We start from the raw sequence: 41,673 nt of genomic DNA, 5'->3' as shown, positions 1-41,673 counted from the left end.
GCCAGCGGCGGCGGAGCGCCCTCGCACCAGGCCTACCGGGCCTGGGTGGACGAGGTCGCGGCGGGCCTGGCGGGCCGTCCGGCGGCCATCGTGCTGGAACCCGACGTGCTGCCCATCATGAGCAACTGCCAGAGCGCGGACCAGCAGCGCGAGACCATGGCGTCGATGGCCTACGCGGGCAGGAAGCTCAAGGCCGGTTCGTCGCAGGCCAAGGTCTACTTCGACATCGGCAACTCCGCGTGGTTGAGCCCGTCGGAGGCGGCCAACAGGTTGCGCGGGGCCGACGTCGCCAACAGCGGCGACGGCATCGCCACCAACGTGTCGAACTACCGCACCACCTCCGACGAGGTGGCCTACGCCAAGGCCATCCTCAACGCCCTGGGCAACGGCAGGCTCAAGGCCGTGGTGGACACCAGCCGCAACGGCAACGGCCCGTTGGGCGAGGAGTGGTGCGACCCGCCCGGCCGGGCGATCGGCACGCCCAGCACCAGGAACACCGGGGACGGGCAGATCGAGGCGTTCCTGTGGGTCAAGCTGCCCGGCGAGGCGGACGGCTGCATCGCGCCCGCGGGGCAGTTCGTGCCGCAGCGCGCGTACGAGCTGGCGACCGCGAGGAGGTCGACCAGCACGAGCGACGCCCCGGCCTCGGCCGGGCGGTGACCCAGCGCGTGGTCGGCGGCCGGTGGCGTTGATCAGCAGCGGCACCGCGTGCGCCCGACCCCGCGCCCGTCCCGAAGCGGTTCCCCGTCCGGCCCCATCGCCTCCGTCGGACGGGGAACCTCCCCGATCGTCCGCCCCGACGCGGACGAGTTGTGCGCACCCGCGGGCTTGTTCGCGCTAACAAGTCTTGGAGATACGAAACCCTGTCGACTTGATGCTCGGCCGGTTCGCACGTCGTGGAACGTGGTGCCCGCGACGCGGCAGCGGAACAGACATCGATTGCCGATCGCTCGATCATTAACGAAAGTACTTTCGGCAGCGTGACGCGCGGGATGGTCCCGCAGTAGTCCCGGCGGCTTGTCCTTGACGGCGAATGTGACGCGGCTTACCGTCGTGAGCGCTAACAATCGGAGTCAATGCCGAAACTTTCGAGCGATCGCTGCGCCGCTTGCCCGCACCCCTGGGAGACACGACGTGACCCTCCGCCCGCCCCTGCTGCTCGCCGTCGCGGCACTCGTCTTAGCCACCTCCTGCACGCCCGGCGCCGGTGGTGGCGGGGGTGGGGACGGCAAGTCGTTCGAGTTCTGGTCGTTCGCGGCCATCAACCAGAAGCTGTCCGTGGACGCCTACCGGGCCAAACGCCCGGACGTGGAGGTCAAGCTGACCGAGGTGGGCACCTCGGTGGAGACCGCGCAGGCGCTGACCACGGCGCTGGCAGGCGGCAAGGTGCCGGACCTGGTGCTGATCCAGGGCGACAACCTGCCGCAGTTCGTGCAGCAGCCGCAGAACTTCGTGGACCTGCGCACGCTGGGCGCGGACGACATGGCGGGCGACTACCTGGACTGGGTGTGGAAGCAGAGCGTGGCCAAGGACGGCGAGGTGCTGGGCGTGCCCACCGACGTGGGCGGCATGGCCGTGGCGTACCGGACCGACCTGTTCGCCGCCGCCGGGCTGCCCACCGACCCGGAGGCGGTGAGCGCGCTGTGGCCGACCTGGGACGCGTTCATCGAGACCGGGAAGCGCTACAAGCAGGCCACCGGCAAGGCGTTCACCGACAACGCGGCCACCAGCGTGTTCTACCAGGCGGTCAACCAGGTCTCGGAGAAGTACTACAGCGAGGACCGCAAGCTGGTCTACGAGACCAACCCGCAGGTGAAGGCGGCGTTCGAGCTGGGCATCAAGGCGGCCACCGCCGGGATCACCGCCGGGCAGTCCTCGTTCGAGAGCGCGTGGAGCGCGGGCATGGCGCAGGGCCAGTACGCCGCCGTGTCGGCACCGTCGTGGATGCTCAACACCATCCGCAGCACCGCACCCGACACCAACGGCAAGTGGAACATCGCGAAGATCCCCGGCGGCTCCGGCAACTGGGGCGGCAGCTACCTGGCCATCCCCAAGCGCGCGAAGAACCCCCAGGCGGCCTGGGACTACATCAAGGAGATGCAGTCCCCCCAGGGGCAGTTGGAGCACTTCACCCGCGTCGGGGCGCTGCCCTCCACCCCCTCGGTCTACCAGGACCCCAAGCTCGCCGACGCCAAGGACCCGTTCTTCTCCGACGCGCCGACCGGCAAGATCTACACCGACGCGGTGCTCGGGCTCAAGCCGTTCTACATCGGACCCGACAGCGCGACCATCGGCCAGGAGTTCCTCAACGCCATCACCAACGTCGAGCAGAGCGGCGGCGACCCGGCCACCGCGTGGGACGACGCGGTGCGCAACATCAAGACCGCCATCGGCGGGTGACCGCGGTGGCCGTCACGCTCGCCCCGGTGCGCCCGGCCCCGCCGCCCCCGGTCCCGCGGACCTACCGCGGGCTGGGGGAGCGCCTGGCGCCGTACGCCTACATCGCCCCGTTCTTCATCATCTTCGCCGTCTTCGGGCTGTTCCCCTTCGCCTTCACCTTCTACGTCGCGCTGTTCGACTGGAACCCCATCGGCGACCAGGTGTTCATCGGCGTGGACAACTTCACCCGGATGTTCGGCGACCCCCGGTTCTGGAACGCCGCGGGCAACACGGTGAGCATCTGGGCGCTGTCCACGATCCCGCAGCTGCTGCTGGCCCTGGTGCTGGCGCACGTGCTCAACCACGCCCGGCTGCGGTTCGCGCTGTTCTTCCGGATGTCGATGCTGGTGCCCTACGTGACCTCGGTGGCGGCCACCGCGATCGTGTTCGTGCAGCTGTTCGACCGCGACTACGGGCTGCTCAACTGGTTGCTGGGCCTGGTGGGCGTGCAGCCGGTCGACTTCGTGCAGTCCACTTGGGGCAGTCACGTCCTCATCGCCACGATGGTGATCTGGCGGTGGTTCGGCTACACCACGCTGCTCTACCTGGCCTCGCTGCAAGCGGTGCCGCGCGCGATCTACGAAGCAGCGGCGATCGACGGCGCGGGGGCCTGGCAGCGGTTCCGCCACATCACCGTCCCGTCGCTGCGGCCGGTGATCATCTTCACCGTGGTCACCTCCACCATCGGCGGCCTGCAGATCTTCACCGAGCCGCTGCTGATCGCCACCGGCGCGCCGTTGACCTGCGGCGCGGTGCGGCAGTGCCAGACGCTGACGCTGTTCCTCTACGAGCAGGGCTTCGGCCAGTTCGAGTTCGGCTACGGCTCGGCTGTCGGGGTCGCGCTGTTCGTCATGGTCGTGGCCATCGCCGCGGTGAACTACCTGCTGTCCAGCCGGATCAGGGCGGACCGGTGAGCACCGCCGCGCCGCGCTCGCGGCGCCACGGCCGGGTCCGCTGGTGGACCTACCTGATGCTGTCAGCGGCCACCGTGGCGTGCTTGTTCCCGCTGTACTGGATGTTCATCGTGGCCACGACCGACACCGCGACCGCGACGCAGATGCCGCCCGAGGTCGTGCCCGGTGGCAACTTCTTCGCGCTGGCGGGCCTGGTGATGGAGACGGTGCCGTTCGTGCAGGCGCTGCTCAACAGCCTGTTCGTGGCCACCGCGATCGGCGTGGGCCAGGCGGTGCTGTGCGCGCTGGCCGGGTACGCCTTCGCCAAGCTGGCCTTCCCCGGCCGCAACGTCCTGTTCCTGATCGTCCTGCTGACCATGACCGTGCCCACGCAGCTCTCGGTCATCCCGCAGTACATGATCATGTCCGAGCTGGGCTGGGTGGACACCCTGCAGGCACTGGTGGTGCCCGGACTGGCCAGCGCCTTCGGCATCTTCTGGATGCGCCAGCACATCACCGCCACCATCAGCGACGAGCTGATGCAGGCGGCCCGCATCGACGGCGCGAACAGCTGGCAGGTGTTCTGGCGCATCGCCTTCCCCATCGTGCGCCCGGCCGCCTTCGTGCTCGGCCTGTTCGGCTTCGTGACCGCGTGGAACGACTTCCTCTGGCCGTTCATCGTGCTCAAGTCGCCGGAGCGCTACACCGCCCAGATCGCCATCAAGGCGCTGCAGAACAGCTACGACGTCGACCTCGGCCTGGCGATGTCGGGCTCGTTTATGGCCACCGTCCCGCTGGTCGCGCTGTTCGTCCTGGTCGGGCGGCGCATGGTCGCGGGCATCCTGGAAGGCGCCTTCAAGGGGTAGGCCGCCGCGCACCCGCCGCCCGCTCCTCCTACGACATCCCGGAGACAAGAACCCGTGCACACCCCTGACGACCGGCTGCCCGAATCCCAGGCGAACGACTGGTACTACGACAACCCCGTCATCCCCGGCCTGCACCCCGACCCCAGCGCGTGCCGGGTCGGCGAGGACTACTACCTGGTGTGCTCCAGCTTCGAGTACTTCCCCGGCGTGCCGATCTTCCACAGCCGCGACCTGGTGCACTGGCGGCAGCTGGGCAACGTCCTGGACCGGCCGTCCCAGCTGCCGCTGCCGCCCGACGCGGCCGCCTCCGACGGCATCTACGCCCCCACGATCCGCCACCACGACGGCAGGTTCTGGCTGATCACCACGAACGTCTCGCACGGCGGCAACTTCATCGTCACCGCGGAGCGGCCCGAAGGGCCCTGGAGCGACCCGGTGTGGATCGACCTGCCCGGCATCGACCCCGACCTGGCGTGGGACGAGGACGGCAACTGCTGGTGCGCCTTCGCGGGTGCAGACGGACCCGCTTTCCACGGCGTGCGGATCGCCCGCGTCGACCCCGAGGCCGGGAAGGTGCTGGAGGGACCGTTCCCGGCATGGGCGGGAACCGGGTTGCAGTGGCCCGAGGCGCCCCACCTGTACCGCATCGGGCAGTGGTGGTACCTGGTGATCGCCGAAGGCGGCACCGAACGCGGTCACACCGTGGCCGTGGCGCGCGCGCGGTCACCGCGCGGTCCGTGGGAAGCGGCCCCGAACAACCCCGTCCTGACCCACCGCAGCACCAACCAGCCAATCCAGAGCACCGGCCACGCCGACCTCGTCACCACCCCGGACGGCCAGTGGTGGATGATCCTGCTCGGCACCCGGCCACGCGGGTACAGCCCCGGTTTCCACGTGCTGGGCCGCGAAACCTTCCTCACCCCCGTGCGCTGGGAGGACGGCTGGCCGCACGTCGGTCCTGTCAACCTGCGGGAGAGGGCACCTGGCCCCCCTCGACCGCTGGAGGTCGAGCCCGTGCGCGACGACTTCGACGCGCCGGTCCTCGCGCCCCGGTGGATCTCGCCGCGGTCGCGCCCGGACGACGCGTGGTCGCTGACCGAGCGGCCGGGGTGGCTGACCCTGCGCGCCACCGGCTCCACTCTGGACCGACCGGGGTGCACCTTCGTCGGGCGGCGGCAGCGGCACCAGGACAGCCGGACCGCGGTCCTGCTGGACCCCGGTTCCGGCAGGGCGGGACTGTCGGTGCGCATGGACGAGGCCCACCACTACGACCTGGAGGTCGCCGACGGGCAGGTCAGCGTCATCGCCCGCATAGGCCCGCTGCGCCAGAGCACGGCGACGCGCCCCGTGCCGCCGGGCCCGCTGGTCCTGACGATCACCACCCGACCCGCCGCGCAAAGGCCGCCCGCCGAGGGGGAGCCGTCGGGTCTGCACGTCGCCGCGCCCGACTTCATCGCCTTCCACGTCGGCGACGACCCGTTGCCGCTGGCCGAACTCGACGGCAGGTATCTGTCCACAGAGGTCGCCACCGGATTCACGGGGCGGGTGATCGGCATGTACGTCACCGAGGGCACCGCGTGGTTCGACTGGTTCGACCACGAACCGCTCGATGTGCCGCGAGGCTCGTGAGTGACCGCGCGCTCGCGACGCCCCGGCGGCGGAAGCGGCCGGGGCGTCGCGAACCGGGTTGCGGCGCGCCGCCGGTCAGGCGGCGCTGCCCCCGGTCAGGCGGGGCGGTCCAAGCCGAAGAAGGCGATGGCCTGCGCGGCCATGCCCGACGACGGCAGGGAGTGCCCGGCGCCCTGGATGCTGTACGCCTCCACCAGCGTGGTGCCGGAGGAGTCGTTGTAGCGACGGCGGTTCCAGTTGTTCTGCGGCGTGTCGGTGGAGCTCGGCGTCTGGCTCAGGCCGAACACGTTGGTCCACTGCTCGATCTCCTCCTGCAGCAAGGAGTACGGCACGAGCGTGTCCCCGGTGCCGTGCCAGAGCTGGACGCGCGGACGGGTGCCGCTGTAGCCGGGGTAGGCCTGCCGGACCGCGTCGCCCCACTGCTGCGGGGTGCGGTTGGCGCCCCCGCTGCCGGTGCACCGGCTGCTGCCCGGCGGGTAGTCGGCGGCGTTGGCGAAGCAGTTGAAGGGCACGCCCATGAACGCGGCGCCTGCCTTGAACACGTCCGGGTACAGGGCGAGCATCTGGTTGGTCATCATGCCGCCGGAGGAGGACCCGGTGGCGAAGACCTTGGCGGGGTCGCCGCCGTACTGCTGCTGGACGTGCCTCACCATGGACACGATCGACACCGAGTCGCTGCCGCCGTCGCGACGCTTGGCGGCCTCGGACCAGGTGTCGAAGCAGTTGCCGAACCCGGCCTGCTGCTGGGCGCTGGGGTAGATGACGATGAACCCGTGCCGGTTGGACAGCGAGGCGAACTCGCTGCCGGAGTAGAAACCGGGGCCCGAGCCGCCGCAGCCGTGCATGGCCACCACGATCCCGGGATTGGTCGGGCGGGTGTCCGGCACGTAGACGTGCATCCGCATCCTGCCGGGGTTGTTGCCGAAGTTCGTGACCTCGGTCAGCGACGCCGCGGACGCGGAGCCGGGAGTCGCGACGGCCAAGCCGCCGACGAGCAACGACACCACCGCGACGAGGGGAAGACTTCCTCTGATCTTCATGCGCTCGACTCCTTTGTTCCGCGCACGACCGGATGGGGGAGGGGCGGCGGCGGTGGTGGGCGACCGCGGTGCGGGGGAGGCAGGGCCACGCGCGCAGGTGCCCGTCGGGGGCTGTCGCCGGATCGGGGCCAGCACCCGACATGTGACACTTAGCTTGTACCTCGGTCGGGAAACTGTCAACCAAGGGTCTCGGTGGGCGGACCCGATCCGGCTGGAGCCGATTACAGTCGGTGCGACCGCCTGCCCAGCCACGCCGGAGCCGCCGTGACGAGCCCTTACGACATCGAGGAGATCTTCCCCGGCGACTTCCCCGGCGACGCGGTCGAACCCGTCCTGCTGCCCAGGCGGCAGACCGGCAACTCACCGCAGGGCCTGGCGGTCACCCTGCTGGCCGACTACACCCTGCGCACCCGCGCCTGGCTGCCGTCGGCCGCCATCGTGGCCCTGCTCGCCGAGGCCGGTGTCAGCCACGCGGGCGCGCGCACCACCATCAGCCGCCTCGCCCGCCGCGGTGTGCTGGAAGGCAGCAGGCGGGGCCGCAACAGCTCCTACCGGCTCACCGAGGCCGCCGCCTCGGTGCTGACCGCGGGCGGCCGGGCGATCGCCGCCACCGCCACCGACACCGGCCCGTGGGACCGGCGGTGGACCCTGATCGCCTTCTCGCTGCCCCAGGACGAGGCCACCCAGCGGCGCGAGCTGCGCGGTCGGCTGCGCTGGCTCGGGTTCGCCCCCCTCTACGACGGCCTCTGGATCTCCCCCCACGACCTCACCGACAAGGCCAAGGCGCGGCTGGTCGGTCTGGCACCCGGCGGCGTGACCGTCTTCCGCGCCGACCACGTCGAACTCGACGGGATCGGTCGCAAGCCCGTCGACGCCTGGGACACCACCGCCATCGCCCGCCAGTACGAAGCCTTCCTCCAGCGCTGGAGCCCGCTGCTGCCCGACATCCGCGCCGCCCGGATCACCGGCGCCGAGGCGGTCCGGGCCCGCACCGAGGTCATGGACACCTACCGCCGCCTGCCCTACCTCGACCCCCGGCTGCCGCTCGACCTGCTCCCACCGGGATGGCCGCGCGAACCAGCCCGCGACCTGTTCGCCGCGGTCTACGACGGCCTGGCCGCCCCGGCGCAGGACCACGTGCGAGCCGTCGCGGGCGGGTTCACCACCGACCCGCCCACCCTCATCCGCGCCCACACCGTCGCCGACCTGCTGGACTGCGCGCCGACCCCCGCGGACCGCGAGTCGCGCGTCCGGACACCGCGAACCGAGCGTTCACGCACCGCGAGCCGAGCGTTCGGGGCATCGGGTGGTAGTTGACGGCCCGCGCGGGCAGCTCGGGTAGTACTTGCTGACGCGGGCCTGCTCACCCGGCCGCTCTGATCAGCGACAGCGTCTGCTTGCCCTGGTCGGACGTGAAGTCGAGATCGATCCGGTTGCCGACGACCCGGCCGGGCATCGCGCCGCAGGGCCCGGAAGTGGTGCTGAACAGCAGGTGGTCGCCCTCCGCCGCCGTCGTCCCGGCGCAGTGCCACCCCATCGAAGGCAGTTGCGGCTGCGGCATCCGGTCGCCGCCGAAGTTCGGGAAGTTCCACTCCACCGTCATCTTCAGGTCGAACGCCCCGCCCTGGTCCACGGTGAGCACCGACGGCATGTCGCCCACGCTGCCCGACCGCTCCAACCGCCACGTGCCGACGGCCTCGGCGGCGTTCGCCGTGCCGCTCGTGCCGCCCGTGGCGATCTGGTACGCCCCGAACCCGCCGCCCGCGACGACCGCCACGACGAGCACGGGCAGCCCGAGCCCCTTGAAGCTGAACTTGTTGGTCTTGGCGCCGATGTGCTTCACCCGGACGTCGCGCTTGCCCTGGAAGACGTTGTTCCCGTCACCCTGGACGTTGGACCACTGATTCCAGTCCTGAGTCATGGTCACCACCCCTGTGTCACGGATGATGTCAGCGGGGTTGCGCCAACCGTTACCCGATTCGCCCCAACGGGTTAGTCCCTTCTCCGCACGATTGCGCGTTGCTGGAGGGGGTGCTCAGTGCCCGCCGAGCAGGGGCAGAGTGAGGCGGAAGCAGGCACCCTCGCCCAAGGCCGTGTCGAGCTCGACGTCGCCGCCGTGGGCGCGGGCGAGGGAGCGGGCGATGGCCAGGCCGAGTCCGGTGTTGGCGCCGCCCGCGCGGTTGCGGGAGCGGTCGGTGCGGTAGAAGCGGTCGAACACCCTCATGGCCTGGTCGGCGGTGAGGCCGGGGCCCTCGTCCGCCACTTCGAGCACGGCGCGGCCGTCGGCCGTGCCCACGCCGATGCGCACCGCGCTGCCCCTTGGGGTGTGGGTGGCGGCGTTGCCGATCAGGTTGGCGACCACCTGCCGCAGGCGGTCCTCGTCGGCGTGGACCGGGGCGGGGCCCGGTGGCCCGACTCCGCCGGGACCGGTGATCTCGACCGGGCGGGACGGGTCCAGGCCGCGCAGGTCGTGCCGGGCGTCGTTGGCCAGGGTGCGCAGGTCCATCGGGGCGCGGTCGAGCTGGGTCTCGGGCGCCTCGTCCAGCCGGGCGAGCAGGAGCAGGTCTTCGGTGAGGGCGGTGAGCCGGGTGGCCTCGTGGCCGATGCGGCGCATCGCCTCGTCCACGTCGGCGCGCTCGGGCAGCGCGCCCATCCGGTAGAGCTCGGTCGAGCCCTTGATGCCGAACAGCGGGGTGCGCAGCTCGTGGCTGACGTCGGACAGGAACGTGCGCATGCGCGCCTCGGACGCGGCCCGGTCGGCGAAGGCCTGTTCGAGCTGGCCGAGCATGGTGTTGAGCGAGGCCGCCAGGTGACCGACCTCCGTGGTGGGCGCGGCCAGGCCCGGCACGCGCCGCGTGAGGTCGCCGTCGGCGATCGCGGCGGCGGTGTGCTCGATGCGGCGCAGCGGCCGCAGACCCCGGCCCAGGGCGAACCAGCCGACCGCCGTCAGCAGCACGAGCAGCACGGCGCCGCTGACCAGGCTCGTCGTCCGCAGGCGGGCGGTGGTGGCGTCTGCCTCGGCCAGCGGTGCGGCGATGACGACCGTGCCGTCCCACCCGGCGACGTGGCGCGCGATCGCGCGCCACCGCCCCGAGCCGTCCGCGGCCCGCAGGTCGACGGGGGCGCCGCCGGTGGGCACGGTGCGCAGCTCGTCGGACGCGGGCAGCGTCGCGTCGTCCAGCCCGCTGGAGCGCAGACCGCCCGCCACCGCGCCGTTCTCGTCCAAGCGCACCAGGTAGGGGGCGCCGATCACCTCCAGGGCCGGATCGAGCAGGTCGGGGCGGTCCGCGGTGTCGAGGGGGCGGACGGAGGCGGTGGCCGGGGCGTGGGCGATGATCTCGCCGAACGAGCGCAGCTGGGCGTCGACCCGGCCGAGCTGGTAGCGCTCCAACTGGTCGGACACGACCGCGCCGACCAGGCCCAGCCCGGCCAGCAGCAGGCTCGCGGTGAGCAGCAGGAGCCTGGCCCGCAGCGAGAACCGGCCGAGCACGCGCCTCATCCCGAGGGCTCCCGCAGCACGTACCCGACGCCGTGCACGGTGTGGATCAGCTTGGGGTCCTCGGTGTCGACCTTGCGCCGCAGGTACGAGATGTAGGTGTCCACGATGCCCGCGTCGCCGCCGAAGTCGTAGCGCCACACCCGGTCCAGGATCTGCGCCTTGGACACCACGCGCCCGGCGTTCTCCATCAGGTAGCGCAGCAGCCGGAACTCGGTGGGGGAGACGCGGACGGGCAGCCCGGCCCGCGTCACCCGGTGCCCCTCGACGTCGAGCGCGAGCGCGCCCACCACCAGCACCCCCGCTCGCGGACCCGAGGTGCGGCGCAGGATCGCGCGGATGCGGGCGATCAGCTCCTCCAGGTCGAACGGCTTGGTCACGTAGTCGTCGGCCCCCAGGGCCAGGCCCGCGACCTTGTCGGCCTGGCGGTCCCGCGCGGTGAGGAACAGGACGGGGACCGGCCCCCGGCGGCCCTGCGCGCCCTGCTCGCGCAGCCGCCGGACCACCTCGAACCCGTCCACGTCCGGCAGCATCACGTCGAGCAGCACCAGATCGGGCGGCTGCGCGGTGGCCGAGGCGACCGCCTCGGCCCCGGTCGACGCGGAGGTCACCCGGAACCCGGCGAAGCGCAGCGTCGCGGACAGCAGTTCCCGCACGGTGGGCTCGTCGTCCACCACCAGCAGCGTCATCGCCCGCTCCGGTTCCTCCACGCGGGCCAGGATACGGACGCCCACCGGAGGGCACCCCGGACGAGCAGGCTGCCCGCGAAGCCCGCCGCCGCGCCGCCCGCGCACCCCATTCCCAACGCGGCCAGGGGGTTCGTCGCCGCCCACGCCTCCAGCAGCGGGAACGAGAACCCGAAGGCGCCGACGCCGAGTTCCACCGACACCCCGGCCCGCAACGCCAGGACGCCCAGCGGCACGCCCACCACCGCGCTCGTCACCGCGCCGTCGCGCGCGGCACGGCGCAGCGGCCCACCGTCCCGCGCACCGGCCAGTGCGACCACGATGCCCAGGACCAGCAGCACGGCCGACGCCACCCACGTCAGCGACCCGCCTGGCGCGGGAGGCGCGACACCGTCGAGGACGCACGAGAGCGGGCCGTCCGACCTCACCGCCCACGGCACGCCCAAGCCGAGCGACAGCACCCCGAAAACCACCAGCGGCAGCACCAGCAGGACACCGCCCACCGCCATCGCTCCGCCCGCCGCCCACGCGGCGAGCAGGCACACGGCGCTGAGCCCGCCCACCACCCACAGCGCACCGCGCACCGCGATCCGGAACCGCACGACCAGCCAGCACAGTCCCACGACCGCGCACACCCAAGCCACCGCACCGGCCAACGTCGGCCAGAGGGGCACGGAGAACCCGACATCGAGCGCGCCGACGGACCCACCGCGGCCGAAGGGACCCACCTCGGGAAGCCCGCAGACACCGGACCCGCCACCCGCCGCCGCACCGCCGGGCAGCGCCGCCCCACCACCGGGCAGCGTCACCGCGCCCCGAGCCGCCGCCACCACCGCCACGACACCCGCGAGGAAGGTCACGGCCGCCGCCGCCCCACGGACGAGCAACCTGTCCCGGTGACGCAGCAGCAGCCAGCCCAACACCACGGTGCCGACCAGCGTGACCCCCAACGGCACCACGCCGACGCCGCCCCGCACCACGAGCGGCAGGTCACCCGCCCGCACCGCGTCGAACTCCGCCGAGCCGCCCACGGCCAGGGCGACCACGGCCGCCGTCAGCCCGCCGAACCCGCCGATCCGCCCCGCGTCCAGCAGCGCCAGCCCGGCCGTGGCCACGGCCGCCATGCCCGCCAGTGCCGCGACCGCCGCCGCGGCACCCCGGAGCACGTCACGCCACGCCGCCATCACACGTCCCGGCGGTGGAAGAGGACGAACCCGGCGGCCAGCACGGCGGCGATGCCCAGGCACATGCCGCCCAGGTTCAGCCAGGGGTGCGGGTGGGCGGGGTCGGGGACCGTCGTGAACACCGCCGCGGCGCCCTGGCTCGGCCAGAAGTCGAGCAGACCCCGCAGCCACGAGGGGAGCAGACCGGACAGGGCGGGCACCAGGAACACGATGCCCACCAACGTGGCGATCGCGCCCGCCGTGGCGCGCAGGATCGTGCCTAGGCCGATCCCCAGCAGCGCGATCGCCGAGAGGTAGAGCCCGCCGCCCGCCACGGCGGAGAGCACGCCGGGATCGCCCAGCGCCGCGTTCGGCACGTCCTGGGCGGCCAGGAGCGCCTGGCCGAGCAGGAAAGCGGCGAACATCAGCGCCTGGCCCGCCACCACGGCCACGGCGGTGGTCACCACCACCTTGGCCGCGAGCAGCCGGTGCCTGCGCGGCGTGGCCGCCAGCGACGTCCGCACCAGGCCGGTGGCGTACTCGGAGGTGACGACCAGCGTGCCGTGCACCCCGATGATCAGCTGGGCCACCAGGTACGAGGTCAGGCTGAGGTTGGTCGGGTCCCACGCCAGCCGCTCGGCAGCCGACGCGCCCCGGTAGGTCTCGCCCGCCCGCCCCATGGCCAGGGCCATGACGCCGAGCCCGACCGCGAACAGGCAGACGAGCATGTACCAGGTGGAGCGCAGGCTGCGGAACTTCACCCACTCCGCGTGCAGGGTGTGGCCGAACCGCGCCCGCCGCGCGACGCCGTTCACGCGGTCACCCCCCGGTACTCGACGCTGTCCCTGGTCAGCTCCATGAAGGCGTCCTCCAACGAGGGGCGGCGCGGGGTGAGCTCGCTGAGCGCGACGCCGTGGTACGCGGCGAGCTTGCCGATCTCCTCGCCGGTCAGGCCGGAGACCACCAGCGACGACTCGGGCCCTTCCCGCACGGTGGCGCCCGCCGCGGTCAGCAGGGGGGTGAACGCGGCGGGCTCACCGGTGCGGACGAGCACCGTGCCCTCCCCGCTGCCGCGCAGGAACTCGCTCACGCTCGTGTCGGCGACGAGCCTGCCGCGGCCGATCACGACCAGGTGGTCGGCGGTCTGCGCCATCTCGCTCATGAGGTGGCTGGAGACCAGCACCGCACGGCCCTCGCGGGCCAGGGAGCGCATGAAGCCCCGGATCCAGCGGATGCCCTCGGGGGCGAGCCCGTTCACCGGTTCGTCGAAGATCAGCACCCGCGGGTCGCCGAGCAGGGCCGCCGCGATGCCCAGCCGCTGCCGCATGCCGAGCGAGAAGCCACCCGCCCGCCTGCCCGCCACGCCCTCCAGCCCGGTTCGCGCGAGCACTTCGTCCACCCGGCGCCGGGGCAGTCCGCTGCCGACGGCCAGCGCCAGCAGGTGGTCGCGGGCCTTCCGGTCGCCGTGCACAGCGCCCGCGTCGAGCAGCGCGCCCACCTCGGTCAGCGGCGCGGGCAGGTCGCGGTAGCGGCGTCCGCCGACGGTGGCCGAGCCGCTGGTGGGCGCGGCCAGCCCGAGGATCATCCGCATGGTCGTGGACTTGCCCGCGCCGTTGGGCCCGAGGAACCCGGTCACCTGTCCGGCCTCGACGGTGAACGACAAGTCGTCCACCACGGTGTCGGGGCCGTACCGCTTGGTCAGCCCCCGCACGTCGATCATCGTCATGGTGCCGAGAGTGGCGACCCGACCTGATCGATCACTGGGAGTTCCTGTGAGAACCGGGGGAATCCGGCCCCTGACCGCGGTCGCGGCGGCGCATTCACAGGGAACACCCAGATCCGGCGGTCGCCTGCGGACCGGGTGCCGCCCCGCCCCGTGCCGCGCGCAAGGGCGGGACGTGCCGGATGATGTCGTGTCATGACCGAGGACAACGGCGGTGCCGACGGTGTTGACGACGAGCCGGACAGGTCGCCGTCGGCGGGGCGGATGGGGAAGGCCGCGGAGTACCTCGTCGCGGCGTCGTGCATGTTGGCGTCGCGGGGTGAGTTGAACGTGTCGACCTCTCTGGTCGACGACGAGGGCGTGGACCTGGTGTTCAACCGGCGGGACAGCAGCGCGACGCTGGCCGTGCAGGTCAAGGCGCGCATGTCGGACAGCAAGAGGGTGCGGTCGGAGACGTTCGTGGCGTTCGTCCGCGCGCAGACCTTCCGGCGCCGTCCGAACCTCGACATGCTGTTCATCGCCGTGGACGTCGACCGCGGCGCGATCATGACCGCGTGGTTGGTGCCCAGCCAGGTGTACGCCGCGGGCGCGGGGAGGCCGACGAGCAGGGACCGGTACAGGTTCTACGCCTCGATGAAGCCCGACGCCCGCGACCGCTGGGTCGACTACCGCCTGGCACCGTCGGAGCTGGCGCCGCGAATCCTGGCCAGGTTGGCCGAGTTGAACACGGTGTGACGGGGTGCGGCCGCCGGGACCTCCTGGCGTCGACGACGAGGCCGTCCGGTGCCTGCCGCCCTACATCGAGGAGGCGGCCGCGGCGGCAGGCCGCCTCCTCGTGGGCTGATGGGGTTCCCGAGCGGGCGGGGACGATCAGAGGAGGGTGAACCGGTAGGAGTGGCGGTTGAGGTGCATGACCATGCACGACAGCATGGCGCCGCCCTTGGCGAACTCGCTCAGGTTGATCAGGGCGACCTCGAAGCCGAGACGGCTCGCGATGTCCTCCAGCTCCCGGTTCTTGGCGAGCTCGGCCTGGTACTCCTCGGTGCCCGCGCGCAGGTCGTGGATGTGCGAGGCGTTGAGGACGATGTTGTGCAGGCGCACCGAGTTGCACAGCCCCGGATAGGCGGCGCGGGTGGACACGTCGATGACCTCGGTGTGCTTCTCCAGCAGGCGCAGGTCCTGCGGGTCCAGCGCCTCGGTGCACACCAGCGTCTGCTCGCGGGTGATCGGGAACACCAGGCAGTCCAGGTGGTAGAGGCGCGGGTCGGTCATGGCCACCTTGACCACGGTCATGTCGTAGGAGCGCTCGAACCAGTCGTAGGTCTCCGGCTGCGAGCGCAGGCCGTACCCGCCGACGTAGACGTTGTCGTGCAGGTGCTTCAGCTCGGCCTCGCCCTCGAACTTCGTCTCGGGCACCACCACCCGGTAGCCCATCGACTCGAAGAACCGCCTGCCCACCTCGGTCTCGCCGACGCGCGGCGGGGAGCTGAAGTTGGCCAGCACCACCGTGTTCCGGTCGGGCAGGTGGTCCAGCACGATGCCCAGGTTCGCGGTGAACACCAGGTCCTGCAACCCGTTCAAGCGCGGCGTGGGCAGCAGGTAGACCAGGCTCTCGGCGGCCAGGTACCGGTAGAGGGCGAGGAACTGGGTCATCGCCCTGCGCATGTCCGGGCGTCGCTCCTCCTCGGCGATCTCCTCCATCCAGACGTTGTTGGGCACCTCGGTGGAGTAGGAGAACGGCGCGTTGAGCAGGAACGCGGGCACGTCGAACTGGGTGGGGTTGAGGGGGCGGTCCACGGGGGCGGTCACGGGCGCGGTCCTTTCGTCGCCTGGGTCGGCACCACGCGCACCAGCGCGTCGTTGCCTGCTTCGACGTGGCATCCCGGCTCGCACAGCGGGACGAAGTCGTAGTGGTCGGACAGGGGGATGATCAGGTCGACCTGCGAGCCGAAGCGGATCTGGGAGAACCGCTTGCCCTGCCCGACGGGCCGGTTCTGGCCGAGCGCGAACGGGGTGATCGAGTCCACGTCGTAGTCGGCGATCTGCAGGACGTAGTAGGACTGCCGCAGGGCGGGGACGTCGATCCGGTTGACCATCCGCTGGTTGTGCCACAGGTAGTCCGTGGCGTCGGCCCTGATCCGCAGCTCGTCGACCAGTCCCTTCTCCATGTCCAGCATGGGGCGGTTGATCGTGTCGATCGCGCTGAGCTCCCGGTAGGACAGCCTGCCGGAGTAGGGGACGCGGTTGATGTGCACGTCGTAGAAGGTCATGAAGATGCCGATGACCAGGCTGGTGGCGGCGTAGGACTCGTCGCGCAGGGCCGCGCGCACGGTGTACGGGCTGCCCTTGATGTCGATGACCGGGCCGTCGGGCCGCACGACGTCCTGGTAGAGGATGACGCCGTCGGCGGGGGAGAAGAAGTAGGAGGGGTCGACGCGCACGGGCCGGATCGGGTCGCGGAAGAAGTGGTGCTGCGACAGCCAGGGGATCGACTTGTCCCGGACCGGTGCCACGTCGTCGGCGACCCAGTCGCGCAGTGATTTGACCATGTTCTCGTCTCGTTCGTCGGATCGTCGGTCAGTGCTCGCGGGTCAGCACGGCGGTGCCGTTGTTGCTGCCGAACCCGAAGCTGGTCACGGCGGCGACCCGGCGACCGGTGGTGGGGATCGCGCCGGGGGCCAGCCGCAGCCGCCGGGTGGGTTCGGGGTCGGTCAGCCCCGCGGTCGGGGGCGCTTCACCGATGCGCAGCGCCATGGCCGCCGCGGCGATGGCGGGGAAGCCGGAGGTGTGCAGCAGGTGGCCGATGGCGCCCTTGTGCGAGCTCACCGGCAGGTCGTGCAGCCCGAGCCCGGCCGCGACGGCTTCCAGCGCGGTCAGTTCCGCGCTGTCGCCCTGGGTGGTGCCGGTGGCGTGCGCGTGCACGTGGTCCAACCTGTCCAGTCCCGCGTCGGCGAGCGCCGCCTCCACGCAGTCCTGGATCAGGGCGGGGTCGGAGGCGGTGGGTTTCCCGGTGCCGACCCGGCAGCAGGTCCCGGCCACGACGAGGTCGGTCGCCGCACCCCGCCGCGCCGCGTGGTCCTCGGCTTCCAGCACGATCGCGCCGCCGCCCTCGCCCAGCGAGATGCCGGACCTGCCGCGGTCGAACGGGCGCGCGGGGGTGGTGCTGATCGCCCGGACCGCGCGCATGCTCGCGTACTCGTAGTGGTTGAGCGCCGTGCCGCCCGCGACGAGCACGACATCGGCCAGCCCGGCGTCGATGACGTCGCGGGCGAACCCGAGGCCGAACACGGCCGAGGCGCAGGCGTGGGTCAGCAGGGCGGTGTTGCCTGCCTCGTGCGGCTGGACCGGTGGTCCGACGAACTCCGCCCAGTCGGCGCCGAACCCCGCCTCGTGGCCGGGGGCCTGGCCGGTGAGCACGACCACCGCGCTCTCGGGGAGCCGGGCCAGACCAGCCGAGGACAGCGCTTCGACCACGGCGGCGTCGAGGTATGCCTGCTTGCGGGGAACGCCCGCCACGGCATCGGTGGGCACCTCCCCCACGGCTTCCCCCTCGTGCGGTGGCGCCGCGAACCGCCTCGGCGGCGCGAGGGCGCTGCGACCGGCGCGCAGCGCGGTCCAGAACACGTCGAGCCCGCGACCGAACGGGGTGACCAACCCCAGGCCGGTGATCACCGTCGCGCTCATGCGGGCACCCCCGCCGTCGAGGACCGCCGCGCCAGCGCGGCCAGCAGCGCGCCGGGCATCGCGTCCGCCTCCACCGGGGGAAGGTCCGCGACCGAGGGCGAGGTCATCGCCAGGGCGACGACCGCGCACCCCGGATCGCCGAGGGTGTCCTCGTCCAGCGGCGTCACCTCGCAGACCAGCACCGGGCCGCGGGCGGCGAAGCGCTCCGCCAGCGCCAGGACCCGCTCGGCCCCCAGGCCCGCGACCAGGTGGCAGCGACCGCGCCAGCCGTGGCTGATCGCGAAAGCCCTGATCAGCTCGGAGGTCTCCAGCCCGGTCGAGTCGGAGGGGCGCACCTGGCGTTCGGTGCTCGCGCAGCGGCGGGCGAACCGGCGGGCGGCCCACTTGCTGTAGGCGTCCGCCACGACCAGCAGGGGGACCTCCGGCGCGACGTCGTCGGGCACGGCGGCGAGGGCCGCGGCCAGCGTCCCGCCGACCGCGGCGGTGGTGGAGGGGTACTGCGCGGGAACCAGGCCGGCGACGGGGCGCCAGGGGACCGTCGCGCCCAGGGCCAGGCCGGTGCGCGGTGGCGCGGCGGGGAACTCGCCGTGGAGGTCGTCCATGCCGGGCGGGGTGTCGGTGAGGCGGACGTCGACGTCGACCACCGCGACCTCGCCCCGCGCGCAGGCCGCCCACGCCCGCCGCAGCGCCGGTTCCAGCTCCGCTCTCGTGGTCACCCCGGGGCCCTGCGGCGGCGGATCGGAGGCGAACGGGTAGCGGACCGGGTCCAGACCGTTGCGGTCGAGCTGCGCGTGCAGCCACCCGTAGCCGCCGTTGCGCAGCACGACGTAGAGCACGCCCCCCGCTTCCCGCCGCACCGTGGCGAGATCGGCGTGGAACAGGGTGAACGCGCCGTCACCGACGAAGGCGACGACCGGGCGGTCCGGCGCGGCCAGCCGGACCCCGGCCGCCGCGGCGGCACCGAAGCCCAGGGCCGTCTGCTCCGAGGGGACCACGCTGCCTCCCCGCTCACCGCACACGTAGTACGGCGAGAAGTACGACCACATGTCCTGCAGCCCGTTCTCCTGGACCAGGACGCGATCGGCGGGCGTCACCGCCTCGACGGCGGCCAGCACCTCGGCGACGTGGACGTGCTCGTCGGTCCTCATGCGCGCCAGCGCCGACTCGGCCAGCGCGGCGGCGCGGTCGCGGCACCGGGCGACGGTGCTCAGCCAGGGCTCGCGCGGGGGCTGCCCGGCCAGCGCCTCGGTCCAGGCCGCCAAGGTCGCCGCGCCGTCGCCGAGCACCCGGTGCCCGCCGTACTCGGTGGACAGCTCCGCGGCTTCGACGTTGACCTGGACCACGGGGACCTCCGAGCCGATCCGCTCCGGCCAACCGGTGGTGGCGGTCTCCTCGAGCCTGCTGCCCACCGCGATCACCAGGTCCGCCTCCTGCCACAGCCGCTCGGTGCCGGGCGGGGTGTAGAGCCCGGACAGGCCGCAGAACAGCGCCTGCCGCTCCGGGACCGCGCCCCGACCGGAAGCCGTGCAGAAGATCGCCGCGCTCACGGTCGTGGCGAAGCGCTCCACCACGCCCTCGCCGTTGTGGTGCCGCATCCCGCCGCCCACCAGCACGACGGGGCGCAGGCTGGCCCGGATCAGCTGGTCGACCTCCGCGGTCAGCGGCGCGGCGGCGGACGCCCGCAGCGCGGCCTGGTGCGAGGCCCACGGCCTGCTGATCCCGACCGGGGTGGTCGTGAGGTGGTCGGGGAACTCCAGGTACACCGGACCCGGTGCACCCGAGGTGGCCACCAGGAAAGCCTTTTCCAACGCCGGGCCCACCCGGTCGGCGTGGTCCACCCGGTGCGCCCACTTCACCAGCGGCGCCACCACCGCGAGCTGGTCCAGTTCCTGGAAGGCGCCGGTGCCCCGCCGCTCGACGGCGGTGCCGCCCGCCAGCACCACCACGGGGGCGCCGGAAGCGCGCGCCTCGACCAGGCCGGTGACCGCGTTCGCCGTGGCCGGGCCCTTGCCCACCACGCACACCGCGGGTCCGCCGGACTGCAGGGCGTACCCGGTGGCCATGAACGCCGCGTTGCGCTGGTCGCGGCACAGGACCATGCGCAGACCGCTGTCCCGCACCGCGCGCAGCACGGCGAGGTCGTCCCCCGGCAGGCCGAACAACGTCGACACCCCGGCGCACCGCAAGTAGTCGGCGGCGGCGTGCCACGCGCCCGGGAACGAGGTCATGACGCGGCCTCCGCGGCCACGGGCAGGTGGTCGGCGACGGCCTTGGAGATCAGCAGCGGCTCCGCGACCCGCTTGCCGCCGTAGGCGGCGTAGTTGGCGACGACGCCGTACCCGCCGAAGGGCTTGTTCCCGTCGTCCACGTCGAGCAGGGTGCGGTTCACGCAGACCAGGTGCCGCCTGGACAGCAGCTCGGTGGTCGCGCTGTCCTGCCCGTAGACCATCGCGGCCATCGCCCGGTCGTTGAGGTGGGGCGTGCGCAGGAACGACCGGAGCTGCTCCGGGTCGGTGTGCACGACGACGTTGAAGATCGGCGAGAACAGCTCGTCCAGCTTGAGCCTCAGGTCGGAGGGGCGCACCAGGACCGTGGGCTCCAGGTGCCGCTCGCGCAGGTCCAACCGTCCACCGTGGACGATGTGCTCGCGGTGCCGGTGCAGGTACTCGGTCGCGGTCTCCAGCGCGCTGTCGTAGAACAGCGGTCCGTAGTCGGCGTCCCGGTCGCGGTAGGGACCGTAGCGCAGGGTCGTCAGCCGTTCGGTGAGCAGCCCGACGAACCGCTCGGCCTCGCTGTCGGCGACCAGGAACACGTCCGGGCCGAAGCAGTCCTGCCCGCTGTTGAGCATCCGGATGCGGATGGCGTCGGTCACGGCCAGCTCGACGTCCGCGCCCGGCAGCACCAGGAACGGGTTGACGCCCTGGCCGAAGAACAGCATGAGCTGGTCGGGGCGCAGCTGCGCGCGGATCTGCTCGGCGTTGCGGTAAGTGCCGGTGAACACGACCACGTCCGCGGTGGTGACCGGTCCCTCGACGAACCGCCGCTGGGACAGCGGGCTGATCTCCACCGGCAGCCGGTGCACCGGCGCGAGCAGCTCGTGCAGCCGCCGGGTGGTGTCGGCGACCTTCGCCGACGGGCGGAAGGTCACGCGCTCGGTGTAGAGCAGCGGGATCAGCAGGTGCAGCACGTAGGAGTAGCACAGGACGTTGGAGGACATGAACACCGCCAGCCGCGACAGGCCGCCCGGCCGGTGGGTGGCGACCTCGTCCTCGGCGCCATCCAGCGCGGCGAGCGCGCTGGCCAGCTCGACGCGGGCCGCCTTGTGCGGCGAGATCTCGCACAGGACGTCGAGCAGCGGTTCGGGGTTGTCGCGGATGAACCGCGCGACCGCGCGCAACGCCTCGACCCGCTCGGGGAACGGCACCGGTGGGTGAGGGGTGACCGGCGACCTCGCCACCGTGCGGCCCGCCAGGCGGGCCAGCTGCGCGGAATCCGGTTTCCCATTGTTGTTCAACGGCATTCCCTTCACGACGACGACGCGGTTGGGCTGCTCGTAGGCGGGCATGAGGGCCTGGAAGCGCGCCCGCCAGTACCGGCTGTCCCGCTCCTGCGGGTCGGCGACGACGAACACGAGCTGGCTGCCCCGGTCGGGGTCGTCGACCGGCACCACTTCGACCGGCGCACCGCCCTCCGAGGCCCTGCGGGCCAGCGCCTCCGGGTAGAGGGTGTGGCCCATGCGGTGCACCGCTCCGTACCGGCCCAGCACGAACAGGTGGCCGTCCGCGTCCCGGTAGCCGATGTCGCCGGTGCGGTAGGGCCCCGGCGGCAGGGCGGTGATACCACCACCGGCCGCCAGGTAGCCGCTGGTCAGGTCGGGGGAGCGCACCAGGACCTGTCCCAGTTCACCCGGTTCGGCCTCGCGGCCGTCCTCGGTGCGCACGCTGACCTCCACGCCGTCCAGCGGGAGCCCGCAGCCCACCGGCTCGGTCGGCGTGGCCAGTGCGATGTTGCCGGTCTCGGTGCTGCCGTAGCCGTCCAGCAGGGGACGGCCGATGACCTGCTGGAAGCGCTCGGCGAGCCCGCGGTCCAGCGGGCTGCCGCCGACGCACCACATGCGCACCCCGCGCAGCGCCGCCAGCAGGTGCGGTCGCTGCCGCACCAGGTTCAGCACGGTCCGGTAGGTCATCGGCGTCGCGTCCAGGACGGTGGCGCCGGAACGACCCGCGAGTTCCACGGCGTGGTCGACGCGGCGGTGCGGGGTGATGACCAGCAGGCAGCCGGTCTGCCACCACGCCAGCACCAGGGAGAGGCCGTACTGGTGGGAGAACGGCAGCAGGGGCAGCAGCACGTCGTCGGCCCGGTAGCCCATCCGACGCCGCGTGCGCGCGATGTTGTCCAGGAAGGACTTGCCCGAGCGGACGACGCCCTTGGGCGGGCCGGAGGAGCCGGAGGACCAGGTGATCAACCCGTCCGGCTGGGCGTACCACCTGGCTGTCGACAACGGCTCGCCGCCACCGGCCGAGTGCGCGCCTTCGGCGACGAGCGCGGCGAAGGTCGCTCGGCCGACGGCGGGGACGATGTCGTCGTCGGCGTCGGTGACGACCCACCGGACCCCGGCCAGTTCGGCGCAGCGACGCAGCTCCCCAGGGGTCTGGAGGTGGTCCAGCAGAACGATCGAGGCGCCCAGGTGCACCAGGGCGAGCAGGACGATGACGTACTCGGCGGAGTTGTCCCCGCACACCATGATCCGCTCACCCGCGCGCACCCCGCGTGCTCGCAGGACCGCGGCGACCCCGGTGGCGGTCGACTCGACGTCGGCGCGGGACAGCTCCGGTGTGCTGGACCGCTCGGCCAGCAGCGCCGCTTCCGACGACCTCACCGGGCCACCTCCGGCGCGGCGACGACCGGGGTGCTGATGTCCTTGGCGTAGCAGACCCAGCAGGCCCGCTGGTCGCGTCGCGGGTCGTAGACCCCGAGGAACTCGAACAGGCGCAGCGCCCCCGTGGGGTTGGCGGTGTTGACGCTGAACGCGGTCCCGGTGTAACCGGCCTCGCGGGCCATCCGGTCGTTCTCCGCCAGCAGCGACCGGTAGAGGCTGCGGCCCCGCATCCCCGGCGGTGTGCCGATGTAGCCGACGTAGATGTCCTTCTGCCCCGGTGCGGGCGAACCGGACTCGAAGGAGTAGCACAGCAGGTACGACCGCACCGCGTCGTCCCGGTCGAGCACGAGCAGGGACATCTCCGGCAGGAAGGTGGGGCTGCCGGTGAACTGGCGCCGCCAGCGCTCGCGGTCGACGTAGCCGTCCTCCGACTGGTCGACGAACGCGGCGTTGTGCGCCGAGCGGACCTCTTCGTCCAGGGCGGGGTCGTAGGGCACCATCCGCAGCCCCTCGGGCAGCGCGCGCGGAGTCAGCGGGGAGACCTGGTCGAGGCGGGAGTAGATCTCGTAGTACCACAGGGTGGGCCGGAGGCCGAGGCGCCGCAGCATCTTCTCGTGCGTCCCGTTGTGCTCGGCGCACCACGCCCGCACCTCGCGGCGCTGCCCGGTGGCCGTGGCACCGCGGGCGAGCGCCCTGCCGTGCGCCCAGTCGAGCAGTCGCGTCCCCAGTCCCCGCCGCTGGTGGTCCGGGTGCACGCAGCCCTGCATCTCGCACCGCCAGTCGCCTTGGGCGGTGCGGTCGACCAGCACCGCGGCGAACCCCACCATGAGCCCGTCGCGGAACACGCCGACCGTGTCGCGCTCGGGCACCAGCTTCCCGCTGGCCAGCGTCTGGGCGAACTCGGCCGCGGTCGTCTCGGTCACCGGCCGGTCGTCCAGGTCGAACGCGAGCACCAAGCGCTCCCACTCGACGCCGTCCGCCGGGCGCAGCGGTCGCCAGAGGTACTCCTCGGGCACGCCGATCACCTCATCTGTCCGTTGTGGATGGTCGGCTCCGGGGAGGCGACCAGTTCCCGGTAAGCCGGATCGGTCAGCAGCTGGTCGTGCCTGCCGCGCGCGTGCACCGCGCCCCCGCGCAGCATGACCACCTGATCCGCCTCGTGCGCCAGCTGCATGCGGTGGGTGACCGCGATGATGATCCGGTCCCGGTACTGCCTGGTCAGCGACTTCACCAGGAGCCGCTCGTTGAACGGGTCGAGCTGCGAGGTCGCCTCGTCCAGCAGCAGGACCTCGCTGTCGCGGGCCAGCGCCCTGGCCACGGCGAGGCGTTGCCGCTGACCGCCGGAGATGCCCACGCCGCGTTCGCCCACCTCGGTGTCCAACCCGTCGGGCAGGCCCGACACCCACTCGGCGAGTCCGACCGACTCCAGGACCTGCTCCAGCCGCTGCTCGCTCACCCCGGTCGTGCCGTAGGCCGCGGCCTCGCGAACGGTGGCGCCGAGCAGCGGCGCTTCCTGCTGGACGTAGGAGATGCGCGCGCGCAGTTCCGACAGGGGGAGGTCGCGGATGTCCACCCCGTCGAGCAGGATGCGGCCCCGGTCCGGTTCGACGAACCGCTCGACCAGGCTGAGCAGTGTCGTCTTGCCCGCCCCGGACGAGCCGACGAGCACGGTCACCCCCACCGGAGCCGAGATCGAGACCTCCCGCAGCACCGGCCGGTCCTCGTAGCCGAACGACACGGCGTCCAGCCGGACCGAGCGCGGGACGTCCGCGACGACGGGGACGCGGGGACGCGACTCGACCACGCGCAGCGCCTCGGCCTCCTGCGGCAGCCGGAGCAGCCCGGTGATCCGGCGCAGGGCGGCCAGCCCCTCCGACAGGCGGCTCGCCGAGCCCGTCAGCGATTCCACCGGCTCCTGGATGTAGACCACGTACAGCAGGATCGCGACCAGATCGCCCACCCCGATCGCGTCCGCGCTGACCCGCAGCACACCGATCGCGAGGATGACCAGGAAGGTGAAGTCAACGGCCGCGTACGCCACGGTGTCGGCCAGGGCGCCGGTGCGCGCGGCCCGCACGTTGGCCCGGTAGGCGGCGTCGGCGTGCCGGTCGAACGACGCGGTCTCGGCCTGCTCGGTCCGCGACGCCTTGACCGTGCGGAACGCGAGCAGGATGCGCTGCACCACGGAGGTCATCGCGCCGACGTGCTCCTGCGCGTGCTCGGTGTCCAGCGCCACCCGCCGGAACACCCGTGCCTCCGCGAGGGTGGCGGCGGTGAGCAGGGTGATCACGATCGTGCCCAGGAACAGGTCGATCAGCAGCACCAGCACGATGCCGGAGGCCACGGTGAGCGGTACGACCACGAGGTCCACCAGCGCCTTGACGGTGGTCTGCTGGACCAGAGTGGTGTCCGCGCCGACGCGGGAGAGCACGTCGCCCGTGCTGTGGGCCTCGACGCGGGACACCGGAGCGCCGATGATCCGCCGCGCCATCGCCCGGCGGATGCCCAGCACGAACCGCTCGCTGAGCTTGCCCCGCTGGTAGTAGCCCAGGTAGTTCAGGCAGAGCCCGGTGAGCGCGACCCCGCCGAGCACGGCGATCGGCCCGGTCAGGTCCGCGTCGGACGCCACGCCGTCGACGATCTCGCGCGCCGCCAGGGGTTGCATCAGCGCCGCGGCGCGAGCGCCCAGTTCGAGCACCAGGACCACGGCCAGCAGCCCCCGGTGCGGGGCGAGCCAGTGGCGCAGGGACAGCGCGGACGTCATCGGCCGCGTCGCCGTGTCGGGCTCCACAATCGTCTCCTCGAAATAGCGCCGTCCCCGGCAGGCGTTGTCCACTCGTGCCCGCGCTTCGAACACGTGACGGTCCGCGCCGGGGTGGAAGCGCCCGGCAGGTCATTTCTCCCGCGCCGAGCGCTCGGTGATCGCGGGCGAGTCCGTTGATCGCCCCTCGAATTCGAGCCAGAGGTGTTCGCCACGTCGGGCGGGACTTCGTTCTCCGAGCCTGATTGGTCCAGACCGCGCATCACCGCGAAAGCGGATCGGTTCCCCCGTGCGACGGCATCAGCGCGGCGGCCCGTTGCGGGAACCGGCGGCCGAGCAGGGCGAAAGCGCTGCCACGCCTACGTTCGGCCCTGCCAGGACGACTCCGCAAGGGGGTAGGAGGGGAGGAAAAAGCGGGCACGGTCTCGAATTCTTGCCATAAGTTTCGTTGCCCTTTTGGGCATCTCCGGCCGGTGGGCGACGTGCAGCCGCATGTGTACTCCTCGAACAGGACCACGTGATTCGGACCGTTACGGCGCTGGGACGGCAGGGGTCCGTGATTCCACGCTCCCGCCAGGTCGGCACCGCGTCCAAGATCCGATCCGCATGGTGATGCACTTCGGTTATCGTCGCAGCTCAGGCCGGTTGTCGCGGCGTGCCGGGGATTTCCGCCGCCTAGCGGCGGGAACCGGCGGCGTCTTGACGGTCGGGCGGGCTTTTATAGGAGGCTACGGTGGAGCTATGTCTGATTACCCAGCGTCAGCAGCCGATCTTGACCTCAGAGTGGTGCGGTACTTCACCGTCGTCGCCGAGCACCGGCACTTCGGCCGCGCCGCCACGGCCCTCCGCATCGCTCAGCCGTCGTTGAGCAGACAGATCCGCCGACTCGAACAACAGCTGGGCGCCCGCCTGCTGGACCGCACCCCGCAGGGCGCCCGGCTCACCGAAGCGGGCGAGGTCTTCCTCCCCCGCGCCAGGGCGCTGCTGCGCTCCGCGCACCTGGCCGCCGCGCACACCCACGCCGCCTCCCACCCCCGCGGGATCACCATCGGCCACACCGCGATCGTCGTCGTCACCCCGGTCGTGCGCGAGTTCCGCCGCACGCACCCCGACGCCCAGGTGCACACCCTGCTCCTGGGGCACGAGGAGGTGCGGCCCGCGCTGCTGGACCACCGGGTCGACGCGGTGGTGACCCGCTTACCGCTCCAAGCCGACCAGTTACGGGTGACACCCCTGTGCGACCAACCGCGATCGCTGCTGGTCCGCTCCGACCACCGGTTGGCGGGCAGGCAGTTCGTCACCCTCGACGACATCGCGGACGAACCCCTGCCCCGGATGGCGGACCCGGCGATGAACGCCTTCTGGCGCATCGACCCCCGACCCGACGGCCGTCCGGTGCCCGACGGCCCCTTGGTGAGCGTCGTCGAGGAGAAGATCGAACTCGTCCTCGCGGGGCAAGCCGTGGCCATCGTCCCCGCCTGTGTCGACGGAGCGCTCCACCCCGACCTCACCGCCATCCCGCTGGAGGGGGTCGAACCGAGCCGGGTCGTGCTGGCGGTCCGCGCCGACGACGAGAGCCGCCTCGTGGCGGAGTTCGGCAGGTGCGCCCACGACCACTTCCGAGCGGAGCCGAAGATCGCGCGGGAATCCGCTTGACGGCGCGGTTCCCGCAGGAAGCTCGCCCCACCGCACCCACCACCCCTGTCGGGCCGCGACCGACCGCGCGGATCAGCGGTGCCAGCACAACGTCCACTGTGGACCTGTCCGGGTAGTCGGCCTTCGGCTTGCCGCACGTGCGCCACACTGTGGGATCCGTTGACACCGATCGCCAACGCTTCGTAGCTTCGACCCGTCCAGGTCGGCACGAGACGGTGGAGCGGCCGGTGAGCACCAGTCGGCGAGTGGTGGCGTGGCGCTACCACGACGGACTCGTGCTGTGCTCCCGGCGCCACGTCGACCTCTTGCGCGTCTCCAGCGCGCTGTGTCACCGCTGAACCACCACCGAGGAACACCTCCGCCTGGGCCGGCACGACTCGACCGGCGTCATCCACCCATCACGACCGCATCACCCGTCGCTCGCGTGAAGGCTGGCACCGATCGTGTCCTCACCTGCGCACACCAACGTTTCCCCGGCTGACGCCTCGTTCGAGCCGCCCGCCGCTCCCGCCGCGCGGCCCGTCATCCCGCTGCGCCACCCCGGCCGCTGGGTCGCCACCGCCGCGGTGCTGGTCGTGCTCGCCCAGGTGGTGCACGGGCTGGTGACCAACCCGTTCTACCAGTGGGACCGCTTCGCGTACTGGTTCTGGCAACCGGTGGTCCTCGACGGACTGCTGATCACGCTGCACGTCACGGCGGTCAGCGCGGTGCTGGCGCTGGTGGGCGGCACGGCGCTGGCGCTGGCGCGGTCGTCCCGCAACCCGGTGCTGCGCGCCGTGAGCTGGGCCTACACCTGGTTGTTCCGCTCCACACCGCTGATCGTGCTGCTGCTGTTCCTCTACAACTTCAGCGCGCTGTACCAGACGCTGAGCCTCGGTGTTCCCTTCGGACCGGCGTTCGTCACGTTCGGGGTCACCGCGCTGGCGTCCGAGACGGTCATCGGGATCCTGGGGCTCACCCTGCACGAGTCCGCCTACGCCGCGGAGATCGTGCGGGCGGGCATCCTCTCGGTCGACCAGGGCCAGCACGAGGCCGCCGCCGCGCTGGGCATCCCGCGCCACCGCCGGTTCCGCCGCATCGTGCTGCCGCAGGCGTTGCGCTCGATCGTGCCCAACTACGTCAACCTGCTGATCGGTCTGGTCAAGAGCACCTCGCTGGTGTTCTACGTCTCGCTGCTCGACCTGTTCGGCACCGTGCAAAGCCTCGGCAGCACCTATCCCGGCGACATCGTCCCGCTCCTGCTGGTCGCCACCGCGTGGTACGTGATCCTCACCAGCGCCGTGTCGGTCGTGCAGCACTACGTCGAGCGGCGGTTCGCGCGCGGCGCGGTGCGGACGCCACCGCCGACCCCGCTCCAACGACTGCGCGGCGGGTTCGCCGACCTGCGCGCGCGGGTGGCGGTGCGGCGATGAGCGCGGACCGCCGTGCCCGCCCGGCCGCGGTCGAGGTGCGCGGCGCGGTCAAGGCGTTCGGCGCGCACACCGTCCTCGACGGGATCGACCTGACCGTCGAGCCGGGGACGGTCACCGTCATCGTCGGACCGTCCGGATCGGGCAAGTCGACCCTGCTGCGCGCGATCAACCACCTGGAGAAGCTCGACCAGGGCTGCGTGAGCGTCAACGGCGAGCTGATCGGGGTGCGCGAGCAGGGCGACCGGCTCAAGGAGCTGCCCGAGCGGGCCATCCTGGCGCAGCGCAGGCGCATCGGGTTCGTCTTCCAGAACTTCAACCTGTTCCCGCACCTGACCGCGGTCGAGAACGTGGCCGAGGCGCCCGTCGCGACCGGCGCCGCGACCAGGACCGAGGCGCTCGAACGGGCCAGGTCGCTGCTGGCCGCCGTCGGTCTCGCCGACAAGGAGGGCGCTTACCCGCGTCATCTGTCCGGCGGCCAGCAACAGCGGGTGGCCATCGCCCGCGCCCTCGCCCAGCACCCGGAGGTGATCCTGTTCGACGAGCCGACCTCGGCGCTGGACCCCGAGCTGGTCGGCGAAGTCCTGTCGGTGATCAAGGACCTGGCGGGCACCGGCACCACCCTGATCATCGTGACGCACGAGATCGCGTTCGCCCGCGAGGTCGCCGACGAGGTGGTGTTCCTCGACGGCGGCCGGATCGTCGAGCGGGGCGCGCCGAGCCAGGTGCTCGACCGACCGCGGCACACCCGCACCAGGGAATTCCTCAGCAAGGTCCTCTGAACGACAGGAGAGCCATGTCCAGTTCCCCCGTTCCCCGGGCCCCCGTCCGGGCGCTCGCCGTCGTGGCCACGGCGGCGCTCGCCGCCTCGCTCGCCGCGTGCGGCAGCGGCAGCCAGGCCGCACCGGTCGCCGGTCGGACGACCGTCACCGTCGGCGCCCTCGCCAACGGCGCGGCCGCGGAAGCGAAGATCACCGTGGAGGTGGTCGAGGAAATCCGCGCCAAGCTGCCCAAGGAGATCCGCGACAGCGGCAAGCTCGACGTCGGCATCGGCGCGCTGCCCGCGGGCAGCCCGCCCCTGCAGTTCGTCGGCACCGACCACAAGACCCTCACCGGCTCCGAGCCGGACCTGGCGCGGCTGGTCGCGGGCGTGCTCGGCCTCGAACCCGAGTTCCACAACGCGACGTGGGAGAACCTGTTCGTCGGGATCGACAGCGGGCGGACCGATGTCGGCTTCTCCAACATCACCGACACCGAGAAGCGCAAGGAGAAGTACGACTTCGCCAGCTACCGGCGGGACGACCTGGCCTTCGAGACCCTCCAGAGCAACCCGTGGACCTTCGACGGCGATCACCGCGCGCTGGCAGGCCGGAGGACCTCCGTGGGCAAGGGCACCAACCAGGAGAAGATCCTGCTGGAGTGGCAGGCCAGGCTGCGGGCCGAGGGCGAGGACTTCACCATCCAGTACTACCCCGACATCAACGCCGCGCAGCTCGCGCTCAACTCCGGGCAGATCGACACCTACCTCGGACCGAGCCCTGGTGTGCTCTACCAGGTCGAGCAGAGCAGGAACACCCCGAATCCGAAGAAGCTCGCGGGTACGCATTCCGGTGCGGGCCAGACGCTGCAGGGCCTGATCGCCGCGACGACCAAGAAGGACAACGGCCTGGTCGAACCGCTCGCCGACGCGATCAACCACCTGATCGCGGGCGGCCAGTACGGGCAGTGGCTCGACGCCTGGCACCTCGGCCGTGAGGCCGTGGCGAAGTCCGAGGTCAACCCGCCCGGTCTGCCCCTGGACAACACGTGACCACCGCCGAGGACCGGGTCGTCCGGCACGTGCTGGGCGACCCTGGCCGGGGGATTGGCACCACCGCACGGCTCTGATCGGTGGCGCTGCCGAACCTCGCTGTGCCGTCGCCTCCTCGTCGCGCGCACCGGTCTCGGCCCCTTCCTGCCGCGCACCACCGAGATGGGGCGGTACCCGGGAATCCGCCGCGGCGGCCGATTGGTGGTGTTGGCCGGTGAACGCCTGTGCCCACCCGGCTGGACCGAGGTGCACGCCGTGGTGTCCGGAGCCATTTCCCGAGGCGACATCCCGTTCCTGCACGCGTCGCTGAGCGACACCGCCGCGATCCGCCTGCACGAGGCGCTGGGCTTCCGGTTGCGCCGCCGAACCCGGATCGTCGTCGTCCGCGTGCCGGAGCGCGGGAACGGCGATGAGCGCTCGCCGCGCTCGTGAGGCGCGCGGTCGGCTGTTCTCGGCAGGGCCTGCTGCTCGCTGTCTGGTGCGCCGGACCGCCGGCCGAGCAGGCCCGTTGTTCCACATGGTGGGAGTTGACCATCGATCGGGTGAATTTGCCTATCGTGCCGATCATTCACCCACTTCGAGGCAGGTCACCGTGTCCCACCCCATCGCGATCCCCGCCAGGTCAGTCGGCAGGGCAGTCGCGGCCATGCTGCGCCGGGACCGCTGGGCGCTCGCGGGCGCCGTCACGATCGCCGTCCTCGGCTTGGCAGCCGTGGCCGCCGACCTGCTCACCGCCATCGAGGGGCAGGACCCCTACAGCTACCGGACCGAGGCGCTCGACCCGCGGACCGGGGGTCCGGCGGGCGCGCTCGGCGGGGTGAGCGGGGAGCACTGGTTCGGCGTGGAACCGCTGACCGGGCGCGACCTGTTCGCGATCGTGGTGCACGGCGCGCGCACGTCGTTCCTGATCGGCCTGGCCGCGACGCTGGTCTCGGTGGTGCTCGGCACCCTGGTCGGGGCCGCCGCGGGCTACCGGGGTGGCTGGGTGGACCGGGTCGTCACCTGGACCGCCGACGTCTTCCTCGGCTTCCCCTACCTGATCTTCATGATCGCCCTCGGCGCGGTGGTGCCCGGCCACGTGTCCCGGCCCCTGCTGCTCGTCCTGGTGATCGGGTTCTTCGGCTGGCCCTCCATCGCCCGGATCGTGCGGGCGCAGGTGCTGACGCTGAAGAAGCGGAACTTCGTCTCGGCCGCGCGCATCCTCGGTGCGAGCCCGTGGCAGGTGTTCCGCACCGAGCTGCTGCCGAACCTGTGGGCGCCGATCATCGTGGTGGCGACGCTGTCCATCCCCGGCAACATCGGACTGGAAGCGGCGCTGTCGTTCCTCGGCGTGGGCATACCGCCGCCCACCCCGAGCTGGGGGCGGACGATCAGCACGGCGGTCGACTGGGTGTCCACCGAACCGATGTTCCTGTTCTTCCCCGGCATCGCCCTGTTCCTGGCCACCTGGGCGTTCACCGTGTTCGGCGACGGCCTGCGCGACGCCCTCGACCCGAAGACGGACGTGCGACGCTGATGCGCGCCCTCAAGTTCACCGCGTCCCGGATCGCGGGCACCCTGCTGGTGCTGCTGGTCGTCGTGTTCGTCACCTACGTGGTGTTCTACCTCGTGCCGTCCGACCCGGCGCAGCTGGCCTGCGGCCGCCCGTGCACCGAGCAGAACCTGGCGCTGGCGCGGGAGTTCATGGGCTTGGACGACCCGTGGTGGCGGCAGTTCCTGGACTACCTCGGCGGCATCGTGACCGGGCGCACCTTCGGCGTCGGCGCGACCTCCATCCACTGCGGGGCGCCGTGCTTCGGCTACTCGTTCCAGCAGAACACCGACGTGGTCACGCTCATCGGCGAACGCCTCCCGGTCACCTTCTCGCTCGCGCTCGGCGCGGCGGTGCTGTGGGTGGTGGCGGGCGTGGGCGCCGGGGTGCTCGCCGCGCTGCGCCGGGGCACCGCCTGGGACCGGATCACCCTCGCGGCCTCGGTCGCGGGCGTGTCCGCCCCGGTGTACCTGGTGGGGCTGCTGGGCATCCTCGTCCTCGGGTTCACCCTCGACGTGGTGCCGGTCGGCGGGTACGTGCCGTTCACCGACAGCCCGGTCGACTGGGCCTGGCACCTGGTGCTGCCGTGGCTGGTCCTGGCGTTCGCGCAGGCCGCCCTCTACCTCCGGCTGACCCGCGCGCAGATGCTGGAGACGCTGGGCGAGGACTACATCCGCACCGCCCGCGCCAACGGCCTGCCCGAGTCCTCGGTGATCGGCAAGCACGCGCTGCGCAACGTCCTGCTGCCGGTCGTCACGGTGTTCGGCATCGACCTCGGCTCGCTGCTCGGCGGCGCGGTGATCACCGAGCGGGTGTTCAGCATGCCGGGTCTGGGCGGCCTGCTGATCGACGCGGTGAACCAGCGCGACCTGCCGCTGCTGCTGGGCTGCACGCTGTTCGCCGCCTTCCTCGTCGTCCTGGCCAACGCCCTGGTCGACCTCTGCTACGGCGCGCTCGACCCACGAGCCCGTCTGACCTGACGTCCCCGCAGGAGAAGAAGAGATGATGTCCAAGCAAGTGCGCAAGCTCGTCCCGATCGCGGCGGCGGTGGCGCTGCTCGCCGGGTGCGGTGCGAACGAGCAGGGGGCCGCGCAGAACGCGGCCGCCAAGGCGGAGCAGGGTGGCACGCTGCGCATCCTCAGCGAGGGGCAGACGGTCAACTACGACCCGGCCAAGAGCAGCAGCCTGCCGATCACCTCGCTGGGGTACGTGCACCGCCGCCTCACCGGCTGGCTCAACGCCGAGGGCGAGCAGGTCGAAGTGGTGCCGGACCTGGCCGACACCGGCACGGCCTCCGACGGCGGCAAGACCTGGACCTTCACCCTCAAGGAGGGGCTGAAGTTCAGCGACGGCAGCCCGATCCGCGCCCAGGACGTCAAGTGGGGCGTGGAGCGGACCTACGCCCCTGCCTTCTCCGGCGGGCTGGGCTACCACAAGCAGCTGCTGGTCGGCGGCGCGGACTACCGGGGACCGTTCGAGGGCAAGCGCCTGGACTCCATCCAGACCCCGGACGACAAGACCATCGTGTTCCACCTGACCCGCCCCTACGGCGACTGGCCGTGGATCACCAGCACCCCGGCGTTCGCGCCGGTGCCCGAGGGCAAGGGCGCCGAGCCCGACTACGGCGAGCACCCCGTCGCCTCCGGCCCCTACCAGATCGCCTCCTACCAGCGCGGTGTCCAGGTCCGGTTGACCCGCAACGCCAACTGGGACAAGGGCTCCGACCAGATCCGCGGCGGCCTGCCCGACGAGGTCGTGTTCCAGCTCGGCCAGGAGGCCTCCGTGGTCTCGCAGCGGCTGGTCGCCGACAGCGGTGACGACAGGACCGCGTTCGGCTCCTCCTTCGCCTCGCCCGCCCAGCTGGCCCAGCTGCAGGGCAACGCCTCGGCCAAGCAGCGGCTGGTCACCTCCAGGACCGGCGCGCTGGCCTACCTGGCCATCAACACCGAGAAGCTGACCGACCCCAAGGTGCGCCAGGCGTTCCAGTACGCGGTGGACAAGACTTCCTTCCAGATCGCCTCGGCGGGCAGCGCGCAGCTCGCGGGCGATGTCGCCACCACGCTGATCACCCAGGGCATCGCGGGCCGCGAGCAGTTCGACCTCTACCCGACCCAGCCCGCGGGCGATGTGGACAAGGCCAAGCAGCTGCTCACCGAGGCCGGGCTGCCCAACGGCCTGGACAACCTGGACTTCGTGGTGTCCAAGAGCAACGACGCCCCGGCCAAGGCGCAGGCGCTGCAAGCCGCGCTGGCCAGGGCGAACATCAGGACCAACATTCGGGTCCTCGACCCCGACGCCTACACCGCCGAGACCAGCCAGGCCGCCAACCCCACCTACGACCTGACCCTGGGCTCCTGGCAGCCGGACTTCCCCAGCGCCAACGCCAACATCCAGCCCCTGTTCGCCTCCTCGGAGGTCGGCGGCGGCGGGTACAACCTGTCCCGCTACCGCAACCCCGAGGTGGACCGCCTGATCGAGGCCGCGCAGAGCGAGGTCGACCCGGTCGCCGCGGGCAAGAAGTGGGTGGAGCTGGACCGCAGGATCCTCGCCGACTCGCCGGTCGTGCCGCTGATCTACACCCGCAACTCGTTCCTGCGCGGTTCCAAGGTCGCCAACTTCTACATCGCCGACTTCCCCGCCTACCCGAACTACCTCCAGGCCGGCATCGCCAAGTGAGCTCACCACTGCTGCGCCTGGAGGACGTCTCCGTGGCGTTCGACGCCCCCGTCGCCGACGAGGTCAGCTACTCGTTGGCGGCGGGGGAGGTGCTCGCCGTCGTCGGCGAGTCGGGGTCCGGCAAGACGGTGACCGCGATGTCGCTGCTGGGCCTGCTGCCCGGCGGCGCGACGGTCACCGGCCGGGCGCTGCTGGCCGGGCGGGACCTGTTCACGCTGTCCGGCGAGCAGCTGCGAGCGGTGCGCGGCAACGAGATCGGCATGGTGTTCCAGGAGCCGATGACCGCGCTCAACCCGGTGTTCCGCGTCGGCGACCAGCTCGCCGAGGTCGTCCGCGCGCACGACGACCGCACCGCGGCGCAGGCCCGGCAGCGCGTGGTGGAGCTGCTGTCACTGGTCGGGCTGCCCGCCGACGCGCGGCGCAAGTACCCGCACGAGCTGTCCGGCGGGCAGCTGCAGCGGGTGGTGATCGCGATGGCGGTGGCCAACGAGCCGTCGTTGCTGATCGCCGACGAACCCACCACCGCGCTGGACGTGACCGTGCAGGCGGAGGTCCTGGAGCTGCTGAGGGACCTGCGCGGCAGGCTCGGCGCGGCGATCCTGCTGATCACGCACGACATGGGCGTGGTGGCGGACCTGGCCGACCGGGTCGTGGTGATGCGCGAGGGGCGGGTCGTCGAGCAGGGGCCGGTGGCGGAGGTGTTCGCCGCGCCCCGCCACGAGTACACGCGGTCGCTGCTGGACTCGGTGATCTCGCTGAGCGCCCCGCCGCCCGCCGAACCGGCCGGTGCCGTCGAGATCTCGCCCGGTGTCGTGGCCCGCGGCGCGCACGTGGCCGTGACCTCCCCCGGGTTGTCGGTCCCGGACCGGCCAGGGGAGGACCCGGTGCTCGCGCTGACCGGTCTCACCGTCGCCTACGGCCGCTTCCGGGCGGTGGAAGGCATCGGGCTGCACATCGGGCGCGGCGAGGTGCTGGGCCTGGTGGGGGAGTCCGGGTCCGGCAAGAGCAGCATCGCGGGCGCGGTCACCGGGCTGATCAAGCCCGCGGCGGGCGCGGTCAGCCTGGCGGGGCAGGACTTGACCCGGTTGCGCGGCCGCGCGGCCAAGCGGGTGCGGGGCCGAATCGGGGTGGTGTTCCAGGACCCCGCGTCCTCGTTGAACCCCCGCGCCACCATCGCCCGCAGCGTCGCCGCCCCGTTGCTGCTGCACACCTCCCTGCGCGGCGCCGAACTCGCCCGCCGAGTGGACGAGCTGCTGGACGCGGTGGGGCTGTCGGCGTCGCTGCGCGAGCGCTACCCGCACGAGCTGTCCGGCGGGCAGCGGCAGCGGGTCGGCATCGCCCGCGCCATCGCGCTGGACCCGGAGCTGCTGATCGCCGACGAGCCGACCAGCGCGCTCGACGTGTCCGTCCAAGCCCGCGTGCTCGACCTGTTCCGCGCTCTGCAGGCCGAACTCCGGTTCGCCTGCCTGTTCATCAGCCACGACCTGGCGGTGGTCGAGCGGCTGGCCGACCGGGTGGCGGTGCTGCACCGCGGCCGGGTCGTGGAGACCGGTCCTGCGGGCGATGTGCTGGCAGAGCCGCTGCACCCGTACACGCGGCGACTGCTGGCGGCGGCGCCGGTCGCGGACCCCGCCCGCCAGCGGGAACGCCGCAAGGCGTGGCTGGAGCTCCAAGCACCGTGATGCCCCCGCGCGAGTCGCGCGTTCAGACACCGCGAGTCGCGCGTTGGGGCACGGTGCGGTGGGCGTTGGGGTTGGGTTATCCAGCAAAGGGTGTGCGCGCCGCGCGGCAGGTCGCCAAGGACAGCGGGTCGCGCCGTCCCCGCTGCGCGCGCTTCGCGCGCGCCCAGATGCGTCGGCAAGTACTACCGGGCGGGGCTGGGAGGGCCGGTAAGTACCGCCCGAGGCGCGAAAGTGCGGGTCGGGGTGCGCGAGCGCTCGGTTGGTGGTGTCTGAACGCGTGACTCGCGGAGACGACACGCCCAACACGCCCATAGGTGGGTGACACCGGGGGCGGGCGTGGCTGTCCTGAGCGCTGAACTCGGGGGTTCTGGAGGTTCGACTCGCCGGGGATAGGGCGATCCAGTGGACCGTACGGTGCTCCTCGGTCTCCGGCCCGCCGCCGGGCAGCTCCCAGCGGCCCGGCGGCGGGCCGGGTAGTCGCGCTGCCGGGCCGGCAGTAGGCCGTTGCGGACCAGCGGCGCTCCACTATGTCCGGAGTGGACTGAGTAGTTGCGCCGAGACGGAGAAGTTCTTTTCCTCGTTGAAGACCGTGTTGGGGGCGGGCGGCGGGTGTGGGCCGCAGCCCGCCCCTCGGCAAGCCGGTGGGGATGCTCCTGCTGGCGCGGACCGCCCAAGCCGCCGAAGCCCGTTCGGGCACCGGTCGGTGAGCGTGAACGGCGTGCTCGCGAGCGCGCCGTCCACCGCGTTGGTCAGTTGTCCTGGTTGCCGATGGCGGCGACCACGGAGCGGATGGTCGGGTGGCGGTACAGCTCGCGCAGGTGCAGCGGCGGCAGCCCGCCCTCGCGCATGCGCGCCCCGATGCGCACCGCGAACAGGGAGTTGCCGCCCAGCTCGAAGAAGTCGTCGTCCAGCCCGACCGGCACGCCCAGCACCGCGCCCCACACCTCGCGCAGCCTGGCCGCCAGGTCGTCGTCGCCGGTGGGGGCGTCGACCGGCTTCGCCGTGACCACCGGTGGCGGCAGCTTCGCCGCGTCCAGCTTGCCGTTGGTGGTCAACGGCAGCGCGTCCAGCGCCGTCACCGTGCTGGGCACCATGTAGTCGGGCAGGATCGCGGCGGCCCGCCCGCGCACGCCCGAGGTCTCCCGTGGAGCGCCCTCAGCGAGCACCACGTAGGCGTCGATCCGGGTGGTGGCCGCGTCACGGGGGTCGTCCCGGCGCACCACCACGGCCGCCGCGCGCACGACCGGGTCCTCCAGCAGCACCGCGCGGATCTCGTCCAGCTCGATCCGGAAGCCGCGCACCTTCACCTGGCTGTCGATGCGCCCCAGGTGCTCCAGCGCGCCGTCGGGCCGCAGCCTGCCCAGGTCGCCCGAGCGGTAGACCCGGCCGCCCGGTCGCGCGGGATCGGCGGTGAACCGCTGCGCGGTCAGCTCGTCCTTGGCGAGGTAGCCCTCGGCCACCCCGGCTCCGCCCACCCACACCTCGCCCGCCACTCCCGGCGGCACCAGCCGCCCCTGCGGGTCCACCACGTACAGGTGCCACCCCGGCAGGGCGGGTCCGACCGACCGCGACCCGGCCAGCGCCTCGCGGCGGGTGACCGTCTGGTGCGTGACGTGCACGGTGGTCTCGGTGATGCCGAACATGTTCACCACCCGGCACGCCGACTCGGGATGCGCGTCGAACCACGGCAGCAGCACCCGCGCGTCCAGCGGTTCGCCGCCCAGCACGACCAGCCGCACGGCCAGGTCCTCGTGCCGCACGTCCAGCAGTTGCGCGAGCGCCGACGGCGTCTGGCTGAGCACGGTGACCCGCTCGGCCGCCAGCAGGTCCCGCAACGCCAGCGGGTCGCGGGAGACCGAGTACGGCACCACCACGAGCCTGCCGCCGGTGAGCAGGCAGCCCCAGATCTCCCACACCGAGAAGTCGAAGGCGCTGGAGTGGAACAGCGTCCACACGTCCGACGGCGCGAGCCGGTACTCCGGCCGCGTCGCGTCCACGAGGGCGATCACGTTGCGGTGCGGCACCACCACGCCCTTGGGGCGACCGGTCGACCCGGAGGTGTAGATGACGTACGCGGCGTCGTCGGGTGTCGTGGCGGTGGTGAAGGGCTCGGAACCGGCGGCGACGACCTCGTCCGGCGTCACGGCCGAGGTGGCGCCGGTGGCGGGGAACTCCGGCAGCCGGGTGACGACCAGCCGCAGGTCGGCGTCCCGCGCGGTGTGGGCCAGCCGGTCGGCGGGGTAGGCGGGGTCGGTCGGCACGTAGGTGCCACCCGCCTTGAGCACGCCCAGCAGGACGACCACCAGTTCGGCGGTGCGCTCCAGGCACACCCCGACCCGGTCGCCGTCGGACACCCCCAGCGCGCGCAGCCCGGCGGCCACCGCTCCCGCGCGCTCGTCCAGCTCGCGGTAGGTCCAGCGCACCTGGCCGTCGGTGAGCGCCACCCGCTCCGGCGTGCGTGCCGCGACGGCGCGGAACGCCGCGTCGATCGTCGTCGGGGTGGTGTCCAGGGGCCGGTCCGGGACACCGAGCGCGGCCACCCGGTCGCGTTCGACCGCGTCCAGCAGCTCCACCTCGTCGGGGGCCAGGCCGGGGTTCGCCCGCACCTGGCGGTGCACGTGCGCCAAGTGCCGGGTGAACTGCTCGACCTGCGCCGGTGAGAGCCGACCGGACCGGTGGTCGCAGCGCAACCGCGTCGTGCCGTCCTGACGCCACACCGAGAACGTCAGCGGCAGCGGCGGGGCCAGGCACGGGCGGTACTCGTCCGCGCCGAAGTCCACATCGGACACCAGCAGTCCGGCGGCGGCCGGTTCCCCGGTCGGTTCCGGGGCGGTGCCCGGTGTCACCCGCAGCGCGCCCCGGTCGGTGCCGACGACCGCCCAGCCGGGGGAGTCGACCGAGTCGTAGCGCACCAGGGCGATCGCCAGCGCGGTGCGCCAGCTGTCCGCGTCGCCCGCCTCCTCCGGCGGCAGGACCAGCTCGACCGCGCCCGCGTCCACCACGCCGTGGGCGGCGGCCCAGTCGGGCAGTCCGGCCTCGGCGACCGGCGCCACCTCGGCCCTCGCGAACACCGCCGGTGGTTCCGCCGGCGACGCGCCGGTCAGCGCGGCGGCCACGGCGCGCAGTCCGGCCGCGTCCAGGAAACCCCGGTCCGCCACCAGCACCAGGTCCGCGAGGCCGTCGCGGTAGCGCAGCAGGGTGCACCGCAGGTCGGTGGTGTGCCTGCCGATCTCGACCGCGAGCCGCCGCCGCGCGATCGGCTCGGTCGACGAGGCGGGCACGTCCTCCACCCACAGCGGTGAGTTCGCGGGTCCGGTCAGCGCCTCGGCGCGGACCGCGGTGGCGAGCCGGACGCGCAGCGCGTGGCATCGGGCGCCTGGGAACACTTGTCCTCCTGGTCGGTGGTCAGTGCGCGGTGAAGCCGCCGTCGACGGTCAGCACCGATCCGGTCACCTGCGCCGAGTCGTCCGACGCGAGGAACACCACGGCCCCGGCCACGTCCTCCGGCTCCACCAACCGGTTCATGGGCTGCGACTGGGTGAAGGCGGCCACGTGCTCCTCCGCCGGGACGTCCAGCGCGCGGGCGATCTCCCGCAGCATCCGGCCCTCGGCGTCGGGGGCGTCGCGCACGTTGCCGGGGCACACCGCGTTCACCCGCACCCTCATCGGCGCTAGGTCCAGCGCGGCGGCCTTGGTCAGCCCGACCAGCCCGTGCTTCGCGGCCACGTACCCGGCGAAGTGCCGGTAGCCGACCAGCCCGGCGGTGGAGGCGATGTTCACGATGCTGCCCGAGCGCTGCTCGCTCATGCTCCTGCCGACCTCCCGGATCACCCGCCACGCCCCGGACAGGTCGACGTCGAGCATCAGCGACCACTCGTCCTCGGTGATCTCGTGCACCGTCTTGCCCGAGGGCGCGGCGATGCCCGCGTTGTTCACCACCGCGTCGATCCGGCCGTAGCGATCGCCCGCCAGCGCCACGGCTCCCCGCACCGACGCGGTGTCGCGCACGTCGGCCTTCGCGGTGAGCACCGACGCGCCCCGGTCCCGGCACAGCGCCGCGGTGTGCTCCAGCTGGCTGGCCGACCCCAGCGGGTACGGCACGCCAGGCAGATCCCCGCACACGTCAAGCAGCACCAGGTCCGCGCCCTCGGCGGCGCAGGCCAGCGCGGTGGCCCGGCCGATGCCGCGGGCCGCCCCGGTGATCACGACGACCTTCCCGGTCAACCTCATCGGTGCCCCCTAGACCGCGGCGTCGATCAGCTTGAGCAGCTGGGGTGCGGACTCGGTCAGGTACATGTGCCCGCCGGACACCTCCACGTACTCGAACCCGGCGCCCGCGACCTCCGACCAGCGGGCCGCCTCGACGGCGCTGACCAGCGCGTCGTCCGACCCCCGCAGCGAGGTGACCGGCGCGGGCAGCCGGTCGGCGGTGCTCGGCCGGTAGTTCTCGTGCATCTCCACGTCGGCGCGCAGCGTCGGCAGGATCAGCTCGCGCATCTCCGGGTCCTCCAGCGCCTCGTGCCGGAACCCGGCGAACTCCGACACCCGCGCCAGGAACTCGTCGTCGGGCAGGCCGGTGGCCCGCCGGGGCCGCTGGGTGCTCGGCTCCGGCGAGCCGCTGACGAACAGGTGGCGCAGCACCAGGTCCGGGTGCGCGGCCACCCGGTGGGCCAGCTCGTAGGCGAGCACCGCGCCCAGGCTGTGCCCGAACAGGGCCACTTCGGTCAGGCCGTCGAGCTGCCGCACCAGGTCCGGCAGCAGCTCGTCGGCCGCCACCACGGCGTCCCGGTGCGGCTCGACGTCGATCAGCCGCTCCCGACCGGGCAGCTGCAGCGGCACGACCGCCAGCCGGTCACCCGCGTGGGCCGCCCACGGGCGGAAGAACGAGGCTCCGGCCCCGGCGAACGGCAGGCACACCAGTGCGGTCTTCACTGCTGGTTCCCCCTGATCAGACGGGCTGGCCGATGGGCCTGACGATGATGGTGTTGATGTCCACGGGCGCGGGCTGCGCCAGCGCGAACACGATCGAGTCGGCCACCTGCTCGGCCGACAGCAGGTTGCCGTCGGGCAGCGAGCCGAACTCGTCCCAGAACGGCGTCTCGGTGCGGCCCGGCGACACCAGCGTCACCCCGATGCCGTCGCCGGTGACCTGCCTGCGGGTGTTCTCCGCCAGCCCGGTCACCGCCCACTTGGTGATGCCGTAGATGTTGCCCGCCGCGTAGGCGTGCCCGGCGACGCTGCCGACCAGCACGATCCGGCCTCTGGTCTCCTTCAGCGCCGACAGCGAGGCGCGGATCAGCAGCGCCGGGCCGAGCACGTTGGTCAGCACCATCTCCCGCCAGCCCGCCGGGTCGCCCTCGGCGATGTCGTCGTGGGTGGCCCAGCCCGCGTTGGCGACCACGGCGTCGAGCCTGCCGAACCGCTCCAGGGTGCCCGCCACCGCCGACTGGACCAGCTCCCAGTCCCCGGCGTCGCCCTGGATGGTCAGCAGCGCGTCGGGCTCGCCGACCTCCTTCGCGAACCGGTCCAGCCGCTCCCGGCCGCGGCCGACCACGGCCACCCGCTGCCCCTTGGCGAGCAGCTGCCGCGCGGTGGCCGCGCCGATGCCGCTGCCACCACCGGTGATCAGCGTGACGGGGATGTCGGTCAT

Annotated in this window: 35 protein-coding genes; 17 read left to right on the top strand and 18 right to left on the bottom strand. The window is 72.5% G+C overall.

Features of this window, described 5'->3' with window-relative positions; translation table 11 throughout:
- From IEZ00_RS30995 to IEZ00_RS30975, 5 genes are all read left to right on the top strand, one after another.
- The coding region (locus tag IEZ00_RS30995; RefSeq protein ID WP_229796272.1) for a glycoside hydrolase family 6 protein at positions 1–660 on the top strand (660 nt) is incomplete at its 5' end.
- Positions 661–1,134: 474 nt separating this feature from the next.
- Positions 1,135–2,400 carry an extracellular solute-binding protein gene (locus IEZ00_RS30990; protein ID WP_189226900.1) on the top strand — a complete coding sequence of 422 codons (1,266 nt, stop codon included), beginning with the start codon at positions 1,135–1,137 and terminating at the stop codon, positions 2,398–2,400.
- Positions 2,397–3,353, top strand: coding sequence for a carbohydrate ABC transporter permease (locus IEZ00_RS30985; RefSeq protein WP_189226899.1), 957 nt, complete (start codon positions 2,397–2,399; stop codon positions 3,351–3,353). Before IEZ00_RS30990 ends, IEZ00_RS30985 begins: the two co-directional genes overlap by 4 nt.
- On the top strand, positions 3,350–4,198 hold the full coding sequence (locus IEZ00_RS30980) for a carbohydrate ABC transporter permease (RefSeq protein WP_209617564.1): 849 nt from the start codon (positions 3,350–3,352) through the stop codon (positions 4,196–4,198). The genes IEZ00_RS30985 and IEZ00_RS30980 overlap by 4 nt, the downstream gene beginning before the upstream one ends.
- Before the next feature lie 54 nt (positions 4,199–4,252).
- Positions 4,253–5,827 (top strand): glycoside hydrolase family 43 protein, encoded by a 1,575-nt coding sequence (locus IEZ00_RS30975; protein WP_229796271.1) that lies wholly within the window; start codon positions 4,253–4,255, stop codon positions 5,825–5,827.
- A 95-nt stretch (positions 5,828–5,922) separates the two neighbouring features.
- Here IEZ00_RS30975 and IEZ00_RS30970 read toward each other — a convergent pair whose 3' ends face one another.
- Positions 5,923–6,867, bottom strand: coding sequence for an extracellular catalytic domain type 1 short-chain-length polyhydroxyalkanoate depolymerase (locus IEZ00_RS30970; RefSeq protein ID WP_189226898.1), 945 nt, complete (start codon positions 6,865–6,867; stop codon positions 5,923–5,925).
- 264 nt (positions 6,868–7,131) lie between these two features.
- On the opposite strand from IEZ00_RS30970, the gene IEZ00_RS30965 reads away from it, so the two are divergent.
- On the top strand, positions 7,132–8,184 hold the full coding sequence (locus IEZ00_RS30965; RefSeq protein ID WP_189226897.1) for a PaaX family transcriptional regulator: 1,053 nt from the start codon (positions 7,132–7,134) through the stop codon (positions 8,182–8,184).
- A 46-nt stretch (positions 8,185–8,230) separates the two neighbouring features.
- Here the strand turns inward: IEZ00_RS30965 and IEZ00_RS30960 are convergent, their stop codons facing one another.
- The 6 genes from IEZ00_RS30960 to IEZ00_RS30935 form a co-directional block, all read right to left on the bottom strand.
- On the bottom strand, positions 8,231–8,788 hold the full coding sequence (locus tag IEZ00_RS30960) for a hypothetical protein (protein WP_189226896.1): 558 nt from the start codon (positions 8,786–8,788) through the stop codon (positions 8,231–8,233).
- A gap of 114 nt (positions 8,789–8,902) precedes the next feature.
- A complete protein-coding gene (locus IEZ00_RS30955; RefSeq protein ID WP_189226895.1) occupies positions 8,903–10,366 on the bottom strand; it encodes a sensor histidine kinase in 1,464 nt (487 codons plus the stop codon).
- A complete protein-coding gene (locus tag IEZ00_RS30950; RefSeq protein WP_189226916.1) occupies positions 10,363–11,052 on the bottom strand; it encodes a response regulator transcription factor in 690 nt (229 codons plus the stop codon). The genes IEZ00_RS30955 and IEZ00_RS30950 overlap by 4 nt, the downstream gene beginning before the upstream one ends.
- Positions 11,049–12,233 carry a streptophobe family protein gene (locus tag IEZ00_RS30945; RefSeq protein WP_189226894.1) on the bottom strand — a complete coding sequence of 395 codons (1,185 nt, stop codon included), beginning with the start codon at positions 12,231–12,233 and terminating at the stop codon, positions 11,049–11,051. Before IEZ00_RS30945 ends, IEZ00_RS30950 begins: the two co-directional genes overlap by 4 nt.
- Positions 12,233–13,027, bottom strand: a complete 795-nt coding sequence (locus tag IEZ00_RS30940; protein WP_189226893.1) for an ABC transporter permease — start codon at positions 13,025–13,027, stop codon at positions 12,233–12,235. The genes IEZ00_RS30945 and IEZ00_RS30940 overlap by 1 nt, the downstream gene beginning before the upstream one ends.
- On the bottom strand, positions 13,024–13,932 hold the full coding sequence (locus tag IEZ00_RS30935) for an ABC transporter ATP-binding protein (protein WP_373293232.1): 909 nt from the start codon (positions 13,930–13,932) through the stop codon (positions 13,024–13,026). The genes IEZ00_RS30940 and IEZ00_RS30935 overlap by 4 nt, the downstream gene beginning before the upstream one ends.
- A gap of 198 nt (positions 13,933–14,130) precedes the next feature.
- Here IEZ00_RS30935 and IEZ00_RS30930 point away from each other — a divergent pair, with 198 nt between their 5' ends.
- Complete coding sequence (locus IEZ00_RS30930; protein WP_189226891.1) at positions 14,131–14,670, top strand: hypothetical protein; 540 nt, start codon at positions 14,131–14,133, stop codon at positions 14,668–14,670.
- 135 nt (positions 14,671–14,805) lie between these two features.
- On the opposite strand, the gene IEZ00_RS30925 is transcribed toward IEZ00_RS30930, so the two are convergent.
- From IEZ00_RS30925 to IEZ00_RS30890, 7 genes are read right to left on the bottom strand one after another with little or no spacing between them, the layout of a single operon-like run.
- Complete coding sequence (locus IEZ00_RS30925; protein WP_229796270.1) at positions 14,806–15,744, bottom strand: dimethylarginine dimethylaminohydrolase family protein; 939 nt, start codon at positions 15,742–15,744, stop codon at positions 14,806–14,808.
- On the bottom strand, positions 15,741–16,484 hold the full coding sequence (locus IEZ00_RS30920) for a phosphatidylserine decarboxylase (protein WP_189226889.1): 744 nt from the start codon (positions 16,482–16,484) through the stop codon (positions 15,741–15,743). The genes IEZ00_RS30925 and IEZ00_RS30920 overlap by 4 nt, the downstream gene beginning before the upstream one ends.
- 28 nt (positions 16,485–16,512) lie before the next feature.
- A complete protein-coding gene (locus IEZ00_RS30915) occupies positions 16,513–17,619 on the bottom strand; it encodes a beta-ketoacyl synthase N-terminal-like domain-containing protein (RefSeq protein WP_189226888.1) in 1,107 nt (368 codons plus the stop codon).
- A complete protein-coding gene (locus IEZ00_RS30905) occupies positions 17,616–19,847 on the bottom strand; it encodes a thiamine pyrophosphate-binding protein (RefSeq protein ID WP_229796269.1) in 2,232 nt (743 codons plus the stop codon). The genes IEZ00_RS30915 and IEZ00_RS30905 overlap by 4 nt, the downstream gene beginning before the upstream one ends.
- Positions 19,844–22,498 carry an aldehyde dehydrogenase family protein gene (locus IEZ00_RS30900; protein ID WP_229796268.1) on the bottom strand — a complete coding sequence of 885 codons (2,655 nt, stop codon included), beginning with the start codon at positions 22,496–22,498 and terminating at the stop codon, positions 19,844–19,846. The genes IEZ00_RS30905 and IEZ00_RS30900 overlap by 4 nt, the downstream gene beginning before the upstream one ends.
- The gene (locus tag IEZ00_RS30895; protein ID WP_189226887.1) at positions 22,495–23,514 is read right to left on the bottom strand and encodes a GNAT family N-acetyltransferase; all 1,020 of its coding nucleotides are present in this window, start codon (positions 23,512–23,514) and stop codon (positions 22,495–22,497) included. The genes IEZ00_RS30900 and IEZ00_RS30895 overlap by 4 nt, the downstream gene beginning before the upstream one ends.
- A gap of 5 nt (positions 23,515–23,519) precedes the next feature.
- Positions 23,520–25,289: an ABC transporter ATP-binding protein gene (locus IEZ00_RS30890; RefSeq protein ID WP_189226886.1), complete on the bottom strand. Its 1,770-nt coding sequence runs from the start codon at positions 25,287–25,289 to the stop codon at positions 23,520–23,522.
- Between the two features lie 711 nt (positions 25,290–26,000).
- On the opposite strand from IEZ00_RS30890, the gene IEZ00_RS30885 reads away from it, so the two are divergent.
- The 10 genes from IEZ00_RS30885 (at position 26,001) to IEZ00_RS30845 (ending at position 36,023) form a co-directional block, all read left to right on the top strand.
- Positions 26,001–26,915 (top strand): LysR family transcriptional regulator, encoded by a 915-nt coding sequence (locus tag IEZ00_RS30885; RefSeq protein WP_189226885.1) that lies wholly within the window; start codon positions 26,001–26,003, stop codon positions 26,913–26,915.
- A gap of 137 nt (positions 26,916–27,052) precedes the next feature.
- Positions 27,053–27,253, top strand: coding sequence for a putative leader peptide (locus IEZ00_RS38230; RefSeq protein ID WP_373293231.1), 201 nt, complete (start codon positions 27,053–27,055; stop codon positions 27,251–27,253).
- Positions 27,254–27,358: 105 nt separating this feature from the next.
- Positions 27,359–28,327: an amino acid ABC transporter permease gene (locus tag IEZ00_RS30880; RefSeq protein WP_189226884.1), complete on the top strand. Its 969-nt coding sequence runs from the start codon at positions 27,359–27,361 to the stop codon at positions 28,325–28,327.
- Positions 28,324–29,106 (top strand): amino acid ABC transporter ATP-binding protein, encoded by a 783-nt coding sequence (locus tag IEZ00_RS30875; protein WP_189226883.1) that lies wholly within the window; start codon positions 28,324–28,326, stop codon positions 29,104–29,106. The genes IEZ00_RS30880 and IEZ00_RS30875 overlap by 4 nt, the downstream gene beginning before the upstream one ends.
- A 14-nt stretch (positions 29,107–29,120) precedes the next feature.
- Positions 29,121–30,134, top strand: coding sequence for an ABC transporter substrate-binding protein (locus IEZ00_RS30870; RefSeq protein ID WP_189226882.1), 1,014 nt, complete (start codon positions 29,121–29,123; stop codon positions 30,132–30,134).
- A 207-nt stretch (positions 30,135–30,341) separates the two neighbouring features.
- Positions 30,342–30,566, top strand: a complete 225-nt coding sequence (locus tag IEZ00_RS30865) for a GNAT family N-acetyltransferase (protein WP_229796267.1) — start codon at positions 30,342–30,344, stop codon at positions 30,564–30,566.
- 214 nt (positions 30,567–30,780) lie between these two features.
- Entirely contained in the window at positions 30,781–31,650 is an 870-nt protein-coding gene (locus IEZ00_RS30860; protein ID WP_189226914.1) for an ABC transporter permease, read from the top strand.
- The gene (locus tag IEZ00_RS30855) at positions 31,650–32,645 is read left to right on the top strand and encodes an ABC transporter permease (RefSeq protein ID WP_189226880.1); all 996 of its coding nucleotides are present in this window, start codon (positions 31,650–31,652) and stop codon (positions 32,643–32,645) included. Before IEZ00_RS30860 ends, IEZ00_RS30855 begins: the two co-directional genes overlap by 1 nt.
- Before the next feature lie 25 nt (positions 32,646–32,670).
- On the top strand, positions 32,671–34,341 hold the full coding sequence (locus IEZ00_RS30850; RefSeq protein WP_189226879.1) for an ABC transporter substrate-binding protein: 1,671 nt from the start codon (positions 32,671–32,673) through the stop codon (positions 34,339–34,341).
- Positions 34,338–36,023, top strand: coding sequence for a dipeptide ABC transporter ATP-binding protein (locus IEZ00_RS30845; protein WP_189226878.1), 1,686 nt, complete (start codon positions 34,338–34,340; stop codon positions 36,021–36,023). Before IEZ00_RS30850 ends, IEZ00_RS30845 begins: the two co-directional genes overlap by 4 nt.
- Before the next feature lie 749 nt (positions 36,024–36,772).
- Here the strand turns inward: IEZ00_RS30845 and IEZ00_RS30840 are convergent.
- The 4 genes from IEZ00_RS30840 to IEZ00_RS30825 all read right to left on the bottom strand — a co-directional run.
- Positions 36,773–39,409, bottom strand: a complete 2,637-nt coding sequence (locus IEZ00_RS30840) for a non-ribosomal peptide synthetase (protein WP_189226877.1) — start codon at positions 39,407–39,409, stop codon at positions 36,773–36,775.
- 19 nt (positions 39,410–39,428) lie between these two features.
- Positions 39,429–40,253, bottom strand: a complete 825-nt coding sequence (locus tag IEZ00_RS30835; protein ID WP_189226876.1) for an SDR family oxidoreductase — start codon at positions 40,251–40,253, stop codon at positions 39,429–39,431.
- 9 nt (positions 40,254–40,262) lie between these two features.
- Positions 40,263–40,955 carry a thioesterase II family protein gene (locus IEZ00_RS30830; RefSeq protein ID WP_189226875.1) on the bottom strand — a complete coding sequence of 231 codons (693 nt, stop codon included), beginning with the start codon at positions 40,953–40,955 and terminating at the stop codon, positions 40,263–40,265.
- A 16-nt stretch (positions 40,956–40,971) separates the two neighbouring features.
- Positions 40,972–41,673, bottom strand: a 702-nt coding sequence (locus tag IEZ00_RS30825) for an SDR family oxidoreductase (protein WP_189226874.1), incomplete at its 5' end; no start/stop codon positions are given.

It is taken from the genome of Saccharothrix coeruleofusca (assembly GCF_014648515.1).
In the GTDB taxonomy this organism is placed as follows: Bacteria; Actinomycetota; Actinomycetes; order Mycobacteriales; family Pseudonocardiaceae; genus Actinosynnema; species Actinosynnema coeruleofuscum.
The sequence above is the reverse complement of the archived record's forward strand: the minus strand, read 5'-3'. Positions and strand labels throughout refer to the sequence as shown.

Coding starts and splice junctions, on each gene's coding strand:
- IEZ00_RS30970 (WP_189226898.1), bottom strand. CDS start 6,867: ATGAAGATCAGAGGAAGTCTTCCCCTCGTCGCGGTGGTGTCGTTGCTC.
- IEZ00_RS30960 (WP_189226896.1), bottom strand. CDS start 8,788: ATGACTCAGGACTGGAATCAGTGGTCCAACGTCCAGGGTGACGGGAAC.
- IEZ00_RS30955 (WP_189226895.1), bottom strand. CDS start 10,366: ATGAGGCGCGTGCTCGGCCGGTTCTCGCTGCGGGCCAGGCTCCTGCTG.
- IEZ00_RS30950 (WP_189226916.1), bottom strand. CDS start 11,052: ATGACGCTGCTGGTGGTGGACGACGAGCCCACCGTGCGGGAACTGCTG.
- IEZ00_RS30945 (WP_189226894.1), bottom strand. CDS start 12,233: ATGGCGGCGTGGCGTGACGTGCTCCGGGGTGCCGCGGCGGCGGTCGCG.
- IEZ00_RS30935 (WP_373293232.1), bottom strand. CDS start 13,932: ATGATCGACGTGCGGGGGCTGACCAAGCGGTACGGCCCCGACACCGTG.
- IEZ00_RS30930 (WP_189226891.1), top strand. CDS start 14,131: ATGACCGAGGACAACGGCGGTGCCGACGGTGTTGACGACGAGCCGGAC.
- IEZ00_RS30920 (WP_189226889.1), bottom strand. CDS start 16,484: ATGGTCAAATCACTGCGCGACTGGGTCGCCGACGACGTGGCACCGGTC.
- IEZ00_RS30915 (WP_189226888.1), bottom strand. CDS start 17,619: ATGAGCGCGACGGTGATCACCGGCCTGGGGTTGGTCACCCCGTTCGGT.
- IEZ00_RS30905 (WP_229796269.1), bottom strand. CDS start 19,847: ATGACCTCGTTCCCGGGCGCGTGGCACGCCGCCGCCGACTACTTGCGG.
- IEZ00_RS30885 (WP_189226885.1), top strand. CDS start 26,001: ATGTCTGATTACCCAGCGTCAGCAGCCGATCTTGACCTCAGAGTGGTG.
- IEZ00_RS30875 (WP_189226883.1), top strand. CDS start 28,324: ATGAGCGCGGACCGCCGTGCCCGCCCGGCCGCGGTCGAGGTGCGCGGC.
- IEZ00_RS30870 (WP_189226882.1), top strand. CDS start 29,121: ATGTCCAGTTCCCCCGTTCCCCGGGCCCCCGTCCGGGCGCTCGCCGTC.
- IEZ00_RS30860 (WP_189226914.1), top strand. CDS start 30,781: ATGCTGCGCCGGGACCGCTGGGCGCTCGCGGGCGCCGTCACGATCGCC.
- IEZ00_RS30855 (WP_189226880.1), top strand. CDS start 31,650: ATGCGCGCCCTCAAGTTCACCGCGTCCCGGATCGCGGGCACCCTGCTG.
- IEZ00_RS30850 (WP_189226879.1), top strand. CDS start 32,671: ATGTCCAAGCAAGTGCGCAAGCTCGTCCCGATCGCGGCGGCGGTGGCG.
- IEZ00_RS30835 (WP_189226876.1), bottom strand. CDS start 40,253: ATGAGGTTGACCGGGAAGGTCGTCGTGATCACCGGGGCGGCCCGCGGC.